Annotated in this window: 56 protein-coding genes and 4 pseudogenes; 26 read left to right on the forward strand and 34 right to left on the reverse strand. The window is 56.3% G+C overall.

Annotated elements, in window-relative coordinates; translation table 11 throughout:
* Positions 1 to 327: 327 nt before the first annotated feature.
* The gene (locus ACIPLA_RS12740; RefSeq protein ID WP_401173353.1) at positions 328 to 1,077 is read left to right on the forward strand and encodes an SDR family oxidoreductase; all 750 of its coding nucleotides are present in this window, start codon (positions 328 to 330) and stop codon (positions 1,075 to 1,077) included.
* A 164-nt stretch (positions 1,078 to 1,241) separates the two neighbouring features.
* On the opposite strand, the gene ACIPLA_RS12745 is transcribed toward ACIPLA_RS12740, so the two are convergent.
* Positions 1,242 to 1,811: a carboxymuconolactone decarboxylase family protein gene (locus ACIPLA_RS12745; RefSeq protein ID WP_008013255.1), complete on the reverse strand. Its 570-nt coding sequence runs from the start codon at positions 1,809 to 1,811 to the stop codon at positions 1,242 to 1,244.
* Between the two features lie 73 nt (positions 1,812 to 1,884).
* Here ACIPLA_RS12745 and ACIPLA_RS12750 point away from each other — a divergent pair, with 73 nt between their 5' ends.
* A complete protein-coding gene (locus ACIPLA_RS12750) occupies positions 1,885 to 2,220 on the forward strand; it encodes a helix-turn-helix domain-containing protein (protein ID WP_063343850.1) in 336 nt (111 codons plus the stop codon).
* A 203-nt stretch (positions 2,221 to 2,423) separates the two neighbouring features.
* Here the strand turns inward: ACIPLA_RS12750 and ACIPLA_RS12755 are convergent, their stop codons facing one another.
* A complete protein-coding gene (locus ACIPLA_RS12755) occupies positions 2,424 to 3,476 on the reverse strand; it encodes an alpha/beta hydrolase family protein (RefSeq protein ID WP_401173443.1) in 1,053 nt (350 codons plus the stop codon).
* A 360-nt stretch (positions 3,477 to 3,836) separates the two neighbouring features.
* On the opposite strand from ACIPLA_RS12755, the gene ACIPLA_RS12760 reads away from it, so the two are divergent.
* Complete coding sequence (locus tag ACIPLA_RS12760; protein WP_218394525.1) at positions 3,837 to 4,553, forward strand: class I SAM-dependent methyltransferase; 717 nt, start codon at positions 3,837 to 3,839, stop codon at positions 4,551 to 4,553.
* A 146-nt stretch (positions 4,554 to 4,699) separates the two neighbouring features.
* Here ACIPLA_RS12760 and ACIPLA_RS12765 read toward each other — a convergent pair.
* The 5 genes and pseudogenes from ACIPLA_RS12765 to ACIPLA_RS12785 all read right to left on the reverse strand — a co-directional run.
* A pseudogene (locus ACIPLA_RS12765) lies at positions 4,700 to 5,721 on the reverse strand (IS1182 family transposase); the annotation flags it as partial.
* A 75-nt stretch (positions 5,722 to 5,796) separates the two neighbouring features.
* The gene (locus ACIPLA_RS12770) at positions 5,797 to 6,414 is read right to left on the reverse strand and encodes a LysE family translocator (RefSeq protein ID WP_401173356.1); all 618 of its coding nucleotides are present in this window, start codon (positions 6,412 to 6,414) and stop codon (positions 5,797 to 5,799) included.
* Positions 6,415 to 6,729: 315 nt separating this feature from the next.
* A complete protein-coding gene (locus ACIPLA_RS12775; RefSeq protein WP_401173358.1) occupies positions 6,730 to 7,296 on the reverse strand; it encodes a zinc ribbon domain-containing protein in 567 nt (188 codons plus the stop codon).
* 420 nt (positions 7,297 to 7,716) lie between these two features.
* Positions 7,717 to 7,911 (reverse strand): annotated as a pseudogene (locus ACIPLA_RS12780) (VOC family protein); the annotation flags it as partial.
* A 352-nt stretch (positions 7,912 to 8,263) separates the two neighbouring features.
* Positions 8,264 to 9,622 (reverse strand): MATE family efflux transporter, encoded by a 1,359-nt coding sequence (locus ACIPLA_RS12785; RefSeq protein WP_218394522.1) that lies wholly within the window; start codon positions 9,620 to 9,622, stop codon positions 8,264 to 8,266.
* Between the two features lie 629 nt (positions 9,623 to 10,251).
* Between ACIPLA_RS12785 and ACIPLA_RS12790 the strand changes: the two genes are divergently transcribed.
* From ACIPLA_RS12790 to ACIPLA_RS12805, 4 genes are all read left to right on the forward strand, one after another.
* Positions 10,252 to 10,893: a LysE family translocator gene (locus tag ACIPLA_RS12790; RefSeq protein WP_052964729.1), complete on the forward strand. Its 642-nt coding sequence runs from the start codon at positions 10,252 to 10,254 to the stop codon at positions 10,891 to 10,893.
* A 958-nt stretch (positions 10,894 to 11,851) separates the two neighbouring features.
* Positions 11,852 to 12,313, forward strand: coding sequence for an L-alanine exporter AlaE (gene alaE, locus ACIPLA_RS12795; protein ID WP_123493947.1), 462 nt, complete (start codon positions 11,852 to 11,854; stop codon positions 12,311 to 12,313).
* A 9-nt stretch (positions 12,314 to 12,322) separates the two neighbouring features.
* The gene (locus ACIPLA_RS12800) at positions 12,323 to 13,324 is read left to right on the forward strand and encodes a hypothetical protein (RefSeq protein ID WP_401173361.1); all 1,002 of its coding nucleotides are present in this window, start codon (positions 12,323 to 12,325) and stop codon (positions 13,322 to 13,324) included.
* A gap of 8 nt (positions 13,325 to 13,332) precedes the next feature.
* Positions 13,333 to 14,493, forward strand: a complete 1,161-nt coding sequence (locus ACIPLA_RS12805; protein WP_192342683.1) for a cysteine desulfurase family protein — start codon at positions 13,333 to 13,335, stop codon at positions 14,491 to 14,493.
* 256 nt (positions 14,494 to 14,749) lie between these two features.
* Here ACIPLA_RS12805 and ACIPLA_RS12810 read toward each other — a convergent pair whose 3' ends face one another.
* Complete coding sequence (locus ACIPLA_RS12810; protein WP_401173363.1) at positions 14,750 to 15,706, reverse strand: AraC family transcriptional regulator; 957 nt, start codon at positions 15,704 to 15,706, stop codon at positions 14,750 to 14,752.
* A 199-nt stretch (positions 15,707 to 15,905) separates the two neighbouring features.
* Here ACIPLA_RS12810 and ACIPLA_RS12815 point away from each other — a divergent pair, with 199 nt between their 5' ends.
* Together ACIPLA_RS12815 and ACIPLA_RS12820 are read left to right on the forward strand one after the other, a co-directional pair.
* On the forward strand, positions 15,906 to 16,859 hold the full coding sequence (locus ACIPLA_RS12815; protein ID WP_218394516.1) for a diiron oxygenase: 954 nt from the start codon (positions 15,906 to 15,908) through the stop codon (positions 16,857 to 16,859).
* A gap of 81 nt (positions 16,860 to 16,940) precedes the next feature.
* Complete coding sequence (locus ACIPLA_RS12820) at positions 16,941 to 17,363, forward strand: MAPEG family protein (protein ID WP_401173365.1); 423 nt, start codon at positions 16,941 to 16,943, stop codon at positions 17,361 to 17,363.
* Positions 17,364 to 17,645: 282 nt separating this feature from the next.
* Here ACIPLA_RS12820 and ACIPLA_RS12825 read toward each other — a convergent pair whose 3' ends face one another.
* Together ACIPLA_RS12825 and ACIPLA_RS12830 are read right to left on the reverse strand one after the other, a co-directional pair.
* The gene (locus ACIPLA_RS12825) at positions 17,646 to 18,272 is read right to left on the reverse strand and encodes a LysE family translocator (protein WP_401173367.1); all 627 of its coding nucleotides are present in this window, start codon (positions 18,270 to 18,272) and stop codon (positions 17,646 to 17,648) included.
* Between the two features lie 103 nt (positions 18,273 to 18,375).
* A complete protein-coding gene (locus tag ACIPLA_RS12830) occupies positions 18,376 to 19,293 on the reverse strand; it encodes a LysR family transcriptional regulator (protein ID WP_401173369.1) in 918 nt (305 codons plus the stop codon).
* Between the two features lie 116 nt (positions 19,294 to 19,409).
* Here ACIPLA_RS12830 and ACIPLA_RS12835 point away from each other — a divergent pair, with 116 nt between their 5' ends.
* The 5 genes from ACIPLA_RS12835 (at position 19,410) to ACIPLA_RS12855 (ending at position 22,742) form a co-directional block, all read left to right on the forward strand.
* A complete protein-coding gene (locus ACIPLA_RS12835) occupies positions 19,410 to 19,826 on the forward strand; it encodes an ester cyclase (RefSeq protein WP_218394511.1) in 417 nt (138 codons plus the stop codon).
* Between the two features lie 10 nt (positions 19,827 to 19,836).
* Positions 19,837 to 20,877 (forward strand): SDR family oxidoreductase, encoded by a 1,041-nt coding sequence (locus ACIPLA_RS12840; RefSeq protein WP_401173371.1) that lies wholly within the window; start codon positions 19,837 to 19,839, stop codon positions 20,875 to 20,877.
* Between the two features lie 89 nt (positions 20,878 to 20,966).
* Positions 20,967 to 21,512 (forward strand): histidine phosphatase family protein, encoded by a 546-nt coding sequence (locus tag ACIPLA_RS12845; protein WP_401173373.1) that lies wholly within the window; start codon positions 20,967 to 20,969, stop codon positions 21,510 to 21,512.
* Between the two features lie 41 nt (positions 21,513 to 21,553).
* Positions 21,554 to 21,874 carry an isochorismate lyase gene (locus tag ACIPLA_RS12850; RefSeq protein WP_008074041.1) on the forward strand — a complete coding sequence of 107 codons (321 nt, stop codon included), beginning with the start codon at positions 21,554 to 21,556 and terminating at the stop codon, positions 21,872 to 21,874.
* A 313-nt stretch (positions 21,875 to 22,187) separates the two neighbouring features.
* Positions 22,188 to 22,742, forward strand: a complete 555-nt coding sequence (locus ACIPLA_RS12855) for a YSC84-related protein (protein WP_401173375.1) — start codon at positions 22,188 to 22,190, stop codon at positions 22,740 to 22,742.
* Positions 22,743 to 22,843: 101 nt separating this feature from the next.
* On the opposite strand, the gene ACIPLA_RS12860 is transcribed toward ACIPLA_RS12855, so the two are convergent.
* From ACIPLA_RS12860 to ACIPLA_RS12885, 6 genes and pseudogenes are all read right to left on the reverse strand, one after another.
* Entirely contained in the window at positions 22,844 to 23,440 is a 597-nt protein-coding gene (locus tag ACIPLA_RS12860) for a LysE family translocator (protein WP_218394507.1), read from the reverse strand.
* Between the two features lie 51 nt (positions 23,441 to 23,491).
* Positions 23,492 to 24,328: an AraC family transcriptional regulator gene (locus ACIPLA_RS12865; protein ID WP_008074051.1), complete on the reverse strand. Its 837-nt coding sequence runs from the start codon at positions 24,326 to 24,328 to the stop codon at positions 23,492 to 23,494.
* A 67-nt stretch (positions 24,329 to 24,395) separates the two neighbouring features.
* Entirely contained in the window at positions 24,396 to 24,872 is a 477-nt protein-coding gene (locus tag ACIPLA_RS12870) for a VOC family protein (RefSeq protein WP_401173377.1), read from the reverse strand.
* A gap of 135 nt (positions 24,873 to 25,007) precedes the next feature.
* Positions 25,008 to 25,349: pseudogene (locus ACIPLA_RS12875) on the reverse strand (DUF4157 domain-containing protein); the annotation flags it as partial.
* Positions 25,322 to 25,582, reverse strand: a pseudogene (locus ACIPLA_RS12880) (tRNA (adenine(22)-N(1))-methyltransferase TrmK); the annotation flags it as partial. The pseudogenes ACIPLA_RS12880 and ACIPLA_RS12875, both read right to left, overlap by 28 nt.
* A 109-nt stretch (positions 25,583 to 25,691) precedes the next feature.
* Positions 25,692 to 26,306 carry a hypothetical protein gene (locus ACIPLA_RS12885; RefSeq protein WP_401173379.1) on the reverse strand — a complete coding sequence of 205 codons (615 nt, stop codon included), beginning with the start codon at positions 26,304 to 26,306 and terminating at the stop codon, positions 25,692 to 25,694.
* Between the two features lie 413 nt (positions 26,307 to 26,719).
* Here ACIPLA_RS12885 and ACIPLA_RS12890 point away from each other — a divergent pair, with 413 nt between their 5' ends.
* The gene (locus tag ACIPLA_RS12890) at positions 26,720 to 28,096 is read left to right on the forward strand and encodes a hypothetical protein (protein WP_401173381.1); all 1,377 of its coding nucleotides are present in this window, start codon (positions 26,720 to 26,722) and stop codon (positions 28,094 to 28,096) included.
* 684 nt (positions 28,097 to 28,780) lie between these two features.
* On the opposite strand, the gene ACIPLA_RS12895 is transcribed toward ACIPLA_RS12890, so the two are convergent.
* Positions 28,781 to 29,212, reverse strand: coding sequence for a hypothetical protein (locus ACIPLA_RS12895; protein ID WP_401173383.1), 432 nt, complete (start codon positions 29,210 to 29,212; stop codon positions 28,781 to 28,783).
* Positions 29,209 to 30,198, reverse strand: a complete 990-nt coding sequence (locus ACIPLA_RS12900; protein ID WP_401173385.1) for a LysR substrate-binding domain-containing protein — start codon at positions 30,196 to 30,198, stop codon at positions 29,209 to 29,211. The genes ACIPLA_RS12895 and ACIPLA_RS12900 overlap by 4 nt, the downstream gene beginning before the upstream one ends.
* Positions 30,199 to 30,352: 154 nt before the next feature.
* On the opposite strand from ACIPLA_RS12900, the gene ACIPLA_RS12905 reads away from it, so the two are divergent.
* Positions 30,353 to 31,111, forward strand: a complete 759-nt coding sequence (locus ACIPLA_RS12905) for a TSUP family transporter (protein WP_218394503.1) — start codon at positions 30,353 to 30,355, stop codon at positions 31,109 to 31,111.
* Between the two features lie 88 nt (positions 31,112 to 31,199).
* Entirely contained in the window at positions 31,200 to 31,739 is a 540-nt protein-coding gene (locus tag ACIPLA_RS12910; protein WP_218394502.1) for a hypothetical protein, read from the forward strand.
* An 8-nt stretch (positions 31,740 to 31,747) separates the two neighbouring features.
* Here the strand turns inward: ACIPLA_RS12910 and ACIPLA_RS12915 are convergent, their stop codons facing one another.
* Positions 31,748 to 32,296 (reverse strand): alpha/beta fold hydrolase, encoded by a 549-nt coding sequence (locus ACIPLA_RS12915; RefSeq protein WP_401173387.1) that lies wholly within the window; start codon positions 32,294 to 32,296, stop codon positions 31,748 to 31,750.
* A gap of 128 nt (positions 32,297 to 32,424) precedes the next feature.
* Between ACIPLA_RS12915 and ACIPLA_RS12920 the strand changes: the two genes are divergently transcribed.
* Positions 32,425 to 32,865: a phage infection protein gene (locus ACIPLA_RS12920; RefSeq protein WP_401173389.1), complete on the forward strand. Its 441-nt coding sequence runs from the start codon at positions 32,425 to 32,427 to the stop codon at positions 32,863 to 32,865.
* 200 nt (positions 32,866 to 33,065) lie between these two features.
* Here the strand turns inward: ACIPLA_RS12920 and ACIPLA_RS12925 are convergent, their stop codons facing one another.
* Positions 33,066 to 34,001, reverse strand: coding sequence for a Ppx/GppA family phosphatase (locus ACIPLA_RS12925; RefSeq protein WP_401173391.1), 936 nt, complete (start codon positions 33,999 to 34,001; stop codon positions 33,066 to 33,068).
* 369 nt (positions 34,002 to 34,370) lie between these two features.
* Between ACIPLA_RS12925 and ACIPLA_RS12930 the strand changes: the two genes are divergently transcribed.
* Complete coding sequence (locus ACIPLA_RS12930) at positions 34,371 to 34,676, forward strand: panthothenate synthetase (RefSeq protein WP_401173393.1); 306 nt, start codon at positions 34,371 to 34,373, stop codon at positions 34,674 to 34,676.
* 171 nt (positions 34,677 to 34,847) lie between these two features.
* Here ACIPLA_RS12930 and ACIPLA_RS12935 read toward each other — a convergent pair whose 3' ends face one another.
* Positions 34,848 to 35,183: a hypothetical protein gene (locus tag ACIPLA_RS12935; protein ID WP_123493868.1), complete on the reverse strand. Its 336-nt coding sequence runs from the start codon at positions 35,181 to 35,183 to the stop codon at positions 34,848 to 34,850.
* A gap of 130 nt (positions 35,184 to 35,313) precedes the next feature.
* On the reverse strand, positions 35,314 to 35,703 hold the full coding sequence (locus tag ACIPLA_RS12940; RefSeq protein ID WP_401173395.1) for a c-type cytochrome: 390 nt from the start codon (positions 35,701 to 35,703) through the stop codon (positions 35,314 to 35,316).
* A 133-nt stretch (positions 35,704 to 35,836) separates the two neighbouring features.
* On the opposite strand from ACIPLA_RS12940, the gene ACIPLA_RS12945 reads away from it, so the two are divergent.
* A complete protein-coding gene (locus tag ACIPLA_RS12945; RefSeq protein WP_401173397.1) occupies positions 35,837 to 36,634 on the forward strand; it encodes an alpha/beta fold hydrolase in 798 nt (265 codons plus the stop codon).
* Positions 36,635 to 36,649: 15 nt separating this feature from the next.
* Here the strand turns inward: ACIPLA_RS12945 and yfcF are convergent, their stop codons facing one another.
* Both yfcF and ACIPLA_RS12955 read right to left on the reverse strand, forming a co-directional pair.
* Positions 36,650 to 37,282 carry a glutathione transferase gene (gene yfcF / locus ACIPLA_RS12950; protein WP_401173399.1) on the reverse strand — a complete coding sequence of 211 codons (633 nt, stop codon included), beginning with the start codon at positions 37,280 to 37,282 and terminating at the stop codon, positions 36,650 to 36,652.
* A 111-nt stretch (positions 37,283 to 37,393) separates the two neighbouring features.
* Entirely contained in the window at positions 37,394 to 38,359 is a 966-nt protein-coding gene (locus ACIPLA_RS12955) for a GlxA family transcriptional regulator (RefSeq protein ID WP_218394484.1), read from the reverse strand.
* 111 nt (positions 38,360 to 38,470) lie between these two features.
* Between ACIPLA_RS12955 and ACIPLA_RS12960 the strand changes: the two genes are divergently transcribed.
* The 3 genes from ACIPLA_RS12960 to ACIPLA_RS12970 are packed head-to-tail and all read left to right on the forward strand — an operon-like array spanning position 38,471 to position 40,138.
* A complete protein-coding gene (locus ACIPLA_RS12960; protein ID WP_401173401.1) occupies positions 38,471 to 39,043 on the forward strand; it encodes a thioesterase family protein in 573 nt (190 codons plus the stop codon).
* Between the two features lie 58 nt (positions 39,044 to 39,101).
* On the forward strand, positions 39,102 to 39,605 hold the full coding sequence (locus ACIPLA_RS12965) for an SLATT domain-containing protein (RefSeq protein ID WP_192342661.1): 504 nt from the start codon (positions 39,102 to 39,104) through the stop codon (positions 39,603 to 39,605).
* Between the two features lie 47 nt (positions 39,606 to 39,652).
* The gene (locus ACIPLA_RS12970) at positions 39,653 to 40,138 is read left to right on the forward strand and encodes an adenosine-specific kinase (RefSeq protein WP_218394482.1); all 486 of its coding nucleotides are present in this window, start codon (positions 39,653 to 39,655) and stop codon (positions 40,136 to 40,138) included.
* A 155-nt stretch (positions 40,139 to 40,293) separates the two neighbouring features.
* On the opposite strand, the gene ACIPLA_RS12975 is transcribed toward ACIPLA_RS12970, so the two are convergent.
* The 3 genes from ACIPLA_RS12975 to ACIPLA_RS12985 form a co-directional block, all read right to left on the reverse strand.
* Positions 40,294 to 41,115, reverse strand: coding sequence for a MinD/ParA family protein (locus tag ACIPLA_RS12975; protein WP_401173403.1), 822 nt, complete (start codon positions 41,113 to 41,115; stop codon positions 40,294 to 40,296).
* A 366-nt stretch (positions 41,116 to 41,481) separates the two neighbouring features.
* Positions 41,482 to 41,868 carry a cupin domain-containing protein gene (locus ACIPLA_RS12980; RefSeq protein WP_030130977.1) on the reverse strand — a complete coding sequence of 129 codons (387 nt, stop codon included), beginning with the start codon at positions 41,866 to 41,868 and terminating at the stop codon, positions 41,482 to 41,484.
* 90 nt (positions 41,869 to 41,958) lie between these two features.
* Positions 41,959 to 42,771, reverse strand: coding sequence for an AraC family transcriptional regulator (locus tag ACIPLA_RS12985; RefSeq protein ID WP_218394479.1), 813 nt, complete (start codon positions 42,769 to 42,771; stop codon positions 41,959 to 41,961).
* A 253-nt stretch (positions 42,772 to 43,024) separates the two neighbouring features.
* On the opposite strand from ACIPLA_RS12985, the gene ACIPLA_RS12990 reads away from it, so the two are divergent.
* Positions 43,025 to 43,885: a CAP domain-containing protein gene (locus ACIPLA_RS12990; protein WP_401173406.1), complete on the forward strand. Its 861-nt coding sequence runs from the start codon at positions 43,025 to 43,027 to the stop codon at positions 43,883 to 43,885.
* 235 nt (positions 43,886 to 44,120) lie between these two features.
* On the opposite strand, the gene ACIPLA_RS12995 is transcribed toward ACIPLA_RS12990, so the two are convergent.
* The 3 genes from ACIPLA_RS12995 to ACIPLA_RS13005 are packed head-to-tail and all read right to left on the reverse strand — an operon-like array spanning position 44,121 to position 47,669.
* Positions 44,121 to 45,353, reverse strand: a complete 1,233-nt coding sequence (locus ACIPLA_RS12995) for a nucleoside permease (RefSeq protein ID WP_401173408.1) — start codon at positions 45,351 to 45,353, stop codon at positions 44,121 to 44,123.
* Between the two features lie 49 nt (positions 45,354 to 45,402).
* Positions 45,403 to 46,506, reverse strand: coding sequence for a sugar phosphate isomerase/epimerase family protein (locus ACIPLA_RS13000; protein ID WP_401173410.1), 1,104 nt, complete (start codon positions 46,504 to 46,506; stop codon positions 45,403 to 45,405).
* On the reverse strand, positions 46,503 to 47,669 hold the full coding sequence (locus ACIPLA_RS13005; RefSeq protein ID WP_371317099.1) for a Gfo/Idh/MocA family protein: 1,167 nt from the start codon (positions 47,667 to 47,669) through the stop codon (positions 46,503 to 46,505). Before ACIPLA_RS13005 ends, ACIPLA_RS13000 begins: the two co-directional genes overlap by 4 nt.
* A 201-nt stretch (positions 47,670 to 47,870) precedes the next feature.
* Between ACIPLA_RS13005 and ACIPLA_RS13010 the strand changes: the two genes are divergently transcribed.
* The gene (locus tag ACIPLA_RS13010; RefSeq protein WP_401173412.1) at positions 47,871 to 48,872 is read left to right on the forward strand and encodes a LacI family DNA-binding transcriptional regulator; all 1,002 of its coding nucleotides are present in this window, start codon (positions 47,871 to 47,873) and stop codon (positions 48,870 to 48,872) included.
* 10 nt (positions 48,873 to 48,882) lie between these two features.
* Complete coding sequence (locus ACIPLA_RS13015; protein ID WP_401173414.1) at positions 48,883 to 49,380, forward strand: heme-degrading domain-containing protein; 498 nt, start codon at positions 48,883 to 48,885, stop codon at positions 49,378 to 49,380.
* Between the two features lie 209 nt (positions 49,381 to 49,589).
* Here the strand turns inward: ACIPLA_RS13015 and ACIPLA_RS13020 are convergent, their stop codons facing one another.
* From ACIPLA_RS13020 to ACIPLA_RS13035, 4 genes are all read right to left on the reverse strand, one after another.
* A complete protein-coding gene (locus tag ACIPLA_RS13020; protein WP_007904854.1) occupies positions 49,590 to 50,243 on the reverse strand; it encodes a peroxiredoxin in 654 nt (217 codons plus the stop codon).
* A 117-nt stretch (positions 50,244 to 50,360) separates the two neighbouring features.
* Complete coding sequence (locus tag ACIPLA_RS13025) at positions 50,361 to 51,101, reverse strand: TorF family putative porin (protein ID WP_192342652.1); 741 nt, start codon at positions 51,099 to 51,101, stop codon at positions 50,361 to 50,363.
* Between the two features lie 110 nt (positions 51,102 to 51,211).
* Entirely contained in the window at positions 51,212 to 52,954 is a 1,743-nt protein-coding gene (locus ACIPLA_RS13030; RefSeq protein WP_401173417.1) for an amidohydrolase, read from the reverse strand.
* 18 nt (positions 52,955 to 52,972) lie between these two features.
* The gene (locus tag ACIPLA_RS13035; protein ID WP_401173419.1) at positions 52,973 to 54,841 is read right to left on the reverse strand and encodes an amidohydrolase; all 1,869 of its coding nucleotides are present in this window, start codon (positions 54,839 to 54,841) and stop codon (positions 52,973 to 52,975) included.
* Positions 54,842 to 55,039 lie beyond the last annotated feature (198 nt).

Below are 55,039 nucleotides of genomic sequence, written 5' to 3' on the forward strand. Positions count from 1 at the left end.
TGGGCGGGCTTGCTCGCGAAGACGGCGGCACAGTCAACATTGATGTCGTCTGATACACCGCTTTCGCGAGCAAGCCCGCTCCCACAGGTTCCGCGCCTTAACTGACTGGCATTGGGGCAGCGGCTGGCAATATAACATTCCCGCCAATCTGTTTTTCCGGTCTTTTTGTGCGCATCTCTGCATTTTTTCAAGTTGACCCGATCGTCGTCTGAGCGAACCACCTATCGGACAACACGAAGCAATTCCATTGCGGGTCTTTAATGGTTGCAGGATTCAACGTCAGCCCCTCGATCTGTCCGGGACTGACATCGCATCGGGAGACTCGTCATGAAAATCGTCGTCATTGGCGGTACCGGGCTGATCGGCAAACACCTGTGCAAAAACCTGCAAGACCAGAGACATGAAACCCTGGCCGCATCACCGAGCACCGGCGTCAACGCCCTCACCGGCGAAGGACTGCAAACCGCCTTGCAAGGCGCCGACGTGGTGGTCGACGTGGCCAACTCGCCCTCCTTTGAAGACGCTGCCGTGCTCGATTTCTTCGAAACCAGCGGGCGCAACCTGCTCGCCGCCGAGAAAACCGCCGGCGTCAAACACCATGTCGCCCTGTCGGTGGTAGGAACCGAGCGCATGCTCGACAGCGGTTACTTCCGCGCGAAGATGGCGCAGGAAACACTCATCAAAGACTCAGGTATTCCCTACACAATATTGCGGGCCACGCAGTTCTTCGAATTCATCGGGGCGATTTCGCACTCGGGCGCTCAGGACGGCGACACCGTCCGCCTGACCTCCGCCGAGCTACAACCGATTGCCGCGGTCGATGTCGCGATGGCGTTGGCGAAGGTCGCCGTGCAAGCGCCGAGCAATAAGACATTGGAGGTCGCAGGCCCTGAACGCTGGCCGCTGGTGGAATTCGTGCGCCTGTTTTTGCAACACACCAACGACCCGCGCCAAGCCCAAGCGGACGACACGGTCCCCTACTTCGGCGCGCCCATCGATGACCACTCGCTCACGCCGGGAGAACACCCCATCATCGGGCCGACGCGCTTCGAGACCTGGCTCAAGAGCAGCGTTTGATACTCAAATGGGTAATTGCACAGACTTGCCCACCCATTTGCATTCGACCTGACCAGTCATTTGCATCGGAATTGACCATCACGCTTCGTGACCATGACCGGCAGAGAACGGCCCAAAGCTGCCCTTCGCGGGGGCAGCTCACGGCCAGAAAGCGAGTCGTCAGCCTAAGACGATTGCGCTGCTTCATGCCGAAAATCACGGAATCTCGCCGCGTTTGGTTCAAGGGCAAGGGTCAGGCTATTGGCGATATACGATACCGTTCGATAGAAGCCCGCCAGCATCAGCAGTTCAAGGATTTGATCGTCATCGAGGTATCGTCGAGTGGCCTGAAATTCCGCTTCAGTCAAGGTAGCGCGATTGTGCAGGGCATCAATAGTAGCCAGCAGCACCGCCTCTTCCTCCGTCCAGTGCTCCGCCCGGAGCGGATAATCCAAGGTGTGGCCGATATCGTCTCTCGTCAATCCGGCCCGCTCTGCGAAAGCCATAACGTGCACACCCCACTCATATTCGCATCCGGTAAGTGCGCAGACCCTATTGATGATTAGCTCCCGCTGACGAAGCGTCAGCAGGTTTCCATCCAGCAGTGAACCAGCCGTGAACTTCCGCCATGCCCTTTCGCTGGTGGCGATGGTGGTGAACAACAACAGTGGTGGGACGCCCTCTCCCATTATTTTGTCGAACGTCGCCTGGAGGCCTTCCGTGTAGGGTTTTTCGAGTGTTTTGATTCGAGCCATGATGTACCCTTCGCTATCAAATGTGTAGCGATAGTATTTGCTACATTATCTGTAGCGAGCAAGGGCCATATGCATGAATGATGATCAAAGCTTGGGATTGCAAATGATGAGTGGGCGTCGCCCAATCATGGCGCTTTTGGATGTGCTCGGACAGAAATGGGCGTTGAGGATCCTTTGGGAGCTTCAGCACGGTTCACTCAGTTCCCGTGCACTGCGAAGCGTGTGTGGCGATATCTCGCCCACTGTCTTGCAAAGTAGGGTCAACGAACTTCGTGGAGCAGGTTTCATCGAGTCAAACGAGGGCGGTTACGGGCTCACTCCACTGGGTATGGAGCTTTCGGAGTCGTTCTTCCCTCTGTATAGATTCGCCAATAAATGGGCCGATTCATTGGGCAAAAATAAGGTTTGATTCCTGGTGGAATGTCCCCCTTTCGGGGTGTAAGGAGCCAACGGCGAACGTCTGCATTTGGCCGACTGCTGTCTTTTGCGAAGCGCAGCTTTTGGCCGAGGCTGTATAAAACGTTTTTGATCGTAATAGGTGGCTGGATTCGACACAAAAATTGCGCTCCTACGCAAATTTCAGGTCTGCTGAGTTGCCGAGTGCCAGCAATCCTAGAGCTCCACTTTGTTGTTCGCGGACTGCGTCAAAAACTCGGTGATCAGTGACGTAACCTGCTGTTGGATTACCTCGCGCGGGCGAGCATTGTCGCCATCCCCGCAAATGATGCCATCGCCAGGAATGTCCTCTTCGAGCAATGCCACTGCACCTGGTTTGCAAATCGGCAAGAAGCTGAAATGGCTGGCGTCACTGATCTCGACATAGCGGCTGGACGCTTGGGGCAGGCGTGTGGCCAGGTTGGCGGACTCCAACTGAGCAGGCAGTTCCACCGATGGTGCGCCGGCAGCGATAACTAGCACCGGCACCGGCAGTGCCGCAAGGCTCTCATCGGTCATCCCGCGCGAGAGTCCCAGGTCCAAAGAAACCACAGCGGTGACGCGTTGATCGCGCAAATCGCCGGCCAGAGCAGCCTTTAATGCCGGAGTACTCTCAGGGTTGATCTTTTGATAATTGGTGCAACTGGATAACTGCGGATGGAGTTTGCAGTCACGGGCAAACAGGGCCGGGTCGAAACGAGCACCGGCGATCTCCATTGCAGTCCAGCCGCCGAGTGAATGGCCCACTACAGCAATTTGACGCTTTGCGACCACGCCAAATTTTTCAGGTTGAGTGGTGACCGCCTCAATGGCCCGATGCAGGTCAATGGGCCGCTGCCATAACCGCGCCGCCGCTTGCGGGCTGCGATCATGGGTCGTGGTGCCGGGGTGGTTGACCGCTGCGACAATGTAACCCTTATGGGCCAATGCACTCGCCAACCAGTTCTGATTGTTCCAATTGCCTCTGAATCCATGGGAGAGCACCACCAATGGGTGCTCGCCGGCAGAGGGTGGCGCGTTGCGAACCGCAGAAGCACCGACAAACACCACATCGTCGCCGATCAACTGTGGGGTGACGGTCGTTGTACTGGGATACCAGACGACCATCTCCAGCGGACGCTCATTGTGTGGGTCCGGCAGGGTGGAGGATTGGAAGCCGACAGAGTTGACGTCAGCGAGAGCGCTGGTCGTCAGACAGGTTAAAAGCAGGGCGCCGAGAGCTGTTTTCAATGGGGTTTGTCTTCCTTGATTTAGATAGGGGTTCAGAACCTGGAACCCACCGATAGCGTGCATCACATCTCGCAAGTTATAGAAATCCAGCGCCGTGAGCAGGTGAATCTGCACCGACATTAAAGCCGATACTCCGACTGACATGCATAGTTTTCGTTATCTGCATTGACCGGTCAGCAGCCGGGCTTTCGGGGCAAGTCCGAAGGGCCGCGACGGCCAGCAATCGACCAAAGCTGACGGTCGACCAAGCAAGCTCAGAGCCAAAGATGCATTCCCAATAGGAATGCATTGCATAAAATTAATGAATTTTTATTATTGCCCTGTATGACCTAACTTGATTCAAGGACATGGAGAAGCGCCTTGAAATCATTACCGCTCAACTCAGCTGAAAAATTTGATACCCATCGGGCCAATGAGTACGGAAGACAGAGTCGTATCGCATTAGCAGGCTATGACGCCTGCCACGATCTTGTTGCGTGCATGCTAGCGGCAAGCCTCGGCGATACAAATTCGGCGAAAGTACTGGTGGTTGGCGCTGGCGGCACTGCGCAGGAAATTGTTGCGATGGCAACGCTGGAGCCTGCCTGGCGCTTCACTGCCGTTGATCCATCCGCGCCCATGCTGGAGGCTGCGAAGCACCAGTTGGAGGCCAACGACTTGCTTGAAAGAACGGACCTGCATCTGGGGCATGTTGAAGACCTGGCAGCAGGCCCGTCCTACGACGCAGCCACCTTGATCGGTGTCCTGCATCATCTCGAAGGTGATGATGCCAAGCACCAGCTTTTACGTTCCATTCGGGCTCGTCTGAAACCCGATGCGCCACTGATTGTCGCGGGAAATCAGTACGCGTATGCCAGCCAACCGCTATTGCTGGCTGCCTGGGGCCAACGGTGGCGGCAGCACGGAGCCAGCCCGGATGAAGTGAAGGTCAAGCAGGGAAAAATCCTCCAGGGCGCTGACCCGCCACATTCTGAGGCGGCGGTTCAAAAACTGTTGAACGACGCCGGGTTCGGGGACGCTACGCGTTTCTTCAGCAGCCTGTTCTGGGGTGCCTGGTTGACGTGCAAAAGGGTTTGAAGGTGGACGCGACAGGCTGCAAATGGCCCAGAGTGTGTAAAAACGCTCTGACCTCATCGTCTTGAATCATCGACGTTCGTTGGCTGAGCGATCGCACGGTCAATACTGCGGGCCGCATCGGTCGCGACCTGGAACACGTCAATGCTGTTTTTTGCCACGTCATAGATGAAGGCATCGTTATTGAAACGCCCATCAGCCTTGGCTCCAGAGGTCATCGGCTTGGGCACATAGGCGGTGATACCGGCATCGTGACAAGCCAGGACTTGTTCGCTTTTGAAGTAACCTCGGTCAGCCACTACCGACAACGTATCTGACGCCATCGCCTCGCGGGCTTGCTTGGCCACCGAGCTGAGTTGATCGCGGTCGGAGCCGACATTGGTCACCTCATGTGCAACGATCAAATGGTGCTGGGTATCGACCGCTGTCTGCACGTTGTAGCCGACGATTCCCGTGCCACGCGTCATCATGGAACGGGTGTCTGGATCGGTCAGTGAGACCTGTTTATCCGGTGATTCATTGAGCTGGATTTCGATCGCCTGAAGCTCTTTCATTTGAGTTTTGAGCTTGGCGATTTTCTCTTCCGGCCGAACGGCACTGGGCTCGGTAGCTGTTGGTTCTTGCCGATCGGCAGCATCGAGTGCCGCCAGGTAACGGCTGATGCTCGATTCAATTTCTTCCATTCACCGTTTCAGTTTGGCGCTGGTGAAATTGCGGTCACGATTGTTGACCGCTTTGAATTTACTGCCATCGATGGCAACCAGATTTTCTCCAAACAATCCCAACTGCTGGCAGAGCACGACGAACTGGCGACAAACGCCTCGGATGGCCTTGCTGTTGTCTTTTCGGAAGTTGGCAATGGTCTTGAAATCGGCATCAAACGCCCGGTCAGCCACATCAGCTCAATGTTGCGTTGGGCTTCTCGTTCCAGCCGTCGGCTCGACTGAATGCGGTTGAGATAGCCGTAGATATAGATCTTCAGCAGGATCGCCGGGTGATAAGCAGGACGGCCTGTGTCAGCGAGAATAGCGCCGTCAAAACCCACCAAGTCGAGTTCGTCGACGAAAACGTCGACTACACGCACTGGATTGGTGTCGCTGACGTAATCGTCGAGGCTCTCGGGAAGCAAGGTGCCTTGACCCCGATGTTCACCATGAAAAAAGCGCTTCATGGGCGATCCTCGCGATGAAATCCTCGGAAATCATTAGCAAGGGTTTTCGGGCTGGATAGATACTCAATCGTAGACTTATTGAACCAGTTGCCGGACCCCTAGAGACAAAATCAAACCACCGCATAATCGATCAATAGCTTTTTTCCTCCTTCGATACGCTGAAGCGATCTCAGGTTGCGAAAGAGCGATTGCGACCACTCCATACCAAGTCATCGAAACCACCACTACGACTGCCAGCATCGATAAAAACGTGCTTGGTGAAACGTGGGCGGGGGCTGCCGCTGAGAAAATAGCGGCATAGAAGGCCATGGATTTAGGGTTGCCAATGTTCGTAATGACCCCCTGAATGAATGACTGCCGAAAGTTTCCAACGACAGCATTATTACAGGGGGAAAGCGCGCTCTTCCCGGCCTTGAGCAGCAGTCGGAATCCAAACCACATCAGATAGGCTGCCCCCAGAACTTTTACGATCAGCGCCGCCCAAGGGAACGCAGCAAATACAACGCCGATACCTGCGATTGCACAGGTGGCCCAGAATAAATTGACCAATACGATGCCTGCTACCAAGGCCAAAGCTTCTGACCGCGTAGCAGCTACCGCTTTGTGGACTACTGCAACGAAATTTGGCCCTGGAATAACGACACCGGCCAGGTAAACCAAAAAGACTGTCAAAACGGCGGGACCATCGATCATGTGCATTCCTTTGCGAGTATTGTGGCCGGGGACGGTCATCATTCAGTTCAAGGCCGCCCGCGGCTTCAACGTACAACGAAATAAAAATTTGATACAGGGCTTTGAGCGTAGTTGTGTTTTTACACACTCTGGGCCGGTAGCTACCTGTCGCAGTCACGGCCTCAAACCAGTGACGCGGGTCCTGGTTGATCAGGGTACATGCCACCGGTGTCCGTGCTCGATGAAAAGCCCCCCACACCAGCGCTTGGTGTGGGGGGCGATTGAACGAATGCCCCGTTACGTCCAGTGTCGGTTCAGCACCTTGTTAAAGCTAACCTACGCGAAGCTATGGCCGCAGTACCTGCATATTATTGCTGCAGCCTTCACCTGCTCTGCACATTTAGGACAGTTTTTCCCGTTTCCAGACACTCCTGAGGCCACCCCTTCAGATACTGAACGAAGTTCATAAGTCACAGACAGCGCTCCGTCCGGTTTGACAATTAGCATATAAATAAATACCAAAAAACCGACAAAAATAAAGCACAAAAGAATGGCGCATAGAAATGCTCCAGCACCATAGGATCCCGTAGTCCAAGTTTGGACCGTTGGGAAGTAGCCACACGCTGCCATCTTGCTGGCATCAACTTGAAAGGCTACTAACGCCTGTTGTTGGTCTCCTTGATATGTTTTTACAACGATTTTATCCGACATATCCAGCTTAAAAGACTCTCTGATTTTCTTTATCTCTTCCCGCCCCCAACCTCCATCTTTTGACGCAAGGTTCTTATACCCTTGCTCAGTCATTTTCATTGCTATATCGAAATCGGAATACCCACTTTTCACAAAGGAAGCAATTAAGTTTATGTGCTTATTTGCATTAGCATCTGGAACGTAAGTTTTCATAATGCCCCTTTATTTGATTTCGGCGTAACGCCCAAGGCAAATGACACCTGGGTGCGAAGCACAAATGGAGCTAACGACTTAAGTCGCTCTAATTACGCGCATTTTGACTCTCCGTTTAGCTCCGATGCGTTGATTCCTGCCATTCAGTTCAGCACACCCTATGGATAATTCAATAGAGCCGACGTTTGGATGGCCGACCTCGACGACCGTACCAATATGGAGCGCTGGCCACTGATCTGAGTATGGCATCGCCTAGCGCGCCGTCGTCCCCCCGCCACGCCTGCGGGCTAAATGTGTCGTTTTCTATGCATACCTGCACCTAGCTCAAATCGGCCCAGCCTGGGGGCTGTGTGCGCGAATGTGAGATGGGAAAAGCCTGCAGATCCCTGCAAGGGTGTGTAAGTGCAACGGATGGTCCATTGCGGTCATGCACCTCGGCTGGACCGGATCAACCTGCTCAAGCATTACTTGAGCACCGTTCGAATCGAGGTAAGCGAATCCGTCTTCTAGGCGTTGATAAGCTACTTCGAGTCCCAGGCAAGATACCCAAAAAGCCTGGCTGCTATCTAGGTCAGTGACCATTAACTCTGGAACTAGTTTGCTACGTTCGAACATGAGATGAGCCATTTCAATAGGCTCATTCTCCGGGGGTGGGCAGTGTAAATAGCTGATTCGCGAAATCAGGCTATGCACTTCTGGCACTTCTGGCACTGGTGGCACAGGAGAAGGTGGCGAGCATCATGATGCACGGTCGGCTGAGTATTATCGAGTCGAGCTGAATGGCGGCTTCTGGCCGATTGCTACCTGTCGAGAAGGGCTGCAATGCGCAATTCTCTGCCGATCACGGTTACGAAGCATGACGGTCAAATCCCATGCAACCGGTGGTCAGAAGCGATGCAAATTATTGGTCAGGTCGAATGCAAACAGGTGGTCAAGTGGAGTGCAATTTCGCACTCAAACGAAGGCCCTACACCAACCGCTCAATCTTCTGATGCTGCCAGACCATTTTGTAATACAGCGTCTGCAACATCAGCATGCCCAGATAGGCCACCGGAAACGCCATCCACACACCTTGCAGCCCAAAGCGCGCATCCAGCAGATACGCCACCGGCAACTGCACCCCGACCACGCAAACGATCGTAACCACCACCGGCACCAACACCGTGCCGCTGGCGCGCATGATGCCGCCGACAATTGCCTGAAAGCCAAACACCAGCAGACTCCAAAGCATGATGTGCAACAGGTGTTCGGCCATCGCCCGGGTGGAATCATCCGTGAGGAACAACCCCAGCAACCAGTGCGACAGCAAGTAACCCAACACCACCAAACCACCGGTCAGGCACACGTTGATCAACAGCCCCGTGCGCAAAATCGGCCCCATGCGCTCGATGCGCCCTGCCCCAATCGCCTGCGCACCGAGAATCGACGCCGTGATCGCAATCGACAACGCCGGGAACTGCACGTAATTGACAATCTGCGTCACCGCCCCGTACGCCGCTGTCGCCTGGGAACCGTGCTGATTCACCAGCGCCAGAATCACCAGCTCCGATAACGACAGCACCACCATCTGCAACCCGGTCGGCAGCCCGATGCGCAACACCTTGCCGAGGATGTCCATGTCCAGCCGCATCGACGCAAACATCTCCCGATCCGGCGCCAAAGGATGCCCCTTGCGAATCAACCGCCACGCCAGCCACCCCATCGCCGCCAAGTTACCCGCCAACCCCGCCCACGCCGCACTCTGAATCCCCATCGGCGGCAACCCCAACCACCCGAGAATCAACGCCGGCGTCAGCGCCAGCCCGACACACGTCGACACCACCAGCGCCAACAACGGCGACACCGTATCGCTCACCCCACGCAGCAACTGCGTGAACAACACAAAGACCAACAGCGACGGCAAGATCCACATCATCACATGCGCATACGCCACCGCATCGTCCAGCACATCCACCGGCGTGCCCAAACCCTGCAACGCTGGCCGGGCAAACACACTGCCCAACACCGCCGCCGCCAACCCGATCATCGCCCCCAACAGCAACGTCGAACCAGCAATCGCCTTCACCAAATGCAACTCGCGAGCGCCCCAGGCTTGACCGATCAACACCCCGGCGCCAGCGCCGAGGCCGATGACCAGAGCGATGAAGAAAAACACCACGGGGAACATGCCTGATACCGCCGCGAGAGCCTGGGTGCCGAGCATTTGGCCGATGTAGATGCTGTTGATGGTGCCGGACATGGACTGGAGGAAATTGGAGAGGACCATGGGGGCGAGGAACAGGAGGTAGGTTTGCCAGAGGGGGTGTTGGGTGGTGGGGGTTTGCATTGAGGTTCCGTCTCGGGTGGGGGCTGGCGTTTGGGAAATTCTACGCTACGGAACTGGGAATAACGCGCTCCTATTTTGCGGATTTGGGGAGCATGAATATTGTTTGCTTTCGGCAAGCAGCGGCCACTGGAACGTCGTTTGTAGTGGATCGAGCCCTGGATTGCGCAAATATGCAGTCAGCAATTGACTTCACCTAGCGAGACCGCCCTATCTGTTTTTTCCAATGTGGCGGAGGTTAATCTGACCATGGTGCAAGTGGAAGCAAACCTGATTGCTGGCAAACATTCCACAGTGTTTTCGCACAAAAGTTCGGTTTCCACGGGGCGTTTTCTGCCGACTTTGAGAGGCAGAAAACGACTAAAAAAACAGACAGAGGAAAGGGGTAAAGATTGTCCCCTTTCTCGGCTCCGAGCCAGGCAGCCTATTGTTTCTACTTGACGAACCTGAGGCACGCAAAACCCGTCTTGATGCGCAACTGTTGAATGGGTTCGACGCTCTCCTGAGTCCCGACTTTTTTGACTACGCCAAGTCCGCAGTAATATTGGTCGCTGGTGAAGATGAGGCACCACTTAACTTGTTGTCCCGCTCGTTCCTGTAACATGCCAGCCCCACCACCACGAGCCTTGAAAATGGATTCTCACTCGATTCTGACGTTTACACTGGTCGCCGCGATTGCCATTGCCAGCCCTGGGCCTGCGACCTTGATGGCGATCAACAATAGCCTGGCCCATGGGCAGCGCAGCGCCATATGGTCATCGCTCGGCAACGCCAGTGGCCTGTTCTGCCTGTCGTCCGCTGCCATGCTGGGGCTCGGGGCGCTGCTTGCCAGCTCCGAATGGCTGTTCAACGCGGTGAAGTTCATCGGTGCCGGTTATTTGTTCTACCTGGGCATCAGACAATTGTTCAAAAAGGGCCCGATGCTCCCGGATGGGATTCAGGACGACTTGAAGGAAAGCCGGCCGACTCGTTCCAAACTGTACAAAGCGGCCTTCCTGACGGCGGTGACCAACCCCAAGGCGACGATGTTCTTCACCGCGTTGTTCCCGCAGTTCATCGATCAGAGTGCGGCATTGCTGCCGCAATTTCTGATCCTCACCTCGATCTTCATGGCATTGTCGGTGTCGTCCCTGAGCCTCTATGCCGCGCTCGCCTCGCGGGCCAAGGGTGTGCTGACCCGGCCTGCGCTGTCCCGCTGGGTCAGCCGGGTGGTGGGGTCGACATTCATCGGTTTCGGTGCTGCTATCCTGACCATGCGGCGGCAGGCGGCGTAAGGGAGCCGGGCCTGTAACTCCGGTAACAGGGAAGGCTGATAGGGCGTAAGCGTGTGCCCTGCCCATTGAGCCGCGCCGACTGGATCAAACTCATGATCGCAGCCGCACGTTTGCCACTGCGTTTACGCGCAGCCAGCACATGCTTGTTCGATCCAGACGGCTTTGCTTACGTTCGTCGGCACACTCAGCATGCGAAGGCCAGGTGTTTCATCGGGGTTCTCCGTTCAGTTCTTGTGTGGCGCGCACCAAATCCGGAAGCCTTTTTCAGTATTCCCGAGCGGTAATCGGCACGCCTGCGCCGCATTAAAACTGATTTAGATCAGAGTTTAGTGTGAAAAAATTGCAAATTGCAGGCGTTGGAGGGTGATTTGCGCCACAAAATAGAAGCTATTTTGAAAATCCTGGTGAGTTTTATGATTTTCGGTAAGTATCATCGTTTGGACTATAAGCGCCTCGCGACACTCGATCTCAATTCAAACAAAGTAAACTGCGCGTGCTATTCGATACGGGGTTGTCGCTAAAGGCCGAGGCGGAACAGGGCAAACTGCACGGGATTTAGAATGAGCTGAAACTAAACGATTTAGGCTTTCGAAATACTGCAACAGTGGTATTCAACGCCAGAACAAGGCCCGAACGTAGCAGAATGATAGTGAGGGGTAGACGACGCTATCTCCCATAGATTAGAGTGTTGTCGTATCAGAGCATTGCTGCCATGGAGGCATTTGTGTGTATACGTCTTAACTCCCGCCAAAAAACCTTACTCCGTTCCGCTCATGCGTCTAGGTGCCAGACACTATTGCGCACGATATCTAATTAAAAACAAGCCTCTTGGTTCGACTATCTAAATACTCGACCGCAAACATAGACTTTTAAGCGCCACGACCAATGGAGCAGTTCATTGCTTGTTGCTGCTCGCAATTTCAACCTGTGACGTTGTACGTTATAGCGAGGCTAAACCATGCCTTCTACCAACAATGATTTATCTATAAAACAAAACACCCAGTCTCTAAAAAATTTTTGGGCCGACACCTTCGCGCTAAATACGTTTTGCTACTTAATCTCCATACCTATCGAACTAGGCTTTGCGCAGATGACACTTAGCACACACCTAAGTGCTAGACTCGTAGGGCTTTTCATTATTACCAGCACTGCTCGCCCCTTCGGTATATGGCGCGACTTTGTCTTTAAAAAATTCAAGATTTCCGACAGGGACAAAGGTATAAAACCTTACCTTGTCGATACCTTGGCCTATCTTTCGTTCGAGCTACCACTCTACATAATAAACATGAGCATAAGCGGTGCAACCTTAATGCAAGCCATCAAGGCCGCCTTGATATTTTGTATTATTGCAGGTTTTGTTGGCAGGCCTTACGGAATCTATAGAGCACTCATTAGAAAAAAACTATTTAACCTGAACTGAGAACACAAAATGGATATTGACTCAATAGTTCACACCATCACCTCAGAGAAAAATCTAAGAGAAAACATTGTAATCGATTGCGGTCACACGACCATATTCTCATCTCACGACGGTTATTCATTTGGAATACAAGGAGAACCTAGTCCGACGGAGATTCTCACATTCGAACTGGGGATTGCATTACATGACGTCTTAAAGCGTCATAACAAAAACGTATCCATAAACCTGTACCTTTCTGACCTTATAGGCATCAAAGGCGGGAATGATGAACGGCGGAAAATCACTCAAGACATCCAACACCGTGAGAAAGCCGTTTATATCCCCAGTGCCTATCAAAAAATACTTGCCGCAAGTGAAATACCTTTAGAAAAAGTAGCAATTCATTTGCAATCCAAAGGCAACGATCACTTCCGGAAAATCATCCGTCGGACTCGCTCCGGAATTGAACAACTCAAGTCAACCAGTCAAAACTACATCCACGAGGTATTCAATAAAACAAACGCACTATTCCTCTCTACCGAAGATCAGGGTCTATTCTCATTGACCACTCCCTACCTGTTCGACACACACGATGAGGACTCCTATTTTGGAGGGTCATGGTGGAAGAACAACGAGAACCAGATTAAACAGAGCGACCTGGAAAACTGCCCTTTGGCCCGTTTGAAAAAGAACCCGGTGATCAATCTCTACGAAACAGGAGGACGAGTTCTTTGCCCTGCGACCTACGGTGGCTTGCTTTGTCAATTTGACAACTCCGTGGATCATATCGCTATTTACGCAAGAGCAGATGACGAGTTCATTGGAGAGAAGGTGTATCGCGGTGTTATATCGGCAAACTTACTGATCGAGAACTTTTCCAGAAATTGCGCGCAGATCATCATCAACAAAGAAGAGCTGGCCGAGTACACTTTCATTGAAAAAAATCTGATTGGCCGCTCAAGCACAGACAGCATAGAATTTACGAACCAGATACAAGATATGCTGCACAACAACAACATGGAAATAATATAAGGACATACATGATCTATCTTGACAGCGCTGCCTCTGCATTACCTTTTGAAGATGCTGTGACTTTCTCCCCTGAACCTGGAAACCCATCAAGCGATCACTCTGCTGGCTATGCAGCTAACGCAGTGCTTGAAAAAACCAGATCGCTGCTGAGCGCGATGTTCGGAGGGCGGTCAAGCGAGTATCATTTCTGCTCAGGCGCCACCGAAGCTGCTAACTTAATTATTCAAGGAAGATGCCATTTTCTTAAGACGGCCAATTCGACAAGAAACGAAATAATTGTCAGCGCCATTGAACACCCTGCCATATTCAATACCGTAAAACACATGCGACAGTCCGGCTTTATCGTCCATATTGTTCCAGTTGATCATCGAGGAATTATAGAGACTTCTTTCATATATGATTTGCTCAATGAACATACTTCAATGGTATTAGTCATGGGCGTCAACAATGAAACTGGGGCACGCCAACCTATCGACGATATCGCTAAAAAGGTAAAAACCATAGATCCGGACATCTCCTTCATTTGTGACGGTGTACAGACACTGACCAAAGTCCCCTCCCCCGACTTAACGTATATCGATGCCCTTATTGGTTCTGGCCACAAACTCGGAGCGGCAATGGGGGTCGGTTTCTTTTATTTGAATCATCGTTTTCGACTCTCCCCTTTGCTATTTGGAGGGGAGCAGGAGGCTGGCGTCAGGCCAGGAACGGAAAACATCTACGGCATAGAGTCTTTATATAGAGCTCTCGTACATCACCAAAAAAACGCTGACCACTACCATAATCACGTTCGCGCCTTGAGCCTGCTCCTTCAAAAGACGCTTGAGCAGTCAAACATCTCGTTTTCGATCAATACCCAGGATGGAGAGACTTCGGGTTACATACTCTCTATTTGCTTTAACGGTATCGATGCCAGCAGGGCGATCAAGTTTCTCTCGCAAAGAGGTATTTGCGTCTCGAAAGGCTCAGCTTGTAGCAGTGTGTCTCCTACACCTTCCCGGGTGTTAAGCGCCATGAAGCTCAGTCACGCCCAAATGAGTTCCACCCTACGAGTCTCTTTTAGTCCGCTAAACGTCAAGGAGGACGTTCTCACTTTTTGTGCAGCAATGAGTGAATTGCATTCATATAACGTCGAAACCTCAGCTTTAGAGCAACAAAGCCAGATGTAAGCCTCATCGCTGAAAAAAGCAGTACGATGAATACACTCTGCGTTCATCGTACCGCTGCCTTAATTATGGAATTCCCAACCTTGCAACCGCCAAAATCATCACAGACCACGTTTGAGTGCGCAGCCACGGGGGCGGAATAAATCCGAGAATCATCTGGCCGGCCTCCCCTCCTCACGGAGGTGACGCAAAATACAAGGTGCGAACTTAGATAGTTACTGTTTGGCTTGATCACAGTGTCCATCAGCACCGAACCTTCTCACGCTGATTGTCTACGCCAAGTGCCGGGTGATGTGCCGAACTGGCGTTTGAATGCGCGACTGAACGCAGCTTCGGATTCATAGCCAACTGCAAAGCCGATTTGCGCCACATTACCGCGACCTTCGCGCAGCTGTTGAGCCGCCACGTGCATACGCCAGAGCGTCAGGTATTGCATCGGTGGCTGTCCGACCAATGCCGTGAATCGCTCCGCGAATACCGAGCGCGACATGCCCACTTCAAGCGCCAGGGCTTCTGCAGTCCAGCCCTCGGTTGGACGAGCATGGAGCAGCGCCAGTGCGCGCCCGATATGCGGATCTCGCAAACCCGCCAGCCACCCGCGCCGTTCAGCGGGGAGGCTCGCGACGTACTGGCTGACGGCTTCGACGAATAGCAATTCGGAGAGCTTGGCGATGACCGTTGTCGAGCCGAGGCGCCCCGCCGCAATCTCACTGACAGCGAAACGGAATGAGCTTTCAATCCAGGCTCCCGAAGCCGTCGCCCGCAAGTCTAGTTTCAATAAGGATGGCAGCGATGAAAGCAACGGACTGAAGGGGGTTTCAGAGCCGAGGAATCCGCACAATAGCTGCGTGACCTCGCCGCCCCCGCCGTACTTGATTCGTGAAATAGCGCCGACTTCCGGCGGCTGAATAACTTCGCCCGCCGGCATGGGCGTAATGCTTAGATCACTGCCAAAAGAATGAGCGTCATTGTGAGGAAGCAGAACGAGTTCGCCTGCCCGCACGTCAATGGCGGCACCGCCGTCGACTTGTAATTGCATATGCCCTGCAGCGACAAAATGCGACGCAATGATATGTCGAGGTGCCGCCAGGAACGGTTTGCAATCGTCCGCAGAGATTCGTCCCTTGATGCACCAGGGCGCAGTGAATTCCGACTCGAGAAAAACCCCTCCAGACAGCCGAATCACACGCAATACATCAGAAAACGCATCCAACAATTGCCAGCCCTCCTTTCCGGAGTCCGGAGCATGTAATCAGGCGCACTGGTCATTCATCGCCTGAACTGCGAGGCCTAGATTAGCACCAACGCGGACTCCGTGATCGAGACGTTCCTCAGACGCTTCACCGATGGTCATTGGCTCCGACGTTAACCGTAATTGCCCCATTCCAACTCGACCAGGCAAGCAGGAGATCGATATGAACACCGTTGCTACCATGCCCAGCGCAGATTCGGATAACGCCGCCCGTTATGCTCAACTTGTCAGATCATCGAAGAAAGCGGAATGGCAGATCGATCGTGATTTGCTACAGGATCGGAGTTTCGACTTCTCGCGCAAATTCCTGCCCGACGGACTGTCGCGGATCGACCGCCTGACTTTTCTCGACGCGGATGAGGCGCGCCTGCTCAGTCAGATTCAGGGCCGAACCTATGCGTATATCTTTGGCTTGGTCGAGCGTTTTATCAGCGCCAAAATGCTCGATCAAGGTCGGGGCCATGTCTTTGACGATCAGCTCGCACTCGAAGCGCTAGTGCGTTTTTCTAACGACGAGATCAAGCACCAGGAGCTGTTCCGGCGTATGGAGACGATGATTAGTTCGCACTTGCCAGCGGGGTATCGTCAAGTTGCCGATCCAAACGATGTGGCGCGCTCGGTTCTTGCGGCCAGCACCTGGTCAGTGCTGGCGCTGACCTGTCATATCGAGCTGTTTGTTCAGGCGCACTACGTGCAAAGCATCGCCCCGCGTGAGGAGCTGTGCCCACTGTTCAAGGATGTTTTCAAATTTCACTGGAAGGATGAAAGCCGGCACGTCGTACTCGATGAACTGGAGTGGAAGGCGGAGCACGCGAAACTCTCGTCAGCCGAGCGCGACCAGGCAGTGAACGACCTGATTGCGCTGGTGGCGGCCGTCGACGGAATACTGCAGGCACAATCGGCATCCGATGCCGACTACTTTATTCGCAATGTTTCACGGTCATTCAGTGTCGATGAGACAGCGCAAATCAAAGCCTCCGTGCTGAGCGCCTACCGCTGGCAATACATAATCTCGGGCGTGGAGCATCCACACTTTGGCCGGCTGCTTACGCGCATGACAACACCCGCACAGATGTCCACGATTCAGACCGCGCTGGCGCCAATCATGAGCAATTGATCGACAGGGGGCGGCCGACCGTGCGTCGGCCGCGCGGCTGTGGGATGACGTGTTGAAAACGATTTATCGAGGCTGGCAGCCATGACAATACCGATGTGGATGTTGCTTGGATTTGCGACCTGGACTTTGCTGCTGTTGATGGCAACCGTCGGGGTGTATCGCTGGGTCAGAATCTTGTTCTCGAATGTTCCGATTGCCTCTTTCCGATGCGATCAGCTCGAAGGCGAGGATTGGTATCGGCGTGGGATAAGAGCACACGCGAACTGTGTGGAAAATCTGCCGGTCTTTGGCGCCATTGTGTGGGTGATTTCAACCCTTGGTGTCGACGACGCTGCAGTGAGCTACTTGTCCGTAATCGTCCTGATCGCTCGCGTGTGCCAGTCTGTGGTTCACGTATCCCATGTGCAAACCAATACGTTCGTGGCGGTTCGGTTTGCCTTCTTTTTCGTTCAGTTGGTCTGTTTTCTCGCGCTCATTGTTATAGCCGCTAGTTATGGCGTATGAATCTCTTGAATCAAGGGATTCCTGGCTTGTTCCTGCAAATCAACATTGCGTTCGGACGCGCGCTCTAGCGATTCAATGGTTAGATTTCAAAATTACCAGCTTCACTTCACCATGCTGCCAGCGACGGGCGAACACACCTCCCTCCTACAAGGCTAAGGGAGGCGAAATCATGCTTTTCGCCGCCATCCACTGATGCGGAAGCAGTTGCCCGTCGTCAGCTTTCATAATCACCGGGGCTCAGCGAAGCTGAAATCTTAGCCCCGCGACGCCAATATACTGATCCTATTTTTGGCTGAGTGCCGCTATCGATACTCCCGAAGCAACGAAGGTGAGTCCTGCCCCTACGTTCAGGCCATTTACCAGTCGTGGCCTCTGACGCAAAAATCGGGGCAGTGCAGTGGCAAATACGCCCATAAGTGCGAATCCCACTGCCGTCAGTGCGGCGAACCATATGCCGTACACCAGCATCTGCACGCTCACTGAGCCGCGTTGTGGGTCGACGAACTGAGGGATGAACGCAAGAACGAAAAACCCGGGCTTCGGATTGAGTGCTGCCGAGAGTAATCCCGTGAGGAAAATGCTCGGCAGTGATTGCCGAGTCGTTGGCTGGAAGCTAATCAGGCTACGAGAGCGTAGGACTTTTATGCCAAGCCAAAGTAGATAACCGGCACCGATGAGCTTGACGACCCAGAAGGCAACTGCAGACGTCTGCATAAGCAAAGTCAGTCCGAGTGAAGCAGTTGCCACATGAAAGAGAATTCCCGCCCCGGATGCCATGCCCGATACGATAGCGGCTATCCTGCCCTGACTGAGTCCTCGGCCTACGGCCAGCAGATTGTCCGGGCCTGGTGCGAGTACCAATAGCAAGCACGCGGCAGTATAGGTAAGCCAGATATTGATCGGAAACACGGCATTCTCCTTAAGCTTCACCGAGGCATCCATCCTCACGTAGCGCCAGACTGTGCCCGTACCAGATTGCAAAGTCAAAGCCACTGAATTTGAGAAGATCTATTTACCCTTCACCCATTTCGGGGCGTCCCCCCAAGAGGGAACCTTCGACACTTTCTATGGAAAGCGTTTCCAGCAGCACCTGCTCCAAAATGACAAAAAAACACTTGATGTGAGCCTGCTTCAACGCCTGTGGCCGGGTCACCAGAAAGACCTCCATATCTGGAAGCTGGATCTCCGGGAACACTTCTATCAGGTCCTTCGCCAGAATACGCGGCAGCACTGCCACGCCCATACCTCGCCTCACCGATTCGAGCTGAGCCGCGAACGAGTTCACGCTGATCTGGGTGCGTTCCAGGCCCGCGGCCTTTGCCACACACAGTTGCGGCAACATATCCAGCGGAGGAAGCAACGCAATATTGACCGCCGTGGCCGGGGTCACTTCTGGAAACCGCTTCAGATAACTTGCATCGGCGAAGACACCGTAAGCGAGCCTGTCGAGGGGTCGATAAATCAGCGACGGCTCGCCCAGATGAACTGTGCGTACGGCAATGTCTGCGGCGCCGCGGACGATCTTGTGAAAGTCGGCTGTTATCAGCAACTCCACCGAGCATCGCGGGTGCGCGCAGGTGAAGCGACTCGCTGCCTCCAGCACGCAAGAGGAGAACCCCTCCCCTGCACTGACCACGACAGTGCCAGATAACTCTGTGTGTGGCTCGGACATGCCCGTAACGGTTTGACGCCTCAAGCCCGCTTCCGCAGCCAGGGCAACGTCCACGAGGGATTGGCCTCGCGGGGTCAACCAGCATCCTTCAACGCCCCGCTCCACGAGTGGCTCGCCCAGTGCCCTTTCAAGTTGGGTCAGCCGTCGCGACACAGTAGACGCAGCGATCCCCAGCAATTGGCCGGCCTGAAGAAAGCTGCCGCGTCGCGAGACTGCCAACAGCAGGCGAAGATCGTCCCAGTTTGCTTGCAAAGCCATGCTTCATATCTTCCCTGATTTGCAAATGTGCAAAGCCATTATGCAGCAGTCGCTGTTTTTCGGCAGAGGCGTCAACGGTATATCTACACGTCCTCGAAACGAATGGAACGGACTGTATGACTACTGGCCCCAACGACTTTGCGGAACGCGCCGCCAGCGCCTTCAATCGCCGTGATGTGGAAGCGATGCTTACGCTGGTTTGCGAAGACTTCATCTACTTCGATGGGATGGGGATGCAAACCGGTCGCGAATCCATGCGCAAACGAGAAATCGCATTACTCGAAGCCTTCCCCGATGCCCAGCTGACCTTCAGCCCATTTGCCGTCAGTGACGATCGTTTGGCACTGACCGCCTTCCTGACCGGCACCTTCACCGCACCATTAGTGATGCCGGACCGGGTGATTCCACCCCATGGCCGCCATATTGCCGTGTACTACGCCGCACACTTCACCTTCAAAGACGGGCTGGCCATCCGTGAAGAGGCCTACTTCGACAGTGCGGTGTTGATGTCATTTTTTAGCCGATCAGCGTGAGGGTTGACCTATGCATAGCACATTCGTCACTGGCGCGACCGGCTTGTTGGGCAACAACCTGGTGCGTGAATTGGTCGCTCATGGCTGCGCGGTCAAAGCCCTGGTTCGATCAAGAGCCAAAGGTGAACAACAGTTCAAGCATTTGCAGGGTGTGGAGCTGGTCGTTGGGGACATGGCCGATGTCGACGCGTTTGCAACGTCGTTGCAAGGCTGCGATACGGTGTTTCACACCGCCGCGTTCTTTCGCGACAACTACAAGGGCGGCAGCCACTGGAAGGAACTCGAAAAGATTAACGTGGAGGGTACGCGACGCCTGCTTGCCCAGGCCTACAACGCTGGTATCCGACGCTTCATCCATACCTCTTCCATCGCCGTGCTCGACGGCGCACCCGGCACGTCAATCGATGAAACTTGCCTGCGGGCCGACGCCGACGCGGATGACTACTACCGTAGCAAGATCCTCGCCGACCGTGTCGTCTTGTCGTTCCTGGAACGCCATCCCGAAATGCATGCCTGCATGGTCTTGCCTGGCTGGATGTGGGGCCCTGCCGACATTGGCCCGACCTCCTCGGGACAGTTGGTCAACGATGTCGTGCGCGGCAAATTGCCCGGATTGATCCCCGGCAGTTTTTCTGTTGTCGATGCCCGCGATGTGGCATTGGCGCAGATAGCCGCAGCCAGACATGGACGGCGCGGTGAGCGCTATCTCGCGGCGGGTCGGCATATGACCATGCGTGAGCTGGTGCCTGTTCTGGGACGCATAGCTGGCGTCAAGACACCCGTTCGACAACTACCGCTGCCCTTCCTATACGCCTTGGCGTCGGTGCAGGAGATTTATGCGCGTGTCACCGGCAAGCCCATTCTGCTGAGCATGGCCACACTGCGCCTGTTGATACGAGAGAAGGACCGCACCTGTTTCAACCACAGCAAGAGTGAACAAGAGCTTGGCCTGAGTTTCCGGGCGCTGGAGCTGACACTCAGTGACACCGTGGCGTGGTACCGCGATCACGGTTGGTTTGAAAAACGCACATCCGTCATGGTCGACGACTGACTTTCGCAGATAAGATGACCGTCGAGCTCCACATTCACCGCATACCAGGACAAGGACGTAAACATTCTGTGAGTAGGAAAATAATCCTGATGCGTCACGGTCAGCCAAAGTTGGTCGCAACCGATAAATTGTCAGCGCTCGATATGAAAGAGTGGATCGAACACTACAACCGATCCGAAATCACCAGCCAGCCCGTCCCGGATGCCAGCATGCAGCTCGCCGCAACCGCCACGGTGATTGTCTCAAGCAACGCGCCTCGTGCGCTGACTTCCGTCCAGGCTCTTGGCCTGAAACCCACCCTCGTCGACGCACTTTTCGGTGAAGCGCAGCTGCCTTATGGTCGCTGGAAACTGCCACGGCTATCGCCGTTTACCTGGGCATTTATCCTTCGTGTTTTATGGTTGTGCGGTTACTCACGCAGCGTCGAATCCGTCGCCACTGCCAGGATGCGCGCCAGCACGGCAGCTCAACGACTTCAGTCCCTTGCTGCCAGCGAAGGACCGGTTCTACTGCTCGGTCATGGCTTTATGAATCGAATGATCGCCAAACAACTGGTGGCAGATGGATGGACTCGGCAAAAACGTAATGGCAGCCAATATTGGAGTGCGACGGTGTATCAATATGGCGGTGTTTGAGAGGTGCTTCACAATCTTTTTCAGCAAACGGAGTCACTTACATGGAAGTCATCAATCAATTACAACCCGCAGAGTGTGAAGGCATGGAGGACATCCGACGCGAAATCGATGCCCTTGATCACGCCGTTATCAAGCTGTTGGGCAAGCGTTTTCAGTACGTCCTGGCGGCCTCGAAGTTCAAGACCTCGGCAACTTCGGTGCGTGCTCCGGAGCGTTTCAAGGCGATGCTGGCGACACGTCGCGAGTGGGCCGAGACCGAGGGCTTGAGCCCGGATGCCATCGAGAAGATGTACAGCGACCTGGTGAACCACTTCATTGCCGAAGAGATGAAACACTGGGCGGCTCATCAATCCGAAATCTGATTCACTGCATAACAACCCAGTCGTTGTGGAAACCGGGCGTCTTAACAGGCGTCCGTTTTTTTTACAGTTGGCCACTCCATAGAACTAACTCTATCTACTTTAGGTCATCGCAGTTTCTGACAACGAACCCGGCTGATACACAGAGGTCAAAGCAGGTGATGACGTCGCCAATGATCGAAGGCCTCATTCAAGGGCGAAGTCAGTAGCTCACATATTTTAGGGTGCGCCGGATAGTTTCAGCAGGCTCGGATTGTTCCGAGGGGCAAGTGCTGACTGCTGCTCATATCCAATGCTCCCGTATCGGAGTACTAACATGACTCAGTCAATGCGGTTCTGCCTATCGATTGTCCTTGCGACACTGGCATCGGCCAGCTTCTTGAACACTGCTAGTGCGGCAACTGCCGAGGATCTGGATGTCGACTCTCGGCAAGCGTTGCAAACTCTGTACAAGTCCACACCATTTGCTGAAAGCATTTCGCACAACGCCAAAGCGATTCTTGTCTTCCCGAAAATCATCAAGGCGGGCCTTGTGTTTGGCGGCAGCTATGGTGAAGGCGTGTTGTTGAAGGACAAGAAAGTAGAGAATTATTACAACTCCGTAACCGGGTCCTGGGGGCTGCAAGCAGGTGCCCAGTCGTATGGCTATGCGGTTTTCCTGATGACCGACAAAGCCGTGGACTACATACGCAAATCCAAGGGTTGGGAAGTCGGCGTAGGACCCACCGTTGTAATGGTTGATGAAGGGGTGGCGAAGAATCTGTCCAGCACGACCGTGAAGCACGATGCCTACGCGTTCATTTTCGACCAGCAGGGGTTGATGGCCGGGATCAGCATCGAAGGAACCAAGATTTCGCTGATCAAGCGCTAACACCGGTTGTTTGGCGCAGGGATGCGCCAATCCATAAATGCGCCCGCTTGAAGCCATGCGGGGTCCAGTTGCTGATTCAAGCGACCGGCCCAGTCAACGACCTACACCAGCACGGTTAACCAGGCCGACACCAACAGCAAACAAGCCAGTGCAGTGTTCATGCGTTTGAATGCCTGCGGCGAACCAAAAGCCCGGGCACTGCCCACGCCGAGCAACGCCCACAGGGTCATGCAGGGCACGGAGACCAACAAAAATATCAGCGACAACACAACCAGCCGCAGGGTCTTGTCACCGCCACCGACAAATACGCTCACTACCGCCACCGCCATCATCCAGACCTTGGGGTTGACCAATTGCAGGGTGGCGGCACCGAACACGCTGACACCTTCGTCGCGCGAGGTGGTCGGGGCCAGGGACGGCGGTGCGCTTCGAAAGATCTGCCAGGCGAGCCAACTCAACCAGAGCACCCCGGCCCACGCCATTGCCTGCTGTACACGCGCAAACCGCAGCAGCGTTTCGCCCACGCCGAGCCCGACCGCAAACACAATCAGCGCCGCCGCCCCGCAGGCAGCAAAAATGATGGGCAGTGTGGCCCCCAGCCCCCGCCGCGAACTGTGGCTCAACACCAGAATATTGGTCGGCCCCGGGGTAATCGAGGCAACGAACGCAAACAGCAGGAAAGGCAGCAACGATTCCATGGCATGGACTCCTTGATCAGATAGGAATCCATGGTCGCGGATCAGCGAAATTCAGTCTGGAAGGTTTGAGCAGCGCTTGCGGTAATCCGCGGGTGTGAGCTGGTAGGCACGGCGGAACCAGCGCCCCATATGACTTTGATCGGCGAACCCGAGGGCACTGGCCACCTGCGCCGGCGACTCGCCCCGAGCCAGCAGCTGTCGCGCCTTGGCCAGGCGCAGCTGGATCAAATAAGCATGAGGCGCCAGCCCAAAGGCTGCCTTGAAGGCCCGCGTCAGACGAAAGCGATCAACACCACAGGCTTTGGCCAGATCATCCAGCCCAATGTCTTCATAGACATGGGCATGCAAATAGTCACGCGCAACCTGGGCCACCCACGGCAGGCGCGGATCAAAAGCCTGACGCTTGCGCCAATCAAGGTGGCCAGTGAGCGCCCCCAACAAGGTGTCGATGGCGCTCTGGCGCACAATGCGCAAATCGCCCTCATGGAGCGCGTGGAAGGCTTGAAAAATGGCAGTGGCCAGGCGCGGATCCTGGCTCAGGGTGTCGGCAAAACCCGGCTGACTGTTGGCCGGCGCATGCTCGAACAACGCGTGCAACTCCCGCTCCAGCCAGTGCGGATCGAGGTAGAGCATCGAATAGGTAAACCCCTCCTCGGTCGGCGCATGCCCATCGTGGATTTCCCCCGGTTCCAGCATGAACACCTTGCCCGGCGTACTGAGGTGGCGAACGCGCCGGCAATTGAACTGCTGCACGCCCTGCTCGGTGACCCCCACCAGAAAACTGTCATGCCAATGCGGATCGTAGGCATGGCCCTGAAAATGGGCACGAATCGATTCAATCCCGGTATCGGCGTCCTGGGACAGCTCAATCCAGTTGCGTCTATCCACGGAAGGCTCCATTGGTTCAGCGTTTATCTGTGCGGACGACTAAATTACCGCGCAATGGAAATGACGTTTAGAAGATTTGTGCAGGCTCCTCGGCAAATGCATCCTTAATGAATGCCTCCAGCTCTTTCTCTTCAAGCAGCTCAATAGAAAAATGCCCAAAGCGTTTCGGTAACCAAATTATGCGTGTCCCACTTGGCGATTGCAGATTATCGCGGGACAGTGGTTTTCCGTTCTCATTTTCCGGCTGGACTCCTGCATCGATCAATTCGTCGTACGCTGCCTCAATGTCTGGTGTGGAATAGCAGTGACGATAGATCGTGCCTTCGCCGTTGGAGTCCATCAGCGCCCTGAGATTTCCGGTAAACGGTTGCACTAACATAAGGCGCTCCGTTCCAAACATGACGATCGCATAGCGCACATGCAAACCGTCGCGCTGCCAATCAAGTGTCTTTGAGATCCTGGCGCTGAAAACTCGGGCGTAATACCTGCACGCTTCTTCAAGGTCTTCGACGAGAACATCCACGTGGCTGAACTTTAATTTCAATTGCCTCCCCCCTTTTCAGACATACGATTCGTTTGCTGTCAGTCCGGGCATTCTGATTCGCTAACCTTTGCGATAGCTACTGATGTCTGCATTCGGTCGATAACTCCCCTCGGTGACAGGCCGCTTCGCAACTCTTCAGTAAGTCCCTTCCCGCACCCACCGTCTGACCTCAGCCTGTATGGCATAAGCCGGCGCCTCCACAGCATTGAAGTCTTGTGTATACCGCTGGGCAAATCCTTCTACCCCCCATTCCTGATACTGCTGCACATGTTTTAGTTCGTGAGCCCAGAGCGCGATGTTCTGTTCTGCGGTTTGAGCGTCCCGGAAGAGGATGATGTCGATCAGCGTCACGGCGCCGACATCGGGGTTTTGCAGCATGGCAGTTGCGGCGTTGAATTGGCCGTTGTCGCTGACTTTGTAGTGCGCGGCATCGAGGACGCTGGGGTCGTACCAGCGCAGCAGATGCTGACCGCCGTGATCCCGTCTTCTGGCTCGATCGCCGCCAGGCCATTGGCCAGGCATACGGTGCGTTCGGCCGAGCGCAATGGCGTCAATGCCACCTCGCCGGCCACCGCCATGGCGATGGAGCCACGGCGCATCAACGCCACCGGCAGGTAGCCGTGATCCGAGCCGATACCGGCCAGGCGCGCACCCGCTGGTACATGCGCCGCGACGCGCTCGGGGCGCATGGACAATGCCTGTTCGTTCAACTGCAGTTCCTATTCAACACGAAAGTCCGGCACCTTTTGCATTGGTGCGGGCGGCCCATCATGCTAGGAGAGAGGCAGGGTAAAGTGCCGGCATTGGCTCATGCCCCTCTTATGGTTCGTTCGGAAACTCGACGTAAGCGATGACTTTGCCGAACGGCGCGCTTGACATACCTATCGGCATATTCACACCTGGGTACCCTGCTATCGGTGTGTTGATGATAGAAACCTGCTCCCCCGGGGCTCGGTTATCCGCAGCGATCAGCAAAAAGTAGGTGCCATCGGCGGGCGCGACGCCGGACCATTCAATTGCCAGAGCATTGGGGCCGACCAAATTATCAGCCACGATATTACCTTGAGCATCGAGCACCACTGCTTTGGGTTTCAGAGCACTTTTCGCAAACCCCATGCACATGTTGTTGCACATTGAGCTGACATTGATCACGTAGGTCTGGCCCTTGAGCAAACGGAAGTTGAACAGTCGGTAGTTGCCTTGCTGCGTCTCCATGACAATGCGTGGCTCTGCTGGGCTGATCTCCCATCGCACCGGAAACAGGCCACGATTGATCGGCAGTGGAGTGGCCGTTGACTGGCGAATGGCTTCCTGGAATGAATGAGCGATTGGTGTATTGCTGGACTGGACCTGATCTGTGTATTGGCGTTGCGAATTGCTTGAGCAGCCAGTCAGGGACAAGACAACAACAAGTGGTAGTAAGCATTTGAGCATTGGGGGTCGTCCATTGAGTATTACAGGCGGGAGCCGTTAGCCGAATTTAAAATGGCAAACAGTCATTGTCGGCGGCTCTGGCTGAAGCTTGAACGTCAGTAGGTAGAATCGTTGCCCCGTCCGCCGGGGAGAGAACAGAGAAGTCTTTTTTGAGGTTCGCCCTCTCCCCCCTCCCTAAAGTTTTTGATTGTTAAGCCGATTTCAGATGGGCTCGATACTCAGATACCGACGAAAGACCGTCCATGAGTTTCCCACACAAACTCGGAATACAGTTTCCTCGATATTTCTTGGCCTCCGACTACCACGGGACACTGTCTCGGCCACGCCGCAAATAACGTCAAAACTTCAATTACCCTACAAAGTACGCGCCCGCTATCGCGATGAATTCCGGGGGTGCCAAGGAGCTGTTTGCAGTGAATGTTCTATTTCGCCTGGCGGGCGCCGCCATCGCTGTGACCCTGACGGGTTGTGCCCTGCAAGGCAACGGGATGGCCGATTACTATAAGCGCGAGGCTGTCGCGCGCGAGGCGAAAAATCGAGCCATGGCGACCCGGGTACAATCCCGGCCGCTGCCGTTGGATAGCACTTTCAGACTCGCCCAAACTGCCTTAGTGATGGTTGACGTACCGGCTGAAGGCACCGAGCCAGCCAACCAGGCCCGGCTTTTCGCGGCCTGCGATTCGTTGACATTAGCCATGGATTATCGAGATGCAAAGAGGTGGAGCAGCCCTTATGTTCTGCCAGCAGACACGGCACGGAACATCGCTCAGCAGATGTGCCACGCGGTCCGGGACAGCGCCTGGAAGCAGCTTCCCGGTGACAGCGAAGACCTCTTGTTATTGGACCCGGGCACCCTGGCCATCGAGAACTCCCGACGTTCGATCTGGGCAGGCATCGACTTTGGGCGCACCCGTCTGGACGAAAGCGAAGGGAAGCCCTACGGCCGCCAGTTCGAGCGTCTCGAGGTGGACTGTGCTACCCGCCAAGCCAGCATCCGCCTGGCTTATCGTTTAGGCGATCAGGTCTTGCTGCCGCCGCCTGTTCAGCCAATTGACAGTGCATTGGACAAAGAGCAACGCGCCCGGCTAATTGGCGCTGTGTGCGCCGAGCCCGCCAACCTGGCGAAACTCGCCACGCCAGCCACTCGGCAAAAATTACCGCCGGACATGCGTACACCGGAGCTACCGGCGACATTGTTGGCACAGGTCAGCGCCCTGCCTCAAGGACAAGCGACCCACACGCTCAGCCATTTGCAGTTCACGTACAACGCTAGCTCCCCGCTCGTGCCGCGCGCCGTGGTCAACGACCACCCAATGGACTTGTATCTGCAACCGGGCCCGGCCCGCGGCATATGGCGCGAGCAAGCGACGGGGGCACTGGGCAGCCAGCGTGTGAGCCTGCGCTGGCGCGGGATGATCGAACTTGCCGCGACAAGCAGCACTGAACTCGCGGGAAAAACCAATCAGCAAAACACCCTCACGAACATCGACTTGGATGGCGATTGGCAAAAGCTCAAACCCGGGAGTGCTATCGCCTACAGCAAACACTTCACTCAGAGCAATGGCAAACCATTCGTGCAGAAATTTGAGTGTTCGGTAGGTGAATCCCTTCCTGCCACACAAACAGTCGCCTCATTGCAAGGCATGGCCCGCAAGGTTACTTGCGTCACCAATAACGCCCTGAAGACAAGTAATACATACCTCTACCTAGAGGCCTATGACCTGTTCGTGGAAATCGCCGATACTTCAACGCTCATAGTCCAGATCAACACGCTCAGGGCGGCGGAATAACGTATGAAGATGATTGCGGTGATGACGGACAGGCCTATTCATACACAAATAAAAAAGCAGCTCTCGGGAGCTGCTTTTCGATCCTACTCCCCCTTTTTATGCTTATGGGGTTTCAGGTCTGGATGATCTTTCCGCTTTTCGGGCGTGACTCTCTGCCTCTTGTCCGGAGTGCCATCTTCGTTTGTTCTTTTAGGGCCAGGTTTGATACTCATGGTCGATTTCCTTTATCGCTTGAGTTGTTAAATCCTGCTTTGTAACTAGCCCGGTTTTTTACAGCTGTCAACAGGGAGCGGACAAGGGTTGCGTAGTCACAGGGTAGGCATTCGGTAGTAAATCGCCGAGTTGGTCACGCCTCAGAAGCCCAGTTTTCGGGGCTTTCGTCGAGCAGTTTGAATCGGCTCTGAGCTTTTTGACATCTACGAGATATCCCCATTTGGCCGATTACTGCCTGTCGCGAAGGTCAGTAATCGGCCGATTGTGTTGAAAAAGTCGGCCATGGTTTGCGCATCCAAAAAGTACGCGTCCGAGATTGAAATCTTTACTTTTGGCAGAGGCTTCCGGACTCGGATTTCACGTAGCCGCGTGCGAAAAAGGCGTTTTCATCAGTCAATGATCAGGCAGTTTGGGCAGACCGACTTTTTCAACAGAACCGGCCAAGAGCGGACGTTCGATCCACTGTGAAAGCTAGCCTCTAAGGGCACGCATTATTTCCTGGACCACCGGCTTCGTGTATTTCTCACTGGGGTCAGTCTCCGGTGGGTCGTTACTGCGGATCCATTCACCTTGATCGAACGCTTGGTAAAGCGAGAAAGCGGGCTGAGGCATATCCTCAGTCATACCCACTTCAACCACGGCATTTATGATCCCATTCATTACACCGTCGCAAAAATCATAGATCAAAGATCCCTGTAGATACCCCTCCGCAACCGCGACGGACAGCTCGTTCAGCACATCTTGCGGTGCAATACCGAACTTGTCGCAAGTGGAGGCAAGATCACTCAGCGTTAAACCGTATGCTTCGGCTTTCACCGAAAGCTCCTTGAGTTCGTTCTTTGGTAACACCCTGATCATGAGCTTCTTCCGGTTAGGTTCGAAGGTAGTGCTTGCTTCACTCATAAAACTTTTCGACCAACAGAATGGCCGCACAGCGCTGCCACACGCTCAATACCATGCTGCAATACGGCGTCATGCTTTCGACCAAGGCTGTCGCCAAAACCACGGATCACCTCCAACAACGACTTCACCCGCAGCGGCAAATTCCCGGCCGGGTAAACCGCGTGCATCTGCGGGCTTTCACCGCCGCTGGAGGTAAGTTTGTACTCGGGACAGACCCGCAGCAGGCGCCCCGCTTCCACTTCGGGCTCCGCAATCCAGTCCGCCAGTCGAGCGATCCCGACGCCCGCCAGCGCCGCCTGGAACACCGCCAAACCGGAGCTGAAACGAAATTTTGGATGAACCCGGAAGCTGATGGCCCGCTCTTCACTGCGAAAATTCCACTCCTTGAGAATCCGCGGCGCCGTGTGCAGGATCAGCGAGTGCGCCTCCAGCGCCTCGATGGAGTCGGGCATCCCGTACCGCTCCAGATACCCGGGGCTGGCATACAGGTAGCGTGAATAATTCCAGAGTGGATAGCCAATCAGGTCACTCGATTGCGCAAACGCGCCGCGAATCGAGAAGTCCAGCTTGCTCTTGGCCGGGTCGATGAGCTCATCGGTGAAAATCACATCGACGTTCACGTCTGGATAACGCTCGCTGTACTGCGCGATCAACCGGGGCAATACCCCGTGTCCGAGAAACTCGGGGGCGGAAAAGCGGACCCAGCCGTAGGCCAGGCCGCTGAGACCGGCCAGGTCTTCATCCGCCTCACGTTGCAGATCCAGCATTTTGTAGGCGTGGGGCAACAAGCGTTCACCCGCCTCGGTCAAGCTCACTGCATTGGAGGAGCGATTGAACAACTTGACCCCGACACTTTCCTCCAGGGCTTGAACGGCACGGGTCAGCGCGCTGGGGGAGCGCCCCAGAGTACGTGCCGCCGCGATGAAACTGCGCTTGCGAGCCACCGTCGCGAAGGCTTCAAGCTCCCCCAACATATTCAATGCCATGCGCCACCTCGTTGCACTTTTCACAACGTGGCATTGCAACACAAAAAAAGCCCTTCCGTTAACCTTCCTGCTCAAGGACGCAGGCAAGCCGATGCGATGAAACACGTAGAAGCCGCCGGACGCTCACCCCCCTTCAACGTCAGAGCCTGATTTCATGATCGATATTGTCATCCTTTGCGTGTTCGCCTTCGCCGCCGGCCTGATCGATGCGGCGGTGGGCGGCGGCGGACTGATCCAGATACCCGCGTTGTTCAACGTGCTGCCCACGGCACAACCGGCGGCGCTGCTGGGTACCAACAAGGTCGCGGCAGCCTGCGGCACCGCATTCGCGGCCCGGTCCTTCGTGCGTAAGGTGGTGATCGACTGGGGGCTGGTGATCCCCGCCGCCTGTTCGGCCTTTGTCATGGCCTTCTTCGGAGCGGCCACGGTGTCGTTCGTGCCCCAGTCGATGATCCGGCCAGCGGTGCTGGTGTTGATCGTGCTGATGGCGATCTACACCTTCTGGAAAAAAGACTTCGGCGCCCTGCACAAACCCATGCGCATCGGTACCAAGGAGAAACTGCTGGCGATCGTCATCGGCGGCGCCATCGGCTTCTACGACGGACTGTTCGGTCCTGGCACTGGCAGTTTCCTGATCTTCTTGTTTATCCGCTGCTTCGCCTTCGACTTCCTTCATGCCTCGGCGTCGGCCAAGCTGGTGAACATCGCGACCAACGTAGCGGCGCTGATATTCTTCATTCCGACGGGTAACGTGCTCTACCTGATCGCAATCCCCATGGCGGCATTCAACATCCTCGGCGCGCTGACCGGCACGTGGCTGGCGGTTCATAAAGGCGTGCCCTTTGTCCGGACTCTGTTCCTGGTGTTGCTGGTGATCCTGATCGGCAAACTGTCTTATGACCTGTTCGTGTAAGCGCGTTTTCTGCCGCTACACTCAAGCGGAGCAGGCATTTCACATAGGCATTACGCCATTTCCATCGTCTATTGAGAGTGAGTCGTTCATGAACCGTCGATTGCTCACCGTTTTCATCGCGATTTCTCTTTCATGGACCAGTGCACAGGCCGGCTACTGGAAGGATTCAAACGGCAAACCAATCCCGGACACTGAATCAAGACGAACCATCGGAGAGTTTGGTGGCTCGCTGTTAATCACTTCCGATCCCGATTGGGAGAAAAAGTGGAATACGCCGGCCGAAACCACTCCAGTATTTACCGAAGCCAAAATAGTCACCCGAGGTGAAAGGATCTTCGCGCTTACGTTTTTTGCAAACCCGAAGCTGAATGCCAATCACGAAGCCAACATCACGTGCGATTTGAAAGCCACAAGGCCGAACGGTACAGAATCGATCAATCAGCGAGATGCCGTTTGTTTTCAAGGGCGCCTTAACGGGGATCCGAACAACATGTATCTCGCCGCCCCCGTGATCGGTTTCATCGGCGAGCCTGACGATCCCGTAGGCATCTGGACGCTGGAAATCACCCTCAAAGACAACTTGCGTAAGGTTGTCATGCCGCTAAAAGCAACATTCACGCTGAAGTAAGTGGTTCTTTACACACTCCGAAGATGCAGGCTCACCTTCTCCAGAATCGTCTCCGGCATCTCCCGATGAGGTACGTGATGGCAATCCTCGAGGATCAAACATTCGCTGGCCGCCGTCGTCAGCCTGGCGATACGCGCCGGGTGCAGCACTGATCCGTACTCGTCTTGCGCACCATGAATCGCGAGCAGCGGGCTGTGAATCGAGGCGACACAGCTTTCGATAGTCCAGTCCTTGAAGGCCTCCGATAACCAGGTCTCCGTCCAGGCCGACAGCACCCATTGCGCTTTGTCGTCGTGGTATTTCCGAAGTCGCTCTATCTGCCCCGGCATTTCGAATTGCCCCTTGGCAATCCGAATACCTTGTAGCGTCCGGTCTTCAACAAACGCTTGGGCCGACTCGGTGATCAGCGCTTCACAGCTGTGCGGATACAACGACGCGCAAACTGCTGCCATCGCCCCGCCGACGCTATGACCGAACGCGACTAACCGGTCGATCCGCAACGCGGCGCGCACCAGAGGAAAGAAGCACTCGGCTTCGTCGCGACGTGGACTTGGCATTTTTTCCCACTACGTTTCAACCATTGCTGGCATCGATAGTCACCATCACGTCAATGAAGTTCTCATAAAAAATCCTCGGCGTAACATCCGCTCCATACCCAACCAATAACACCCCGGAGCACACCATCATGAAACGCCAAATCATCCTCAGTATCGCTTTCTCGGTTTTTGCAGTTAACGCTTTTGCCACGTCTTCTACTCACCCGGTTGTCGCTGAAGGCGGCTCGGATCGTCTGATCGAAAACCGCATCGCTGAAGGTGGTTCGGATCGTTTGATCGAGAACCGCATCGCTGAAGGTGGTTCGGATCGTTTGATCGAGAATCGCGTCGCTGAAGGTGGCTCGGACCGTCTGATCGAGAATCGCGTTGCTGAAGGTGGTTCGGATCGTTTGATCGAAAACCGCGTCGCTGAAGGTGGTTCGGATCGTCTGATCGAAAACCGCGTCGCTGAAGGTGGTTCGGATCGTCTGATCGAAAACCGCGTCGCTGAAGGTGGTTCGGATCGTCTGATCGAGAACCGCGTCGCTGAAGGTGGTTCGGATCGTTTGATTCAGAATCGTGCGGCATGAATGAGTGGCTTTACCGCAACACTCAACCAAAAAACCCGGCCTCATCAGCCGGGTTTTTTCATGCGTTTTTAGTGCCCGACGGGATCATCAAAGATAGTCAGCGCTGGTACTCGAGCATCGCTGACGGGTCTTCACAGTGACATTCTTTTTGATCTAAATAACAATTCTTTTTACAGCAGCGTTTTGCCTATAACAGTCATTTAGTGTTTGGACATAAGGCCATGAAGAACGCCCAGCCTTAGTCCCGGTTCGGAAGGACTCATGTGCGAGATGCCGAATACCTTGAACGCCGCCAGCATGAGCACCAGGCCACCGGGCAAGATACTCAGGCGATGGGGTGGCAAGCCCGCCAATTTGAGTTGTTTAACATGCCCCACTTCCAGCAGACGCAACGATAAGCGCAACAGGCCGCCATAGGTGATACCGCTTTGACCATTGTCATTCAAGCCATTGGCCTTGAGCACTTTGGCCAGCATCCGTGCAGTACCTGAAGAGCCAATAGTTTGCTGCCAACCCAGCGCGCGATAACGACGGTTAACTTTTTCAAACTGCAGAGTGGCCACGCGCTCGGCCTCCAGGAGCGCCTTCGTCGATATACAGCCGCCCTGAAAATAACGCGCGCCAAAAGTGCCACTGCCAATGGCAATGCTCTCGGTCAAGAGAGGCTGAGTGCCCTGCCCCAGGATCAATTCAGTAGAGCCGCCGCCGATATCCACGACCAGGCGCAAACTTTCTGTACTGGGTATCGTATGGGCAACACCGGCGTACACCAGTTGCGCCTCTTCATGCCCAGAGATGACATCTATACGAAAGCCCAGGTGCCGCTCCGCGCTGGCCAGAAAAAGTTGGGCATTATCGGCTTCGCGGACGGCACTGGTCGCCACTGCCCGCACGCGACCAGCCTCAAAGCCGCGCAGTTTTTTGCCAAATCGCGCGAGCGCTTGCCATCCCCGATCCAGCGCCAACTCGTCCAGCGCCCCTCCCTGAAATCCTTCCGCCAAACGGACAGGCTCTCGCAAGGTTTTCACTTCCTGGATCATGAACCCCTGATTGCGCCTGACCGACTGGCCGATCATCATGCGAAACGCATTGGACCCCAAATCAATGGCCGCAAACAGGGAGGCGTCTCCTTTCATAGGGGGATTCCTGGCAAATGCATCAGCCCGCAGACGGCGTTCCGTCTGAGCGCTCAAGACGGTTTGCGAGGAGCTTGCCATTCGTTCGATGACATCATGATGACACCCTCTAACCTTTTCGAAAGAACAGACACCGGGCAAACCTGCCTGGGTAACCGTAACGTTGCGGCTTACACACCCTGCCGCTACCAGGCCTCGCCGCCGATTCATCAAGAACGACCGTCCGTAACTCTGCCCCGGCAGCCTCGAACCCTTCGCTATTCTTAACCACACACCACCGCTGGCACGGCTGAACGCCCGGCTTGCGGCATCATCGTCAGGAGTAAGGATCCGGGTAAGGAGCACGCCACCTCAACAGAGTATCGAATAATGAAAATGCTACTGATGGTCGAGTTTCCCCATGAGCCTTTCAACGCGCTTGTCAGGTCCGGGGAAATCGGCGAAATCATGAACCGCGTGCTGGAAACCATTAAGCCGGAGGCGACTTATTTCACTGAGCAGGATGGAATGCGAAGTGGGATTTTTCTGATCGATGTAGAAGACCCTTCCGAGATTCCCGGCTATGCGGAACCCTTCTTTCTCAACTTCCAGGCCAACTGCAAATTCCGAGTGGTCATGAGTGCGCAGAACCTGCAAGACGCGGGTCTTGAGGAGCTCGGAAAAGCCTGGGGGTGAGGTGCGATCAATGAGTGAGAAACCTGTGGCGAGGGAGCTTGCTCGCGCTTGAGTGCGTAGTACTCACAAAAATCGGCAGTTGCTGTCAGATTTTTTGGGGCCGCTACGCAGCCCAGCGTGAGCAAGCTCGCTCGCCACAAGCGTGCTCGCCACAAAGGCTGAGCCTGTCGCTTACTGAACGGTTTTCAGCTTGATCACATCACCGGAGATTGTGGTGGTGTAACCGGTCAGAGCCCAAGCCCAGAACCAGTTTTCCTGCACTTGGGTGTTGATCATCGCGTCGCCGCCACGGGCTTTGATCGCAGCGTTCTGAGCGCGGATGAAACGGTTGTTCTGCTGAATCGGGATGAGACCGAACAGCAGGAGGCCAGTGGCGGTCGCTTCACTGTGGCCGACAACGGTGTACTGGTTGCTGTCGTACTGCTGAGTCTTCATCGGGGTGCCGGTGCAACCCGCCAGAACCAGACCGAACACGGCTACGGCAACTACTTTGCTGAGGTAATTCACTGAGTCACTCCATTAGAAATACCCGGGATCCATCTCTCGGGCGGCACATACTTTAACGGATGAAGTGGCTCATTGATATCACTTGTACAGACTTTATGCGGTATCCAAAAACGGGTTGATAAGGCACCGATTACTGCGGCTGAAATGCCTGAAGGTAGGCCAAAAGGTTTTCGATCTTCTCCGGATCGCTGAGGCCCCAGAAAATCATCCGGGTTCCGGGGACTACTTCTTTTGGCGCTTCGATGTAGGCGGTCAGTGTTTCGCGAGTCCAGACGAGGCCTGATGATTTCATCGCGGATGAGTATTGGTAGTCCGTCGTGCTTCCCGCAGGGCGTCCGAAGATGGCATTGAGTTGCGGACCAAAAGAGCCCCGCGCCGAAGTCCCTACCTGATGACAGCCGCCGCAGATACGGTTAAACAGTTTCTGACCGGCTTCAGCATCCCCCGCCGCTTCGGCTTGCATGCTGAATAACCCGGTAGTGAGCATCAAGGCGAAGGTAAGTACGGCGGCATTTTTCATGTGGTGCTCCCAATCAGGTGTTGCTGACAGCAAAAACGGGCGGCTATTTCATCATGACTGGCTGCTACACCGAAGCCTTGAAGTTAATCTATAACCCTCTTCGTCCCTTTAACGTCGTTGCAGGAGAGCCAGAATGAAACCCGTCAAACCCTTTTATCGGGACGCTGGCGTGGGACCGGGCATTGTCTGCTTTCATGCCAATGCGAGTCACTCGGTGCAGTGGCGTGGACTGCAAGATCACCTGGCCGCAAAGTTTCGGGTTCTGGCGCTCGATTCGTTTGGCGCCGGCAAGAGCCCGGCGTGGCCCACCGATCGAATCGTCACCCTCAGTGAAGAAGCGCGCTTCGCCGAACCGGTACTCGCCCGTGCCGGCGAACCGCTCATTCTGGTCGGTCATTCTTATGGCGGGGCGGTGGCGTTGATCGCGGCGTTGCAGAACCCCGGCCGGGTGCGCGCTCTGGCTTTGTATGAGCCGACATTGTTTGCCCTGCTCGACGCCGAATCGCCCCCACCCAATGAGGCGGATGCCATTCGTGAAGTCGTCGCAAACGCCGGGCTCGCGCTTGAAGCGGGTAACCTGGACGCAGCGGCCCGGCACTTCATTGACTACTGGATGGGTGCCGGGGCCTGGGAGCAAACCCCGGAACAACGCAAGCCTTCCATCGCCGCCGCGGTGGCCAATGTGCAGGGCTGGGCTCACGCGCTGTTGAACGAGCCGACGCCATTACAGGCGTTCCGCTCGCTCAACCTGCCGGTGCTTTTCATGGTCGGCAAGGATTCACCGGCATCGTCACGGGCAGTGGCGCGGCTGCTGACCGGCACACTGCCGAACGTTGAAGTGGTAGAACTCGAGGGGCTCGGTCATATGGGGCCCATTACGCATCCGGAGATCGTCAATCAGGTCATCGTGCAATTTATTGAGCGCCATTGACCTGACTTCACACCGCTACAGCGCAGGACGTTGCAGTTTGACCCACTCCTGCACCGTAGGCCGCTGCCATTGACGCTGGGCGTATTCCACCAGTGCGGATGGCACGGCGTCGCCGTTGAGTATCAGCCGGTTGAGCATCAAGGCCAGATCCACATCGGCGATCGACCATTGCCCAAACAAGTACTCGCGACCGTCAACCAGCAGCGCTTGTGCGGCACCGATCAGCTTGCGCTTTGCCGACTCGGCAGCGGGCGACAAGGGCGCTGATTTGAGGCCATAAAACACCACCAGTGTGGATCGCTCCTGCCTGATGGGCAGCAGATCACTGCGCAGCCACGCCTGGACTTGTCGTGCCTTCGCGCGCCGCCTCAATTCTTGTGGGTAAACCGGCGTCTGAGGAAAAACGTCTTCCAGGTATTCAGTGATCGCCGACGATTCAGACAAGGCAAAATCGCCATGCACCAGCGTCGGTACGCGCTGGGTCAGCGAGAGGCTGGCATAGTCTTCTGCCTGGTTTTCGAACGCGTCGAGGTCCAGCGGGCTCAATTCGAACTCGATGCCCTTTTCGCGAAGCGCCACGAAAACCGACATGGCATAGGGGCTGGTGAATTGAGCATCAACGTACAGGCGCAGGCGGGAATCATTCACGAGGACATCTCCATAGGGTGAGCAGACACGCTACGAGATCCGATGCCATAAAGAAAATTCATGATTTTTATGGGGACATTCCTGAGCGGAATACCTGCGATTGATAGCAGCTCAGCTCGCCCCCGGTTGAAACTTCTTTCGGTAAGCCGCTGGAAGCAGGCCCACTCGCTGCCGAAAAAGCCTGCGAAAGGAATTGCCATCCTCGTAACCGACTTTGTAAGTGATGCTGTCCAGCGTCATTCGTGTCGACTCAAGAAGCTGCTTTGCCCTCTCCACGCGTAGCGCTTGCAGGTAGGTTAGCGGCGTATAACCAGTGGCTTCCTTGAAACGCCTTTTGAAGTTCCTGACGCCGAACCCGAATCGCTGGGCCACGTCATTGATCAACAGTGGCTGATGGAAGTTATCCTCCAGCCAATCTTGTACTCGCAAGATATCGCCATCCCCATGGTTCTTCGGCAGTGACCACATGACATAGACCGATTGCTCGCTGCGCACGTTGTCGACCAACAAATATTTGCCACACTTCTGCGCCAGCTCCAATGAAGCGAACCGACGGATGAGGTGCAGCAAAAGATCCATGGCAGCACTCGCGCCCCCGCAGGTGATGACGCGATTATCCTCGCAAAGGATTTGCTCCTCCTCCAGACAGATCGTGGAATATCGACGGCGAAAAAGATCGGCAAAGGCCCAGTGCGTGGTGGCACGAATACCGTCCAGCATTCTCGCTTCGGCCAGCATGAACGTCGCCGTACACATTGAAGCCACAACGGCACCTTGCGCATGCTGTTTGCGCAACCACGGCCCATAACCTGCAAATGCAGGCAAGGCATCCTTCAGGGTGAAGAGGAACCCCGGGATCACCACCAGATCGGTTCGACAGACTTCGTCGATGGATCGGTCCACGCGTAGCGTCTGCCCGCCCCACGCGGCGACGTCACCGCCATCCAAAGAGGCGACGACTACATCAAATGGCGCGCTGGTGGTGTCGGCGAACAGGTTGGCGGCACTGAGCACCTCCAGCGCCAAGGTGGCGCTGGCGGCGGAACATTGATCAGCCAGTAGCAAAGTAACGTGCATGAATGAATGATCCAGATTGCGCTTTTCGCATGAAAAAAGTCATTTGTGCACCTACCTTATCCGATTTCTCCGTCCTAAAGTGCACCGCTCTACTCAGCCCTCGGCGTATTTATGAATCTCTGGTTTCGACTGTTCCTGATGCTGTTTCGTCGCCCATGGCGCAAGCCGGTTGATGGGCTGGCCACTACCATCATCCGCATGCGCGTCTGGCCGCTCGATCTTGACCTCAACCGGCACGTCACCAATGGCCGTTATTTCACTATGGCTGACATAGGCCGCATGGACTTCGTCCTGCGCAGCAGTGCCTATCGAGTGGCCCTGCGCCATAGAGCTGTGCCGATCGTTGGGGATACCTGGGGCAAGTTTCGGCGGGAGCTGAAGCTGTTCGAATCGTTTGAGATTCATACCCGCATACTCGGCTGGGACGATAAGTGGAGCTTTATGGAACACCGCTTCGTGAGCAAAGGACGGGTAGTTGGCGTCGTCATCATGCGAGGGCTGTTCCGCGCGGCCAAAGGCACGGTCGCACCTGCCGAGTTTGTCCGGGAGCTGGGATTGGCTGAACAGTCACCCGAGATGTCGCCGTGGCTGACAACCTGGTCGCAAAGCTGCGACGATATGAGCCGCCAACTCCGAGAGGAAGAAGGCCTGGCGCCTCAGCGCCGTCCTGTCTCTGAACCCTGACCAGGTGGCCAAATAGAAGCTAATATTCCTCTGAATCCCCCTGCCAAGGACTGCAACCATGAGCCGGCTCGAGCTACTGACCAAATGGAATCGCATGATCGTTCGGTTGCAGATTGAACATGAAATCAGTGCCCGGGATTTCGAGAAATTCAGCTGGAAACTGGGCATTCCCTGCGTGGTGCTGTCGGCGATCGTCAGCGCCAGCGTCTTTGGCTCGATCAGTGATTCCTCGCCCGTGTGGCTCCAATACGTAGCCGGTGTCCTGTCACTTCTGACCCTGGTGTTGAGTTCGGTTCAGACCTTCCTGAACTTTGACACCCGGGCTGCCGGGCACAAAGACACCGCGGAGAAACTCGGGGCGATATCGCGTGAGATTCAGGACGAAATCGCCAGTGGCAAGGACGAGGCTATCCTTGGCCCAATCGTTTTTGACATCCGCAAGCGCATTGATTCGATTCTGCTAGATGCGCCGACCTTGCCCAAGTCGACGATAAGGAGACTGGGGGATGTTCGCGTCTACACAGAGCCACCGCCAGCGGGGCAAGACACCGTCCCGGCTTGATCAACGGCCAGACCTGGCCCGCAGCATCGTGAAAGGAGGCGTTTGAAATGCAACTCATCACGTTGAAAATCGACAAGCCAGAAGCGACGAACTTCATTTTGGGCCAGACGCATTTCATCAAGTCCGTCGAGGATATTCATGAAGCGTTGGTCAATGCCGTGCCAGGTATCCAGTTTGGCGTGGCCTTTTGTGAAGCCTCCGGCAAATGCCTGGTGCGATGGTCCGGCACCGATACCGCCATGATCGAACTGGCGCAGAAAAATGCGCAAGCCATCGGCGCGGGCCATAGCTTCATCATTTTCCTGGGCGACGGTTTCTATCCGCTGAACGTGTTGAACACCGTCAAAATGGTGCCAGAGGTGTGCCGTATTTTTTGTGCAACGGCCAATCCCACCGAAGTGATTCTCGCTGAGACGGGACAGGGACGCGGGATTGTGGGCGTGGTGGATGGCTTCTGTGCCAAAGACATTGAAGGCGATGACGACATTCTGTGGCGCAAGAACTTGTTGCGGCAGATCGGCTACAAGTTGTGATGCCAGTCAGTTAAGTGAAATCCCCTGTGGGAGCGGGCTTGCTCGCGAATGCGGTGTGTCAGGCGACATCAATGTTTGACTGTAACGCCGTCTTCGCGAGCAAGCCCGCTCCCACAGGTTGTGCGACTTGACTGACTGGCATTAGGCCTTGCACCTCACCTGCCCGAATTCTGCACCAGTTGCTCAACAAAAAACTCCACATGCCCTCTCGGATGAGTGGGCAACGGCCAGCTATCGACATTGTGAGCCAGGGCCTGGAAGGCTTGAGCGCATTTGGAACGGGGAAAGGCTTCAAGCACTGCACGCCCCTTCTGCACGGCTTTGTGCGCACACTCATCGTTGGGTATCGCGCCGACGTATTGCAGCGAGACATCAAGGAACATGTCGGTAATCTTTTCCAGCTTGGCAAACAGATTGCGGCCTTCCGACGGACTGCCCGTCATGTTGACCAACACCCGAAAACGGTGCAGACCGTAGTTCAGGTTGAGCAGTTTGATCAGCCCGTAGGCGCCGCTGATTGAGGTGGGTTCATCGCACACGACCACCATCACTTCCTGCGCCGCGCGGATGAAGTTGACCACTGAGCCACCGATACCCGCGGCGGTATCGATCACCAGCACATCCAGCTTGTCGCCAATATCGCTAAAGGACTGGATCAGTGCACGGTATTGCGCCGGTTCCAGATGAATCATGCTCTGCAAGCCCGAAGAGGCCGGGGCAACACGAATGCCTCCAGGCCCAGGCAACAGCGCCTCGGACAGTTCGCAACGCCCTTCGATGACATCGGCCAGCGTGTAGCGCGGCGTCAGCCCCAACAGAATATCGATATTCGCCAGGCCCAGATCGGCGTCCAGCAATACGACACGCCGCCCCATTTTGGCCAGCGCCAACGACAGGTTAACCGCCACCGTTGTCTTGCCCACGCCACCTTTACCGCCAGTTACAGCGATAACTTGCACGCAATGCACATCATCCATTTTGTCTTCCTTCCTTGCGCATCGTGTGCCAGTACGTCATGGCCACCGTCCAGATGCCGCAAGAATAGCTGAAAAGCGCGAAATAGCCGCGTTGTCTTCCGACGAGAGGCACTTCGCCACCTGCCATCGAACCTTTTCAACGAAAACGCCGCTAATGGGTTGATTCAGAGAATGACACTGCGCTGCTGAATGCTTGCTGGCAGATGTACCGATAGAGCCTCAAAGCCCTCATCGATGATGCACTTCGCTGGGCCAGATCATGGGCGAACACCTGTCCTTCTACAGCAACCTGTTCGGCAGCTATCTTGCCGTAAAAGGCGCCTTAGCCCTGCTCACCCATACAAAATGGAGAAAATACTGAAGCGTCTAAATCCAGACGTCATTGATTGCGGTTCTTTCTCCCTCCTGATCGCCGGTATTCAGCACGCCACGCGGCTCGATCAGTAACATTTTCACCTCTCGCTCGGCGTACGGCTTGTGTTCGACGCCCTTGGGGACAACGTACATTTCTCCCTGCCGAACCACGACGGCCCCCTCTCGAAGATCAATGCGAAGCTCGCCTTCAAGGACGATGAAGGTTTCATCGGTGTCGGCATGGGAATGCCAGACAAAATCACCTTCGATTTTCACCACCTTGAACTGGTAGTCGTTCATTTCGGCAATAACTTTGGGCGCCCATTGCTCGCTGAACAAAGCAAATTTCTCGGCAAAGTTAATCGCGGTGCAGGTTGTCACGCCGGGTTGGGAATGCATTTGAGTCGCCCTCACTAGACACGTTATCGAGGTCTGACTTTAGGAGAGGACCAGCACTGCGTATTGCATGATTGTGCAAGTCGAGCGCCCTTAAACAAGGCCCAGCCTTTTCATCCATCGACCGGGTGAGACACCATACGTCTGGACGAACTGACGCGTCATGTGGCTTTGATCGAAAAAACCTGCGCAGACGGCCGCCTCCGCCATCGAGTAGCCGCCGAACATCAGTGCTCTTGCCAGATCGAGACGTCGTTGAGTCATGTATCGATAGGGGCTAGTACCGTACAGCGCACGAAAATCACGGCTCAGGCTCCAGCGGTCTCGACCACTGGCCTGCGCTAACTCCTCCAGGGTAATGACTCGATGCAGCGACTCATGAATCAGCGCACGCGCGCGTTCGGCCGCTGCGAAATCAAACGACTTGCGTCGCCCGCGTTGCCCCGAGTTCACATCCAACGCCTGCGCGAGATCGTAAATGGCATCGTCTTCTTCCAGGGGCTCGATGCAAGCGTCGAGGTTTTGCAGTAGCACCTGAGTCGCGGCATAAAGCCGTGGGTCGCTGGATATACCACCCTCGATGAAGGGCAAGGGCTTGCCGCCTAATACTTGCTGAATCAAAGCAGGTTCGATGTAGATCATCCGATAATGAAAACCCGCTTCGGTGCCGGCTTCACCGTCATGCACCTCGTCTGGATGCAAAACTATGGTTTTCCCGGGCAGGCTGTGACGCTTGGTGTTGCGGTACTGGAAGCTTTGTACACCCGACAGCGTTCGTCCGATGGCATACGTATCGTGGCGATGCGGCGTAAACCCATGGCCGCCAAAAAAGGCTTCGATACGCTCCATCTTCAACGGCTGAGCCGAGCGCTTTACCCAATCCTTGTCACCCCTGGCTTTCGTCATGTCCCTGTACCACCTGAATGATGTCAGTACGGTACCAGCCCGCGTGTCCGATGTCCTCCGACGGGCTGACCCGTGCAAGCCTGAATCAGCCCCCACGGCGGCGGTGCTAAATTTGTCTCTTCCCCTCGTGAACCAGTCTTCAGACCCGCAGTCTTAGCCGTGCCGTAAAAGAAGCTCACCCAACGAAGCGCTCCTACGGTCATTGCTCGCTCCTGTCCCCCTATCGTCGTCATCTCATCAGAGCTGTCCGTTCATGCGCCCAACCGTCCGCCGCTGTCGCTTTATCTCTCTGTGCCTGATGCCTTTGCTCCCGCTGCTAGCCAGCCCCGCCCATGCCAGTGGGGAACGGCAATTGGTGGAGGTCATTAACGATTACCGCGCCGATCCCGATCGCTGCGCAGGGCGTACGGTCAAGCCGTTGCGGCCGTTGTCGCTGAAATCGAACCTGGCCTTGCCGGTCGGTTATGGCGGCGGTTTGCGAAGTGCCTTGAAAGCCAACGGCTATCAAGCGGTGACGGTGCGCACCCTTCGCGTAGTCGGCGCGCAAGATGCCGATGAGGCGTTTGACATGCTTGAGAGCGACTACTGCGGGGCGCTGCTCGATACTCAGTTCGCCGACATCGGCGTCACTCGCTCCCGTAGCGAATGGCAGGTGGTACTGGCGCAACCGGTACTCGACGGACGTGCCGGTGATTCGCGAGCAGCGGGCAAGGCGTTGCTGGCCGAGGTCAATGCGGCACGGGCCAGGCCGCGCATGTGCGGCCGCCAACGCTTTGCCGCCGCACGGCCGTTGGCCTGGAATGCCGCTCTGGGGGCCGCTGCGCAAGGCCACAGCAAGGCGATGGCCTACGGCAATTACTTCGCCCACCGGGATCCTGATGGTGATATGCCGGCAGACAGGGCCAGAGCCGCCGGTTACCGCGGTCGGCAGATTGGCGAAAACATCGCTGCCGGGCAAGGCTCACCGAGCAAGGCGATGGCCGGCTGGCTGGCCAGCCCCGGGCATTGCGCCAACCTGATGAACCCGATGTTTACCCAAGTGGGCGCGGCCTATGCCGCCGATTCGCGCAGCGATGAGGGTGTTTATTGGACGATGTTGTTTGGCGCGCCTTGAATCAGGCGCGTTCCATAACCCCTGAAATACCAGTCGGTTGATCGCAAAACTCGTAGGAGCCAGGCTTGCCGGCGAAGGCGTCCTTCAGATCGCCTTCGCCGGCAAGCCTGGCTCCTACAAAAAGCGCTCGCGAAGGCGGCGGCACAGTCGGCATTGATGTCGTCTGACACATCGCTTTCGCGAGCAAGCCCGCTCCCACAGGTTCCGACGGTGTTCTTCAGGCTCGGGACATTATTCAAATACTCGACGGCACCGCCACGCTTTGCCGCCCTTTGAAGGCCAGCGAAAAACAGAAAAATATCGCCAGCGCGAACCCTGCCGGGAACAGCCAGATGATTTTCCAGTCATGGCTGTCAGCCGACGCATAGTGATCGGTGACCGCCCCGGCCACCCAAAAGCCAATCAGCATGCCCAAGCCGTACGTCGCGAGCGTGATCAGCCCTTGCGCGGAGCTTCTGAAACGCTCCGACGCTTTGGCATCGGTGTAGATCTGCCCCGAAACAAAGAAGAAGTCGTAGCAGATGCCGTGCAGGGCGATGCCGGTGAACAACATGAAAGCGAGGTCCCCGTTGTTGCCGTAGGCGAACAACAGGTAGCGCAACGCCCACGCCAGCATTCCCACCAGCAGCGCGATCTTGATGCCGAAACGCTGAATGAACAGCGGCAGGAGCAACATGAACAGCACTTCCGAGACCTGCCCGATCGCCATCTTGGCGGTTGGATTGGTCACGCCGATTTCCGCCAGGAACGGGTTGGCATTCTGATAATAAAACGCCAACGGAATGCAGATCAGAATAGAGGCGATGAAGAACACCAGGTAACTGCGGTCCTTCAACAAACCCAAGGCGTCCAGCCCCAGTATTTGCTTCAAGCCGACACTGCCTGGTTCAGGTTTGAGCGGCGCGGTGCGCGGCAGGCTGAAGCTGTAGATTCCGAGCACGAATGAGGCGATGGCCGACATCAGAAACGTGTTGCGCAAGCCACCGGATGAGATCGCTTGTTGTGAATCCCAGGCAAACACAAAGCTGATCACCACGCCCGCCACAATCCAGCCGATGGTGCCCCACACTCTGATCCGCGAGAACTCAAGGGCCGGGTCGCGCATCTGCCGGAACGCCACCGAATTCACCAACGCCAGCGTCGGCATGTAGATCATCATGTAGGCCAGCACGAACGGGTAAAACGCACTGAAGTCAGGCGCTCGATAGAGTTGCAACAGCAGCACCGCGCCGATCAGATGCAACACCGCAAGAATGCGCTCGGCATTGAAGTAGCGGTCGGCAATCAAACCGATCACAAAGGGCGCGATGATCGCCCCCCAGGACTGCGTCGAGAACGCCATGCCGATCTGCCCGCCGCTGGCCCCAAGATTACTGGAGAGGAAGGTGCCGAGGGTCACGAACCATCCGCCCCAGATAAAGAACTGCAGGAACATCATTACGCTTAATCGCGCACTCATCAGGGTCATATCAATCACCGTCTTATTGTTTTTTTTGGAGAAAGGGGCAAACAGGTTTTCAGGCGTCGGGCAAACCCAATAGCCGTCGGTTGAAACGCTCGTCGGACGCCACGCTGGCGAAATCGTCAAACGCCTTGCGGGTTTTGCTGATCATGTGCTGGCGGATGAAGGCCGCGCCTTCTGCGGCGCCCTGCTGCGAATCCTTCAGGCAACACTCCCATTCCAGAACCGCCCAGCCGGCAAAGTCGTACTGCGTCAATTTGCTGAAAATCGATTTAAAATCGATCTGCCCATCGCCCAAGGAACGGAAGCGACCCGGCCGATCGACCCAACCTTGATAACCGCCGTAGACACCCGAACGGGCATCGGGCCGGAACTCGGCGTCCTTGACGTGGAACATGCGGATGCGCTCGTGGTAGCGATCGATGAAGCCCAGATAGTCCATTTGCTGAAGCAGCAGATGGCTCGGGTCGTAAAGGATCGCGGCGCGCGGATGGTGATCGACGGCCTCAAGGAAACGCTCGAACGAGGCGCCATCGTGCAGGTCTTCGCCGGGATGGATCTCGTAGCAGAGGTCGACGCCGGCTTGCTCGAAACAATCGAGGATCGGCAACCAGCGCCTGGCCAGTTCGGCAAAACCCTGCTCGACCAGACCGCTCGGGCGTTGCGGCCACGGGTAGACGTAGGGCCACAGCAGCGCCCCGGAAAACGTCGCGTGCGCCTTCAACCCCAAGCGCTGGCTGGCGCGCGCGGCGAGCTTCAGCTGATCGATGGCCCACTCGGTGCGGGCCTGAGGCTGACCGCGTAAATGCTCGGGGGCAAAGTCATCGAACAACGTATCGAACGCCGGATGCACCGCCACCAATTGGCCCTGCAGATGCGTCGACAGTTCGCTGATTTCGACACCTGCCTGGGCGCAGACGGCTTTCAACTCATCACAGTAATCCTGGCTGTCGGCGGCGCGCGCCAGGTCGATGTACTGCGTGCCCAGGGTCGGCAATTGAATGGCTTTGTAACCCTGCGCTGCGGCCCAGCGGGCAATGTTGGCGAGCGTGTCGAAGGGCGCTTCGGCGGACATGAACTGCGCGAGAAAAATACCCGGGCCGCGCAGGCCTGCCGGTGTTGGGGAGGTGTGGTTCACGGGAGGGTTCTCCGGATTCATGGGTTGCAGACCAGTTGGGTCCACTTCGCGTCGCCGCGATGATTGGCGACCACCGCCTCGATGAACGCCATGCCACGCAACCCGACGTCGATGCCCGGCACGCCGGGGGCATCGTTGCCTTCGATGTTGCTGCGGATCGCGGTGGCGAAATCACCATAGAGATTGGCCATGGCCTCGAGATAACCTTCGGGATGCCCGGCAGGCAAACGCATGCGCTGGCTGGCGGCCTCGCATAACCAGGGCTGGCCGACACCGGAACGAAGGATGCTCAATGGTTGATCGAGGGAGCGATGGATCAGGCTCGCGGGCTCTTCCTGACGCCACTCCAGCCCGCCCTTGTCGCCATAGACGCGGATTTTCAACGGGTTCTCTTCTCCGGCGCAGACCTGGCTGGCGATCAACACCCCGCTGGCCCCGGCGGCCATCTTGAACAGCATCGCCGCGTCATCGTCCAGTTGCCGCCCGGCAATGTGCGAACCCAAGGTTGCGCACACCTGTTCGATGGGTTGGTCCGCGACGAATTCGGCCAGCGAAAAGGCATGGGTGCCGATGTCGCCAATGCAGCCGCCCAGCCCTGACTGCTCGGGCTGATCGCGCCAACTCGCCTGCTTGTTGCCCTGCCCGGCCACATCCCGACTCAGCCAGCCTTGCGGGTACTCGACGATGACCTTGCGCACAGCGCCGATCACGCCGCTACGCACCATCTTGCGCGCCTGCCAGACCATCGGATAACCCAGATACGTGTGGGCGAGTCCATAGAGGCGGTCGCTGCTCTGCACCACCGCCTTGAGCGCCAGCAGTTCGGACAGATTCAGTGCCGCGGGCTTTTCGCTGAACACATGAAAACCCGCATTCAGTGCCTGGCTGGCAATCGGCGCGTGCAAGTGATTGGGCGTGACGATGACCAACAGCTCCATGCGCTGGTCGGCAGGCAGTGCGCGCTCGCTATCGAGCATCTGCTGCCAGTCGCTGTAGCAGCGTGAGGCGGACAATCCCAGCGCGGCGCCGGTGTCCTGATTGTTGCGGGCGTCTCGGCTGAATGCACCGCACACCAGTTCAAAACGACCATCGAGGCCGGCAGCCTGGCGGTGGGCTTTGCCGATGAAGGCGCCCTCGCCGCCCCCGACAAACCCCATTCTTATTTTTGCCGTTGCAACATTCATCGCGAATTTTCTCTTGTTCGGGGCGGATTAGCGCTTCAGGTTTGACTATGATGTAACCGGTTACATCATGCGGGAAATTTAGGCTCAGTGACTTCAGGTGTCAAACCCTGGATTAAAAATGAAGCTCATTTCAGCGCACGGCCGGACTGCGGTAAGCTCGCCGGCCACGCTTACATCTGCCGGTTCGATAACGAGGTCGTCTTGTCCAATATCCGTGAAGTAGCCCGGCTGGCCGGCGTCTCGGTGGCCACCGTGTCCCGAACGCTGAAGTCGCCCGAGCGCGTACTCCCCGAAACCCGGGACAAGGTCAATGCAGCCGTGGAACAGGCCGGCTACCGGCCGAACCTTATGGCCGTGCAGTTTCGTTCGCGCAGAACCGGCAATCTGGTGATTCTGGTCCCGGCCATCGCCAACACGTTTTTCGCACGGGTGATCAGCGGTGCCCAAAGGGCGGCGCAGGCGGCCGGATACCGACTGCTGCTGTGCGACACCCAGGGCCGCGAGGAAATCGAACGGGAATTTGCCGCGCTGGCGTACGCCCACCAGGCCGACGGCGTGATTCAGTTGCGCGCCTACGACCCTTTTGAGTCGCCCTTCCCCAGTGGCGAATCACCGCCCCTGGTCAACGCCTGCGAGGTGATTCAAGGCGGGCGGCATCCGACCATCAGCCTCGACAACCGGGCAGCGGCCAAGGCCATGACGGAGCATCTGATCGATCTGGGTCATTGCCGGATCGGCCTGATCAAAGGCCCGAAAAGCAGCCCGCTCACACGCGACCGTGTGGCCGGTTATCAAGATGCATTGCACCAGGCCGGAATCGCCTCGGATCCACAATTGATCTGCCACGGGGACTTCACGTTGCAGGCCGGTTTTGATGGCGCGGGAATGCTGCTGGAACTGCCCGACCGTCCGACCGCATTCTTTTGCGAAAACGATGAAATGGCGATCGGTGCATTGAAGCGCATCAAACAACAGGGTTTGCGGGTACCCGAAGATATTTCTCTGGTGGGTTTCGATGACATTCCGTTCGCGGCCTACTGTGATCCAGCGTTGACGACCATCGCGCAACCTGCCGAAATCTTTGGCCAGAAAGCCGTTGAAATGCTGATCGCCCTCATCGAAAAAAAGCCCATCCCGGACCGCCATGTGGTGCTGCCGTTCACATTAACCGTGCGTAACAGTACGACCGCCCGAAAGGGATGAGGGAGAAACCATGGACATCAAAACCGACCTGCAACGCATCGCACTCCAGGAAGATACCCTGAAGTTTGAGCGCTTCGACAAAGCGACGGCCTGGGACTTGGGCACCCGTTTGAAAACCGCCTGCGAGGAGCAAGGCGTGTCCGCCACGATTGAGGTCAGGCTGGCGCGGGACACGGTGTTTTTTTACTCGATGCCGGGAACCTCTGCCAGCAATGCCGACTGGGCACGACGCAAGCGAAATGTCGTGGAACTGATGGAACTCAGCTCATACCGCGTAGGCCGGTCCTTTGCGCTTCAGGGCGACTCACTCGAAGGTTTGATGGGGTTGCCCCTGCGTGATTACGCCGATCATGGTGGCAGCTTCCCGGTGTCGGTCAAGGGTGTGGGGTGCATTGGCGCCGTCACCGTTTCAGGGCTACCCCAGCGTGAGGATCATGCCCTGGTGGTTCAGGTGTTGGCACAGATGTGCGGGGCCGACCCGAGCGAACTCGCGCTTGAGGGCGAGTAGCGCGCAGTCGCCACTGAGGCTTGCCCACAAATGAATTAGCAACGTACACAAATTTTGCGAACAACACCGATCACTGTGGGAGCGGGCTTGCTCGCGAAGACGGCGGCATAGTCAACATTGATGTCGCCTGACACACCGCTTTCGCGAGCAAGCCCGCTCCCACATGGATTTCGCTTAATTGACTGGCATTGGGTCTCCCAACAGATCGGTTACTTCGGTTGCGCCACCGTGCGCAAATAAGGTTTCAGCGTTTTGAAGCCATCCGGATACTTCTTCCGGGCGTCCTCATCGGAGACCGAAGTGGGAATGATCACGTCCTCGCCCGGGCGCCAGTTCACTGGGGTGGCGACGGTGTGCTTGGCGTTCAATTGCAGAGAATCGAGCAGACGCAGCACTTCATCGAAGTTGCGCCCGGCGCTCATCGGGTAAATCAGCATCGCCTTGACCTTTTTGTCCGGCCCGATGATGAACACTGAACGCACCGTAGCGTTGTCCACGGCAGTCCGTGCGCCGCCACTGGCATTCGGATGAATCATGTCGTAGAGCTTCGCCACCACCAGATTCTCGTCCCCGATCATCGGATAGTTGACCGCATGCCCCTGGGTCTCTTCGATGTCTTTGGCCCAGGTCTGGTGATTACTGACAGGGTCGACGCTGAGCCCGACGATCTTGGTGTTGCGTTTATCGAACTCCGGCTTGAGCCCCGCCATGTAGCCGAGCTCAGTGGTGCACACCGGGGTAAAGTCCTTGGGGTGCGAAAACAGGATCGCCCACTTGTCGCCGATCCACTCGTGGAAATGCAGCGGGCCTTCGGTGCTTTCGACGGTAAAGTCCGGTGCTTCGTCGCCAATACGGATTGCCATGTTCGTTCTCCTTACTGTTGAGTCGTAGGGAAGCCGCTGGCTGCTCCAACGGCATTCAGGATCTGCGTTGAACCTGTCAACGCGGATCAGTATAGGAGACGCTTTGAACACACGGGCTCAGAAGGTCTTGCTGGCACTGGCTACCACGGTGGCCGTGCACAGATCGCCATAGCCGTACCAGCTCGCACATTCGCTTTTCGACAGGTCGGTATCGATGTAACTGAGGCCCCAGGTCACGCCGACGAAATCACGGGTCAGTTTGGCTTCCCACTCGGTGTAGGCATCGCGACTTTCACCGTTGGCGGACCAGAAAGCCGGGTCTTTGACATCGTTGCGCCCCACGCGCAGGTCCAGGCCGAGCTCGGCCGGCAATTCGATTTTGTAGCTGAGGTAGGTGTAGAGGGTGTCCTGGTCCTCGCCAAAGAAGTTCGGCGTATTGTTTGAGTAGTTGGCGCCGAGCTTCACGCCATAAACGTCAAGGATGGCGTAGACCTCACTCATGTTGAATTGGCCTTCCTTTGGATAGTCGTACTTGAGGTACCCCAGATCCAGACTGATTGCCTCGGTCGCCTGCCAGTAGTAGCCCGCGTAGTACTCGAGTTCCTGCCGGGTTTTGTAGGGGCCGCCGAAATCGACATTCGAGGTCCAGGCGCCAACGTACAAGCCGCTGCTGTGCACCAGCGTGGCGCCGGCCTGAACCGCCGGATCACCCAGGGTTTGCGAAATGCCTCGGGTGCGGTAGTCACTGACAACGCCCAGGGTCATGTCCAGGCTGAAGTCATCGTTAAGTGTCAGTGCCTGGCTGGTCAGGGGAGCCAATACAAGGCCGGCAAGGGTCAATGCTGAGCGTACGTTCATACAAGTCTCTTATTTTTATGGATCAGCGGGTGATGTCGGGCATGGCGTTGCCCAGCCCCTCGCCATGCGAGGAGCGGGAGCATTTTTTCGGTACTGCAGGCGGGTAGTCGTCAGGACGCGGGCGCGTAAACCTGCTTGCCAGCGAAGAAAGTCTTCAGGACCTTGGTGTCGAACAGTTCGTCGTCGCTGACCTTGAACACATCACGGTCGAGGATGATCAGATCGGCTTGTTTTCCGGGCGCCAGCGAACCAATCTGTTGCTCCAGCCGCAGGGCTTTGGCGGCATTGAGGGTGTAGGCGTAGAACATGGTCTGGCGATCAATGCTTTCTTTGGCATTCAATACACCCAGCGGCCCTTTGCGAGTGCTGGCCTGGGCGATGGCATTCCACGGGTTGGGGCTGGACACCGGCCAGTCACTGCCACCGGCGATGACCGCACCGGCGTTATGCAGGGACCCGGCGGGATACTGATAACCGTAAGCGAACGCGCTGATATACGGTTTGACCAACTCCACCGTGTAAGACTCGCCGGTGGCCCACAGCAGCTGCATGGAAGCGATCACGCCAAGCTGCTTGAATCGCGGAAACTCCTTTGGATTGACCAGTTGCAGGTGAGTAATGCTGTGGGCCATCGGTGTCGGGTTGAGCTTGCGCGCGTATTCAATGCCATTGAGTGACTCACGTACGGCACGGTCGCCGACCGCATGCGTGTGCACAATCCAGTCACGCTTCTCCGCCGCGACCACCAATTCACCGAAGTGTGCCGGGTCGATCAGCAACTGACCGTTTTTTTGACTGTTGGTGAACGGATCAATCACCGCTGCCGTCTGCCCTGGAAACTCCAGGACGCCGTCAGCGAAGACCTTGATACCAGGGAAGCTCAGGTTGGGCACGCCCTCGAATTTCTTCATCACCTTGGCCAGCACTTCCAGATCGGCCGGCCGGCTTTTTGGGTTGGCCAGCAGCAGCGCCGCAACGTGGGCATTGAGCTCGCCCTTCTGCGCCAGTTCGCGGTAAAGCGGCAGAACACCGTAACTCTGCTCGGTGGCCTGGAAATCGAGCAGCGAATCGCCACTTCCGGCATTCGCTGCCGCGTCCATCCAGGCGGTAACGCCATATTGATTATTGACCTTCACCGCCTCGCGGGCGGCCTTGAGCATGACCTCGTTGCCGGGCGCGGGGATCTGACTGCGTACCTTGTCCCAGCGCGACTCGGCAAAATAACCATTGGGAGTGAAGTCCGCTGCGTGCCCCACGAAGCTGCGATCCTGTTCCGACAGACCTTTTACCAATGCCGCGTCGATCTTCAGACGCTTGAGCATCGCGTTGTTGGCCCAGCCGGTATGCCCGTCTATCCCGCTGAGGACCACCGGTTGGTCCGCCCAGCGTCCCTGATTGAAGCGCTGACCGAGCTCGCGGCTTTTCTCCCAATAGGCCGAACTCACCCCGGCAATGCTGATCACGTCACCGGCCCGTGCCCGCCCCGCTTCATCCTGCTCGATCACCCATTGCTCAAGCTCCGGCAACGGCTTTACTTCATCCAGCAGGTTGGCCCCCTGGCTGTTGAAGGCCGCGACGACCGGGTGACTATGGGTATCAATCATTCCAGGCATCAGTACTTTGCCCGCCAGATCGATTCGTTGCGTCTGGGCATCGGCCAGGGCGTTGATCTCGGCATTGCTGCCCACTTTCAGAATCTTGCCGTCTTGCACCGCCACGGCCTGAACCAGTGCTTGACCGGGTTCGGCGGTAAAGACCTTACCGTTGAACAGCACAAGATCAGCAGCGGCCATGGCCTGCGCCGAGGAAAGGGCCAGGGCTGCGGTCAACAGGTTGGGAATGAATAGTCGCATCGGAACACTCTCTTGTTTTTATCGGGCGATTCGGGATGTGGACGCTTGTGACAATGCCTTCGGATCGGGTCCAACGAACGGCGCCTTGGCCCACACGACCTTGCCGCCGACCACCGTTAGCAGTACTTCGTTTCGGCCCAGCTCGTCCTCCGGCACCTGCATGAAGTTCTTGTCCAGCACGATCAAGTCGGCGAACTTTCCAACCTCGACCGAACCGACGACAGCCTCCAGTTTCAGTTGCTCGGCGGCGTTCATGGTGATGGTGCGCAGCACGTCAGTGCGCGACAACGCAGGGTCGGCATTCAACCTGCCGGCATACTTGGGGCCGTAGCTGTGCGGGTTCAGAGGATCGCCTGAACGGGTGACACCGATCTTCAGCGCCAGGAATTCATCGAGCGGGTCGACGGGCCAGTCGCTGCCATAAGCAACCCGGCCACCCGCGCGGCGGATGCTGCCCGATGGCTCCATGCGGGCAAAACGCGTCGGGCCGAGATGATCGCTGGTGCCGTCGACCGTGGACGGCGCCTGCTGGGCCCACTGGAACGACATGTTGGCGGTCACATCCAGCGCCTTGAAGCGTGCATAGTCAGCGGGGTCCACCGACTCGGCGTGAGTAATGGCCGGACGAAAACCGTTGCCCGGCAGTTGCTGGCGCACGTATTCGATACCGTTCAACGAGTCACGCACCGCTCGGTCCCCGGTGGCGTGAAGGTGCAGATCGAGGCCGGCCTGCACCGCTTGCAACAGCAGCGGATTGAGCACTTGCGGCGGGAAATACAACTCACCGATATTCTTGCCAGGCGTCCACTTGGGCGCGGCATCGGTGCCGGCATTGCGCAGGTACGGCGCCAACATTGCCCCGGTATCCGCTGGAGCGTTGATGATGCCGTCCATGAACAATTTGACGTGACGCATGCTCACACCCGGCGCGACTTTGGCTTCGCCCTGGTCGTAGGTGTTGGCCAATGCCTTGGCCTCGGCAATGGTTTTCGCCGGGTCTGCAGCGGCGGCGGCAGGGTCGAGTTTGATCGCCAACAAGGCCCGTGCAGTCAGCTCGCCCGACTGTTGCAGGGTGGTAAACGCTTTGCCATTTTCAGGCCCCGACAAGGCATCGAAGAAACTGGTGATGCCTTGCTGGCGCATGGCATCGAGCGCCGCGCGGGTCTGGTTGAGTTTTTCTGCGTCGCTGGCTGGCGGCACCACGGCAGCCATGGCATCGGCGGCACCGTCTTCGCAGATACCGGTCGGGTTGCCGGCGCTGTCGCGCACGTACTTGCCATCCCCCGGATTGGCCGTGTGCTTGTTGATGCCCGCGACCGCCAGGCCGCGAGAGTTGGTCAGCACGGTATGGAAGTCGGTGGAACGGACCTGAATCGGGCGAGTGGTCTTGAGTGCATCCAGCGTCGATTTGTCGGGATCGCCGTCGAGCCCGGTCATGCCCATGCGGTCCCAGCTGCCCACCTCAAGCCAGACATCGGGGCCTTTGCCTTTGTCGGCATCTAGACACGCCTGAATGGTTTCCTGGAAAACCTTGCGGGTCATCGTCTGGTATTTCAGGTCGCACAACGTCATGGCGCGACCGCCGTCCCCCGGATGCATGTGCGCATCGACGAAGCCGGGCATCAACATGCGTCCCGCCAGATCGATCAGCTGGGTCTGCGTACCGATGTACGAAGCAACGCCTTCATCGCTGCCGACATAGACGATCTTCCCGCCCGTGACGGCGATCGCCTGTTGCACCGAGTTCTTGCCATCGACGGTATAGACATAGCCGTTGCGCATCACCATGTCAGCCGGTGTCGAACCCTGTGTCTGACACCCCACCAGCGCCATGCAGGAAAATGCCGTTGTCGACGCAACGGCGATAAACAGCCTGGAAAATTTCAACTGCCTCACCTCTATTTTTATAGTTTTGGAAGTGGCCCGAACAGACGGCCGCAAGCCTCTGATATGCAGGGCATACCCTATAGGGCGCAGGCGTCGGATGGACCTCTACAAATGAGGAGGGGTGAGGTAATTAGATGACAGGCATCCGATCTGGTGTAGCGGCGGAACCTGTGGGAGCGGGCTTGCTCGCGAAGACGG

It is taken from the genome of Pseudomonas sp. NPDC086112 (genome assembly GCF_044746425.1).
Lineage (GTDB): Bacteria > Pseudomonadota > Gammaproteobacteria > Pseudomonadales > Pseudomonadaceae > Aquipseudomonas.

Bases quoted from the DNA above. Each gene is read 5' to 3' on its own strand.
- ACIPLA_RS12980 (WP_030130977.1), bottom strand. From the start codon at position 41,868: ATGCATTCCCAACCCGGCGTGACAACCTGCACCGCGATTAACTTTGCC.
- ACIPLA_RS12860 (WP_218394507.1), bottom strand. From the start codon at position 23,440: ATGGAATCGTTGCTGCCTTTCCTGCTGTTTGCGTTCGTTGCCTCGATT.
- ACIPLA_RS12975 (WP_401173403.1), bottom strand. From the start codon at position 41,115: ATGGATGATGTGCATTGCGTGCAAGTTATCGCTGTAACTGGCGGTAAA.
- ACIPLA_RS12855 (WP_401173375.1), top strand. From the start codon at position 22,188: ATGACTCAGTCAATGCGGTTCTGCCTATCGATTGTCCTTGCGACACTG.
- ACIPLA_RS12965 (WP_192342661.1), top strand. From the start codon at position 39,102: ATGAGCCGGCTCGAGCTACTGACCAAATGGAATCGCATGATCGTTCGG.
- ACIPLA_RS12740 (WP_401173353.1), top strand. From the start codon at position 328: ATGAAAATCGTCGTCATTGGCGGTACCGGGCTGATCGGCAAACACCTG.
- ACIPLA_RS12835 (WP_218394511.1), top strand. From the start codon at position 19,410: ATGACTACTGGCCCCAACGACTTTGCGGAACGCGCCGCCAGCGCCTTC.
- ACIPLA_RS12820 (WP_401173365.1), top strand. From the start codon at position 16,941: ATGACAATACCGATGTGGATGTTGCTTGGATTTGCGACCTGGACTTTG.
- ACIPLA_RS12905 (WP_218394503.1), top strand. From the start codon at position 30,353: ATGATCGATATTGTCATCCTTTGCGTGTTCGCCTTCGCCGCCGGCCTG.
- alaE (WP_123493947.1), top strand. From the start codon at position 11,852: ATGCCTTCTACCAACAATGATTTATCTATAAAACAAAACACCCAGTCT.
- ACIPLA_RS12985 (WP_218394479.1), bottom strand. From the start codon at position 42,771: ATGACGAAAGCCAGGGGTGACAAGGATTGGGTAAAGCGCTCGGCTCAG.
- ACIPLA_RS12790 (WP_052964729.1), top strand. From the start codon at position 10,252: ATGGATTCTCACTCGATTCTGACGTTTACACTGGTCGCCGCGATTGCC.
- ACIPLA_RS12830 (WP_401173369.1), bottom strand. From the start codon at position 19,293: ATGGCTTTGCAAGCAAACTGGGACGATCTTCGCCTGCTGTTGGCAGTC.
- ACIPLA_RS12785 (WP_218394522.1), bottom strand. From the start codon at position 9,622: ATGCAAACCCCCACCACCCAACACCCCCTCTGGCAAACCTACCTCCTG.
- ACIPLA_RS12775 (WP_401173358.1), bottom strand. From the start codon at position 7,296: ATGAAAACTTACGTTCCAGATGCTAATGCAAATAAGCACATAAACTTA.
- ACIPLA_RS12970 (WP_218394482.1), top strand. From the start codon at position 39,653: ATGCAACTCATCACGTTGAAAATCGACAAGCCAGAAGCGACGAACTTC.
- ACIPLA_RS12925 (WP_401173391.1), bottom strand. From the start codon at position 34,001: ATGAAAGGAGACGCCTCCCTGTTTGCGGCCATTGATTTGGGGTCCAAT.
- ACIPLA_RS12990 (WP_401173406.1), top strand. From the start codon at position 43,025: ATGCGCCCAACCGTCCGCCGCTGTCGCTTTATCTCTCTGTGCCTGATG.
- ACIPLA_RS12770 (WP_401173356.1), bottom strand. From the start codon at position 6,414: ATGATCGATGGTCCCGCCGTTTTGACAGTCTTTTTGGTTTACCTGGCC.
- ACIPLA_RS12960 (WP_401173401.1), top strand. From the start codon at position 38,471: ATGAATCTCTGGTTTCGACTGTTCCTGATGCTGTTTCGTCGCCCATGG.
- ACIPLA_RS12745 (WP_008013255.1), bottom strand. From the start codon at position 1,811: ATGGCTCGAATCAAAACACTCGAAAAACCCTACACGGAAGGCCTCCAG.
- ACIPLA_RS12915 (WP_401173387.1), bottom strand. From the start codon at position 32,296: ATGCCAAGTCCACGTCGCGACGAAGCCGAGTGCTTCTTTCCTCTGGTG.
- ACIPLA_RS12845 (WP_401173373.1), top strand. From the start codon at position 20,967: ATGCGTCACGGTCAGCCAAAGTTGGTCGCAACCGATAAATTGTCAGCG.
- ACIPLA_RS12900 (WP_401173385.1), bottom strand. From the start codon at position 30,198: ATGGCATTGAATATGTTGGGGGAGCTTGAAGCCTTCGCGACGGTGGCT.
- ACIPLA_RS13000 (WP_401173410.1), bottom strand. From the start codon at position 46,506: ATGAATCCGGAGAACCCTCCCGTGAACCACACCTCCCCAACACCGGCA.
- ACIPLA_RS12800 (WP_401173361.1), top strand. From the start codon at position 12,323: ATGGATATTGACTCAATAGTTCACACCATCACCTCAGAGAAAAATCTA.
- ACIPLA_RS12885 (WP_401173379.1), bottom strand. From the start codon at position 26,306: ATGCTCAAATGCTTACTACCACTTGTTGTTGTCTTGTCCCTGACTGGC.
- ACIPLA_RS12850 (WP_008074041.1), top strand. From the start codon at position 21,554: ATGGAAGTCATCAATCAATTACAACCCGCAGAGTGTGAAGGCATGGAG.
- ACIPLA_RS12910 (WP_218394502.1), top strand. From the start codon at position 31,200: ATGAACCGTCGATTGCTCACCGTTTTCATCGCGATTTCTCTTTCATGG.
- ACIPLA_RS13030 (WP_401173417.1), bottom strand. From the start codon at position 52,954: ATGCGACTATTCATTCCCAACCTGTTGACCGCAGCCCTGGCCCTTTCC.
- ACIPLA_RS12940 (WP_401173395.1), bottom strand. From the start codon at position 35,703: ATGAAAAATGCCGCCGTACTTACCTTCGCCTTGATGCTCACTACCGGG.
- ACIPLA_RS12930 (WP_401173393.1), top strand. From the start codon at position 34,371: ATGAAAATGCTACTGATGGTCGAGTTTCCCCATGAGCCTTTCAACGCG.
- ACIPLA_RS12995 (WP_401173408.1), bottom strand. From the start codon at position 45,353: ATGACCCTGATGAGTGCGCGATTAAGCGTAATGATGTTCCTGCAGTTC.
- ACIPLA_RS12815 (WP_218394516.1), top strand. From the start codon at position 15,906: ATGAACACCGTTGCTACCATGCCCAGCGCAGATTCGGATAACGCCGCC.
- ACIPLA_RS13005 (WP_371317099.1), bottom strand. From the start codon at position 47,669: ATGAATGTTGCAACGGCAAAAATAAGAATGGGGTTTGTCGGGGGCGGC.
- ACIPLA_RS13020 (WP_007904854.1), bottom strand. From the start codon at position 50,243: ATGGCAATCCGTATTGGCGACGAAGCACCGGACTTTACCGTCGAAAGC.
- ACIPLA_RS12895 (WP_401173383.1), bottom strand. From the start codon at position 29,212: ATGAGTGAAGCAAGCACTACCTTCGAACCTAACCGGAAGAAGCTCATG.
- ACIPLA_RS12805 (WP_192342683.1), top strand. From the start codon at position 13,333: ATGATCTATCTTGACAGCGCTGCCTCTGCATTACCTTTTGAAGATGCT.
- ACIPLA_RS12955 (WP_218394484.1), bottom strand. From the start codon at position 38,359: ATGCACGTTACTTTGCTACTGGCTGATCAATGTTCCGCCGCCAGCGCC.
- ACIPLA_RS13025 (WP_192342652.1), bottom strand. From the start codon at position 51,101: ATGAACGTACGCTCAGCATTGACCCTTGCCGGCCTTGTATTGGCTCCC.
- ACIPLA_RS12840 (WP_401173371.1), top strand. From the start codon at position 19,837: ATGCATAGCACATTCGTCACTGGCGCGACCGGCTTGTTGGGCAACAAC.
- ACIPLA_RS12920 (WP_401173389.1), top strand. From the start codon at position 32,425: ATGAAACGCCAAATCATCCTCAGTATCGCTTTCTCGGTTTTTGCAGTT.
- ACIPLA_RS12945 (WP_401173397.1), top strand. From the start codon at position 35,837: ATGAAACCCGTCAAACCCTTTTATCGGGACGCTGGCGTGGGACCGGGC.
- ACIPLA_RS12750 (WP_063343850.1), top strand. From the start codon at position 1,885: ATGAATGATGATCAAAGCTTGGGATTGCAAATGATGAGTGGGCGTCGC.
- ACIPLA_RS13015 (WP_401173414.1), top strand. From the start codon at position 48,883: ATGGACATCAAAACCGACCTGCAACGCATCGCACTCCAGGAAGATACC.